This is a genomic window from Massilia sp. UYP11 (genome assembly GCF_050434805.1).
In the GTDB taxonomy this organism is placed as follows: Bacteria; Pseudomonadota; Gammaproteobacteria; order Burkholderiales; family Burkholderiaceae_D; genus Telluria.
Window position 1 is genome coordinate 400,494 of sequence record NZ_JBNDJE010000001.1, and the last position, 56,877, is coordinate 457,370.

47 protein-coding genes (2 of these 47 running past the window's edge) are annotated in these 56,877 nt (G+C 67.2%); 23 read left to right on the forward strand and 24 right to left on the reverse strand.

The genetic code is table 11. From position 1 onward, the window contains the following. Positions 1-661 carry the 5' portion of a hypothetical protein gene (locus ABIB38_RS01785; RefSeq protein ID WP_429201235.1) on the reverse strand. The gene continues 1,667 nt to the left of window position 1, outside the view, so 661 of the gene's 2,328 nt are visible here — the first part of the coding sequence; it begins with the start codon at positions 659-661; its stop codon lies off the left edge, out of view. Positions 662-1,180: 519 nt separating this feature from the next. Between ABIB38_RS01785 and ABIB38_RS01790 the strand changes: the two genes are divergently transcribed. Beyond that, positions 1,181-2,233, forward strand: a complete 1,053-nt coding sequence (locus ABIB38_RS01790; RefSeq protein WP_429201237.1) for a polysaccharide deacetylase family protein — start codon at positions 1,181-1,183, stop codon at positions 2,231-2,233. Positions 2,234-2,264: 31 nt separating this feature from the next. Here ABIB38_RS01790 and ABIB38_RS01795 read toward each other — a convergent pair whose 3' ends face one another. Together ABIB38_RS01795 and ABIB38_RS01800 are read right to left on the reverse strand one after the other, a co-directional pair. Continuing rightward, on the reverse strand, positions 2,265-3,275 hold the full coding sequence (locus tag ABIB38_RS01795; protein WP_429201239.1) for a GNAT family N-acetyltransferase: 1,011 nt from the start codon (positions 3,273-3,275) through the stop codon (positions 2,265-2,267). Continuing rightward, a complete protein-coding gene (locus ABIB38_RS01800) occupies positions 3,272-4,507 on the reverse strand; it encodes an aminotransferase class I/II-fold pyridoxal phosphate-dependent enzyme (RefSeq protein ID WP_429201241.1) in 1,236 nt (411 codons plus the stop codon). Before ABIB38_RS01800 ends, ABIB38_RS01795 begins: the two co-directional genes overlap by 4 nt. Before the next feature lie 173 nt (positions 4,508-4,680). Here ABIB38_RS01800 and ABIB38_RS01805 point away from each other — a divergent pair, with 173 nt between their 5' ends. Further along, positions 4,681-6,252 carry an acyl-CoA ligase (AMP-forming), exosortase A system-associated gene (locus tag ABIB38_RS01805; RefSeq protein ID WP_429201243.1) on the forward strand — a complete coding sequence of 524 codons (1,572 nt, stop codon included), beginning with the start codon at positions 4,681-4,683 and terminating at the stop codon, positions 6,250-6,252. A gap of 37 nt (positions 6,253-6,289) precedes the next feature. Then, a complete protein-coding gene (locus ABIB38_RS01810; RefSeq protein ID WP_429201245.1) occupies positions 6,290-7,537 on the forward strand; it encodes a pyridoxal-dependent decarboxylase, exosortase A system-associated in 1,248 nt (415 codons plus the stop codon). Between the two features lie 3 nt (positions 7,538-7,540). On the opposite strand, the gene ABIB38_RS01815 is transcribed toward ABIB38_RS01810, so the two are convergent. From ABIB38_RS01815 to ABIB38_RS01825, 3 genes are read right to left on the reverse strand one after another with little or no spacing between them, the layout of a single operon-like run. Continuing rightward, complete coding sequence (locus ABIB38_RS01815) at positions 7,541-8,920, reverse strand: putative O-glycosylation ligase, exosortase A system-associated (protein ID WP_429201247.1); 1,380 nt, start codon at positions 8,918-8,920, stop codon at positions 7,541-7,543. Continuing rightward, positions 8,913-10,070 (reverse strand): glycosyltransferase family 4 protein, encoded by a 1,158-nt coding sequence (locus ABIB38_RS01820; RefSeq protein WP_429201249.1) that lies wholly within the window; start codon positions 10,068-10,070, stop codon positions 8,913-8,915. The genes ABIB38_RS01815 and ABIB38_RS01820 overlap by 8 nt, the downstream gene beginning before the upstream one ends. Further along, entirely contained in the window at positions 10,067-11,251 is a 1,185-nt protein-coding gene (locus ABIB38_RS01825; protein WP_429201251.1) for a glycosyltransferase family 4 protein, read from the reverse strand. The genes ABIB38_RS01820 and ABIB38_RS01825 overlap by 4 nt, the downstream gene beginning before the upstream one ends. A gap of 277 nt (positions 11,252-11,528) precedes the next feature. Between ABIB38_RS01825 and ABIB38_RS01830 the strand changes: the two genes are divergently transcribed. Genes ABIB38_RS01830 through ABIB38_RS01840 form a run of 3 tightly spaced genes read left to right on the forward strand, consistent with a single transcriptional unit; the run spans position 11,529 to position 14,792 of the window. Beyond that, the gene (locus ABIB38_RS01830; protein WP_429201253.1) at positions 11,529-12,893 is read left to right on the forward strand and encodes a UDP-glucose dehydrogenase family protein; all 1,365 of its coding nucleotides are present in this window, start codon (positions 11,529-11,531) and stop codon (positions 12,891-12,893) included. Then, entirely contained in the window at positions 12,893-13,894 is a 1,002-nt protein-coding gene (locus ABIB38_RS01835; RefSeq protein ID WP_429201255.1) for an NAD-dependent epimerase/dehydratase family protein, read from the forward strand. The genes ABIB38_RS01830 and ABIB38_RS01835 overlap by 1 nt, the downstream gene beginning before the upstream one ends. Positions 13,895-13,907: 13 nt before the next feature. After that, the gene (locus ABIB38_RS01840; protein WP_429201257.1) at positions 13,908-14,792 is read left to right on the forward strand and encodes a hypothetical protein; all 885 of its coding nucleotides are present in this window, start codon (positions 13,908-13,910) and stop codon (positions 14,790-14,792) included. Positions 14,793-14,930: 138 nt separating this feature from the next. Here ABIB38_RS01840 and ABIB38_RS01845 read toward each other — a convergent pair whose 3' ends face one another. From ABIB38_RS01845 to ABIB38_RS01890, 10 genes are read right to left on the reverse strand one after another with little or no spacing between them, the layout of a single operon-like run. Continuing rightward, positions 14,931-16,826, reverse strand: coding sequence for an XrtA/PEP-CTERM system amidotransferase (locus tag ABIB38_RS01845; protein WP_429201259.1), 1,896 nt, complete (start codon positions 16,824-16,826; stop codon positions 14,931-14,933). A 31-nt stretch (positions 16,827-16,857) separates the two neighbouring features. Next, on the reverse strand, positions 16,858-18,042 hold the full coding sequence (locus ABIB38_RS01850) for a TIGR03088 family PEP-CTERM/XrtA system glycosyltransferase (protein WP_429201261.1): 1,185 nt from the start codon (positions 18,040-18,042) through the stop codon (positions 16,858-16,860). Between the two features lie 11 nt (positions 18,043-18,053). Continuing rightward, positions 18,054-19,637 (reverse strand): exosortase A, encoded by a 1,584-nt coding sequence (gene xrtA / locus ABIB38_RS01855; RefSeq protein ID WP_429201263.1) that lies wholly within the window; start codon positions 19,635-19,637, stop codon positions 18,054-18,056. Then, a complete protein-coding gene (locus ABIB38_RS01860) occupies positions 19,628-20,821 on the reverse strand; it encodes a TIGR03087 family PEP-CTERM/XrtA system glycosyltransferase (protein ID WP_429201265.1) in 1,194 nt (397 codons plus the stop codon). The genes xrtA and ABIB38_RS01860 overlap by 10 nt, the downstream gene beginning before the upstream one ends. Before the next feature lie 4 nt (positions 20,822-20,825). Next, positions 20,826-21,923: a FemAB family XrtA/PEP-CTERM system-associated protein gene (locus ABIB38_RS01865; RefSeq protein WP_429201267.1), complete on the reverse strand. Its 1,098-nt coding sequence runs from the start codon at positions 21,921-21,923 to the stop codon at positions 20,826-20,828. Beyond that, positions 21,920-22,804 (reverse strand): XrtA system polysaccharide deacetylase, encoded by an 885-nt coding sequence (locus tag ABIB38_RS01870; protein WP_429201269.1) that lies wholly within the window; start codon positions 22,802-22,804, stop codon positions 21,920-21,922. The genes ABIB38_RS01865 and ABIB38_RS01870 overlap by 4 nt, the downstream gene beginning before the upstream one ends. Before the next feature lie 17 nt (positions 22,805-22,821). After that, entirely contained in the window at positions 22,822-23,862 is a 1,041-nt protein-coding gene (locus ABIB38_RS01875; protein WP_429201271.1) for an XrtA/PEP-CTERM system-associated ATPase, read from the reverse strand. A gap of 25 nt (positions 23,863-23,887) precedes the next feature. Then, positions 23,888-25,480, reverse strand: coding sequence for a TIGR03016 family PEP-CTERM system-associated outer membrane protein (locus ABIB38_RS01880; RefSeq protein ID WP_429201272.1), 1,593 nt, complete (start codon positions 25,478-25,480; stop codon positions 23,888-23,890). Then, on the reverse strand, positions 25,461-26,378 hold the full coding sequence (locus ABIB38_RS01885; RefSeq protein ID WP_429201274.1) for an XrtA-associated tyrosine autokinase: 918 nt from the start codon (positions 26,376-26,378) through the stop codon (positions 25,461-25,463). Before ABIB38_RS01885 ends, ABIB38_RS01880 begins: the two co-directional genes overlap by 20 nt. 26 nt (positions 26,379-26,404) lie before the next feature. Next, positions 26,405-27,937 (reverse strand): XrtA system polysaccharide chain length determinant, encoded by a 1,533-nt coding sequence (locus tag ABIB38_RS01890; RefSeq protein WP_429201275.1) that lies wholly within the window; start codon positions 27,935-27,937, stop codon positions 26,405-26,407. Positions 27,938-28,351: 414 nt separating this feature from the next. Here ABIB38_RS01890 and ABIB38_RS01895 point away from each other — a divergent pair, with 414 nt between their 5' ends. The 5 genes from ABIB38_RS01895 to pepA all read left to right on the forward strand — a co-directional run bounded on the left by ABIB38_RS01895 (position 28,352) and on the right by pepA (position 32,725). Next, positions 28,352-29,116 carry a S1 family peptidase gene (locus ABIB38_RS01895; protein ID WP_429201277.1) on the forward strand — a complete coding sequence of 255 codons (765 nt, stop codon included), beginning with the start codon at positions 28,352-28,354 and terminating at the stop codon, positions 29,114-29,116. 182 nt (positions 29,117-29,298) lie between these two features. Then, positions 29,299-29,919, forward strand: a complete 621-nt coding sequence (locus ABIB38_RS01900; RefSeq protein ID WP_429201279.1) for an XrtA/PEP-CTERM system exopolysaccharide export protein — start codon at positions 29,299-29,301, stop codon at positions 29,917-29,919. A gap of 344 nt (positions 29,920-30,263) precedes the next feature. Further along, entirely contained in the window at positions 30,264-30,995 is a 732-nt protein-coding gene (locus ABIB38_RS01905) for a GNAT family N-acetyltransferase (protein WP_429201281.1), read from the forward strand. A gap of 115 nt (positions 30,996-31,110) precedes the next feature. Beyond that, on the forward strand, positions 31,111-31,776 hold the full coding sequence (locus tag ABIB38_RS01910) for a class I SAM-dependent methyltransferase (protein ID WP_429201282.1): 666 nt from the start codon (positions 31,111-31,113) through the stop codon (positions 31,774-31,776). A gap of 181 nt (positions 31,777-31,957) precedes the next feature. Further along, on the forward strand, positions 31,958-32,725 hold the full coding sequence (gene pepA / locus ABIB38_RS01915; RefSeq protein WP_429201284.1) for a flocculation-associated PEP-CTERM protein PepA: 768 nt from the start codon (positions 31,958-31,960) through the stop codon (positions 32,723-32,725). A 108-nt stretch (positions 32,726-32,833) separates the two neighbouring features. On the opposite strand, the gene ABIB38_RS01920 is transcribed toward pepA, so the two are convergent. The 5 genes from ABIB38_RS01920 to icmF all read right to left on the reverse strand — a co-directional run bounded on the left by ABIB38_RS01920 (position 32,834) and on the right by icmF (position 41,219). Next, a complete protein-coding gene (locus ABIB38_RS01920; RefSeq protein ID WP_429201286.1) occupies positions 32,834-33,709 on the reverse strand; it encodes a ThiF family adenylyltransferase in 876 nt (291 codons plus the stop codon). A 54-nt stretch (positions 33,710-33,763) separates the two neighbouring features. Further along, positions 33,764-34,363: a GNAT family N-acetyltransferase gene (locus ABIB38_RS01925; protein ID WP_429201288.1), complete on the reverse strand. Its 600-nt coding sequence runs from the start codon at positions 34,361-34,363 to the stop codon at positions 33,764-33,766. Positions 34,364-34,576: 213 nt separating this feature from the next. Further along, complete coding sequence (gene prsT, locus ABIB38_RS01930; protein WP_429201290.1) at positions 34,577-37,354, reverse strand: XrtA/PEP-CTERM system TPR-repeat protein PrsT; 2,778 nt, start codon at positions 37,352-37,354, stop codon at positions 34,577-34,579. A 170-nt stretch (positions 37,355-37,524) separates the two neighbouring features. Beyond that, positions 37,525-37,854 (reverse strand): hypothetical protein, encoded by a 330-nt coding sequence (locus ABIB38_RS01935; RefSeq protein ID WP_429201292.1) that lies wholly within the window; start codon positions 37,852-37,854, stop codon positions 37,525-37,527. Positions 37,855-37,907: 53 nt separating this feature from the next. Next, complete coding sequence (icmF, locus tag ABIB38_RS01940; RefSeq protein ID WP_429201294.1) at positions 37,908-41,219, reverse strand: fused isobutyryl-CoA mutase/GTPase IcmF; 3,312 nt, start codon at positions 41,217-41,219, stop codon at positions 37,908-37,910. A 219-nt stretch (positions 41,220-41,438) separates the two neighbouring features. On the opposite strand from icmF, the gene ABIB38_RS01945 reads away from it, so the two are divergent. Next, a complete protein-coding gene (locus tag ABIB38_RS01945; protein ID WP_429201296.1) occupies positions 41,439-42,668 on the forward strand; it encodes an HD-GYP domain-containing protein in 1,230 nt (409 codons plus the stop codon). A 48-nt stretch (positions 42,669-42,716) separates the two neighbouring features. Here ABIB38_RS01945 and ABIB38_RS01950 read toward each other — a convergent pair whose 3' ends face one another. After that, complete coding sequence (locus tag ABIB38_RS01950; protein ID WP_429201297.1) at positions 42,717-43,751, reverse strand: GGDEF domain-containing protein; 1,035 nt, start codon at positions 43,749-43,751, stop codon at positions 42,717-42,719. A gap of 389 nt (positions 43,752-44,140) precedes the next feature. Here ABIB38_RS01950 and ABIB38_RS01955 point away from each other — a divergent pair, with 389 nt between their 5' ends. The 11 genes from ABIB38_RS01955 (at position 44,141) to ABIB38_RS02005 (ending at position 55,004) form a co-directional block, all read left to right on the forward strand. Then, complete coding sequence (locus ABIB38_RS01955; protein ID WP_429201299.1) at positions 44,141-44,329, forward strand: Flp family type IVb pilin; 189 nt, start codon at positions 44,141-44,143, stop codon at positions 44,327-44,329. Positions 44,330-44,445: 116 nt separating this feature from the next. Then, the gene (locus tag ABIB38_RS01960) at positions 44,446-44,994 is read left to right on the forward strand and encodes an A24 family peptidase (RefSeq protein ID WP_429201301.1); all 549 of its coding nucleotides are present in this window, start codon (positions 44,446-44,448) and stop codon (positions 44,992-44,994) included. Positions 44,995-45,114: 120 nt separating this feature from the next. Next, on the forward strand, positions 45,115-46,548 hold the full coding sequence (locus ABIB38_RS01965) for an ATP-binding protein (RefSeq protein ID WP_429201303.1): 1,434 nt from the start codon (positions 45,115-45,117) through the stop codon (positions 46,546-46,548). Further along, the gene (gene cpaB, locus ABIB38_RS01970; RefSeq protein ID WP_429201305.1) at positions 46,548-47,396 is read left to right on the forward strand and encodes a Flp pilus assembly protein CpaB; all 849 of its coding nucleotides are present in this window, start codon (positions 46,548-46,550) and stop codon (positions 47,394-47,396) included. The genes ABIB38_RS01965 and cpaB overlap by 1 nt, the downstream gene beginning before the upstream one ends. 18 nt (positions 47,397-47,414) lie before the next feature. Further along, positions 47,415-49,013, forward strand: a complete 1,599-nt coding sequence (locus ABIB38_RS01975; protein ID WP_429201307.1) for a type II and III secretion system protein family protein — start codon at positions 47,415-47,417, stop codon at positions 49,011-49,013. A gap of 14 nt (positions 49,014-49,027) precedes the next feature. Then, positions 49,028-49,297: a hypothetical protein gene (locus ABIB38_RS01980; protein ID WP_429201309.1), complete on the forward strand. Its 270-nt coding sequence runs from the start codon at positions 49,028-49,030 to the stop codon at positions 49,295-49,297. 40 nt (positions 49,298-49,337) lie between these two features. Beyond that, the gene (locus ABIB38_RS01985; RefSeq protein ID WP_429201311.1) at positions 49,338-50,513 is read left to right on the forward strand and encodes an AAA family ATPase; all 1,176 of its coding nucleotides are present in this window, start codon (positions 49,338-49,340) and stop codon (positions 50,511-50,513) included. Positions 50,514-50,558: 45 nt separating this feature from the next. Further along, positions 50,559-51,911, forward strand: a complete 1,353-nt coding sequence (locus tag ABIB38_RS01990) for a CpaF family protein (protein WP_429201313.1) — start codon at positions 50,559-50,561, stop codon at positions 51,909-51,911. A gap of 35 nt (positions 51,912-51,946) precedes the next feature. Continuing rightward, on the forward strand, positions 51,947-52,939 hold the full coding sequence (locus ABIB38_RS01995; protein WP_429201314.1) for a type II secretion system F family protein: 993 nt from the start codon (positions 51,947-51,949) through the stop codon (positions 52,937-52,939). A 7-nt stretch (positions 52,940-52,946) separates the two neighbouring features. Further along, entirely contained in the window at positions 52,947-53,882 is a 936-nt protein-coding gene (locus ABIB38_RS02000) for a type II secretion system F family protein (RefSeq protein WP_429201316.1), read from the forward strand. 12 nt (positions 53,883-53,894) lie between these two features. Beyond that, positions 53,895-55,004, forward strand: coding sequence for a LytR C-terminal domain-containing protein (locus ABIB38_RS02005; RefSeq protein WP_429201318.1), 1,110 nt, complete (start codon positions 53,895-53,897; stop codon positions 55,002-55,004). On the opposite strand, the gene ABIB38_RS02010 is transcribed toward ABIB38_RS02005, so the two are convergent. Both ABIB38_RS02010 and ABIB38_RS02015 read right to left on the reverse strand, forming a co-directional pair. Further along, entirely contained in the window at positions 54,995-56,086 is a 1,092-nt protein-coding gene (locus tag ABIB38_RS02010; protein ID WP_429201320.1) for an NADH:flavin oxidoreductase/NADH oxidase, read from the reverse strand. The two genes, ABIB38_RS02005 and ABIB38_RS02010, sit on opposite strands and share 10 nt — an antisense overlap. A gap of 246 nt (positions 56,087-56,332) precedes the next feature. Then, positions 56,333-56,877, reverse strand: partial view of a glycoside hydrolase family 16 protein gene (locus tag ABIB38_RS02015; protein ID WP_429201322.1) — the 3' portion only. The gene runs 265 nt beyond the window's last position; 545 of the gene's 810 nt are visible here — the last part of the coding sequence; the start codon falls outside the window, past its right edge; the stop codon is at positions 56,333-56,335.

The window sequence follows — 56,877 nt, forward strand, 5'->3', positions numbered from 1 at the left end:
CCAGCGCGCCAGCCAGCGAGGCGGTGTACTGCACGCCCTCGTGGGTCAGGACGATGTCGCTGGTCAGGCCACTGGCGGCCAGGTCCTGCAGCGTGAGCGCGCTTTTCTCGGGTGCGGACGTCTTGAGCAGCTGGATCTTCGCGATTTGGCCGACCGCCAGGTTCGGCAGGACGCCGGACACGATCATGTGGCGTACCGAACCGTCGGCATGGGTGGCCTTGACGTCGGTCTGCAGGCGCACCAGGCCGCCGTCCGGCAGGCGCGCTGCCAGGCCTTCGGTCGGGGCCATCTGGCCTTGCGCGACGATCTGGCCGAAGGTGAACGGCACGTTGGTCTGCGCCAGGCCCTGGTTCTGGATCTCGAAGTCGGTCACCCTGGCGCCGGCGACGATCGTGGCCGGGTTGGTCGTGGGCAACGGCGTGAGAATGGTCGGGGCGGTTGGTTGCGGCACGAAGCCGGTGGTGGTTCTGGCCAGGGATGTGCCATCCATGCTGCCGCTCACTACGGCGGCTGCGACATCGTCGTCACCGCCGCCGCCGCCGCATGCGCTCAGCAGGGCTGCGCTCAGTACGGCAGCGAGCATTGCAACGCGGCGCTGGGTATGTGGGAAATCCTGGCTGCCACGTACCGCGCGGCTCGGGGTCATCTGTTCGGTATTCATGGTGGTCGGAAGAGGTTCGCCGGAGAAATAGTTTCTGAATGAAACAGAACTTTACATCGGCCAACTTTTTCCGTGGGGCAATTATTCGCAGTTTTTGCCGATTTCCTGTGCAAAAACAACGAAGATGCCGCCGTTGAAATCAATTAAGACAATAAAGTCAAGAACATTTTTTCAAGAGACGTAGGAAAGCGACAATCTACTTGTCAGGAGTGCATGAATTCAGCGATGAATCTCTGAATTTCCAGCCAAAGATCGCGAGCAACCGTGGCGCGATAGTTCGTATTTACTGATTTTTTGCCGCTTGCCGTGCCGGGATCACTGCGCGGGCAGGGCCGGCACGCGTGAGATCGGGTTGTCATCCGATAATTCTTTTATATGCTAGGATGACAACATCAATGGACCGGCGACATCGCTTTCAGCGCTGCCGTGTGCGGTCATCGACCCTGTTATCAAAGGACATCGTCGCAGCCGATGTGCGACGCCTCATCGGCGCGCTCAGGCTTCGCGGAAATTGATGCAATGCTAAGCACAACCAACCATGTAGCGGCCCGGCTAGCGGCCGGGCGGCCACCGGTCCTGATCGTCATCGTCGATACCGAAGAAGAGTTCGCCTGGGACAAGCCTTTCGACCGCGCCAACACCGGCACCACCTCGGTCGCCGCCCAGCCCCTGATGCACGATCGCGTGTTCGACCGGCTCGGCATCGTGCCCGCCTATATGGTCGATTGGCCGGTCGCCACGGCGCCTGCGGCCGCCGCCACCCTGCGCAGCCTGATGCGCGAGGGGCGTTGCGAGATCGGGACCCAGCTCCATCCGTGGGTCTCGCCGCCGTACGACGAACAGGTGACCGGCTTTAACTCCTACGCCGGCAACCTGCCGCGCGAGCTGGAGCTGGCCAAGGTGCGGATGCTGACCACCGCCATCGGCGACGCCTTCGACCGCATGCCCACCGCCTTCAAGGCCGGGCGCTACGGCCTGGGCCCGCACAGCGCCGAGGCAGTGGCGGCGCTGGGCTATGAGATCGACGCCAGCGTGGTGCCCTACACCCGCTTCGAGGATGCCGGCGCGCCCGACTTTCGCAGCTTCGACGAACATCCCTACTGGTTCGAAGCAGGGGGGCGGCGCCTGCTCGAGCTGCCGGTAACCACCGGCTACGCCGGCTGGCTGCGCGGCATGGGGCCACGCCTGTTCGAGCTGGCCCGCGCGCCAGCGGGACGCGCGCTGCACATGGGCGGCGTGCTGGCGCGCAGCGGCGCGCTGGAGCGTATCCGCCTCAGTCCCGAGGTCGCCACCGGCGCCGAGATGCGGCGCCTGACCCGCGCCCTGCGCGCCAACGGCTGCGAGGTATTCTCGCTGACTTACCATAGCCCATCGCTGGTGCCGGGCCACACGCCCTATGTGCGCGACGCGGCCGAGCGCGAACGGCTGGTGACGACCATTCACGATTACTGCACCTGGTTCCGCGACGAGATCGGCGGCGAATTCCTGAGCATGTCGGCGCTGCCGGCGGCGCTGGGGGCATCCTCGGCGAACGGGCAGGCCAGGGGCGAACCGCAGCTCAGCCAGGGTTGAGGCGCATCCCGGCGCCAGCGCGCCGGCCGCATCAGGCAGCGTGAAGCCGCCTGATCCAGGGCCAGCGATAGGCGTTCAGGTGGTACATGACGCGGACCTCGTCGGTCCAGCGCAGGTGCCACTCCATCACCCGCCCGTAGAACTCGATGCGCGCGAAGCGTGCGGAGTCGATGATCGCGCGCGTGGCTTCCTCGCGCATCAGCAGCGCCGGCGACAGCGCCTTGCCGAAGCCCTCGTCGTACGCGGTTTTCAGTACCACGATGCAGTCGCCGCCCTCGATGCACAGGTCCATCGCCGCCAGCCGTTCGCCGATGAAGTAGCGGTACACGCAGGCCGCGCCAGCGCCGGCGAAGGCTTCGAGCATGGCGCGGTAGAAGCGGCCCTGGGCGTTGTCGCCGGCGACCGCGGTGCCGTCCTTGGCCTTCCAGCCGGCGCTTTCCAGGCGGCCGTAGTCCTCGACCGCGGCCGCCATCTCGTGCGCCGCCCGGCTGGCCTGCAGGCGGGTCGTCACGCCATCGTCCTGCAGGCGCTTGCGCTGCTTGCGCAGGTTGACGCGCAGGTTCTTGCCGCGTCCTTCCCAATAGGCGTCGAAGCTGGCCGGCAGGGTGACACGGGCGGTGTCGATATAGTCCAGCGTGCGCGCGATGGCGTCGTCCGCCGGGCGCTCCATCAGCATCGGGTCGCACTGGGTCAGGCCGAGCATGAAGGCAGGGCCGGGCAGGGCCCGCATCAGGGCCGGCAGGCTCGCGCCGCGCGGCCGCGCGTCGCGCTGCAGCCACAGGCCGACCGGCGCCTGCGAGGGTTGGAAGGTGTTCCAGGCGCCCAGGCGCGACGGCGCCAGGATCGTCGTGACGTCGGTCTGGCCGTCCACCTCGCGCCAGGCCAGCCGCTCGCGGCCGGTTCCGAATGCCGCCAGCGCGGCGACCGCGAATTCGGGCGCCAGCAGCGGCGAGCCGGCGCTGGCCCGGTGCAGGCGGCGCCAGCGCTCCTGGAGCTCGGGCCGCGCCAGGAACTCGGCCGCCGGGACCACTTGCCAGCTCATGCCGCCACCGCCATCGACGCTTCCAGCGCGGCGCGCACCGTGGCCGCCAGCCAGGCGCTCTCGGACGCCGTCAGCTCCTGGTGCACGGGCAGGCCGAACAGGCATCGGCCCAGCGCCGCGCTGTTGGCGCAGGTGGCGGCGTCGACCCCCGGCCACAGGCTGGCGCCGAAGCGCACCATCGGCACGCCGGCCGCGCGCAGGCGCGCGAACAGTTCGGCCGGGCGCTCGGCCAGCAGCGGAAAGACCCACGGACAGGCGCCGGGTGGCAGCGCCGCGAACAGCGGCCGCCAGCCGGGCGCGCCGTCCAGCGCGCGTTCCAGTTCCAGGTAATGGCGGCGCCGTTTCTCGACGATGCGGGCGCGGCCGGCGCCGCGCAGCACGAGACGCGAGAATCGCGACGAGCGGCGGTCGAGCCAGTTGGCATCGAAGGCGAAGCTGCTGTCGGACGAAGAAGGGGCCAGCGCCAGTGGCGCCGTTTCCATGGCCGTGGTGGCGGCCACGGAGCCGGCCGCGCGCGCCTTGATCCGGTTCCACAGCGCGGTCTTGAGCCGCAGCGGCAGCGCTGCGGCCAGGCGCAGCGCCGGCAGGCGACCGTGTCCGAAACTGGCCTCGAGCGCGCCAAGCGCGGCCTTGGCCTCGAAGCCGGCGCCGGCGCCGGCCAGCCGGTCCGGCAGCGCATGCCGGTGCGAGACCAGGCAGCCGCCTTCGAAGATCGGGAAGAATTTCATGCTGCTGCCGATCGCGTAGTCGCCGCTGGCGCCGACCGCCACGCCCTCGCGCTCGCCGAAGAAGCAGTGCGCGCAATCTTCGAGCAGCCCGGCGCCGTGGGCGTCGCACAGGGCGCGCAGGGCGCGCAAGTCCTGGGGAAAGCCGAAGAAATGGGTGGCCATGACGGCTTTCACGCCGGGCGCCATCTTGCGCCGCACGTCCTCCAGGTCGACCGTGGTGTCGGGGTGGACCCGGTAGAACACGACTTCGGCGCCGCGCCAGTGTACCGGCGGGATCATCGACGGGCTGTGGTAAGCCGGCACCAGCACCGTGTCGCCAGGCCCCACGCCGAGCGCGCGTAGCGCCATGCCGATCGCGATCCGGCCGCTCGTCACCAGTTGCACCGCGGGCGCGTCGTCCAGCGCCGGCAGGGGCGCCTGGCGGGCGCCGAACGCGCCCAGCGAGAGCACCGGCACGGAGGGAATGGCGCGGCGCGGCGCGGTACTGTTGTTTATTCTGGGCATGATTTAAATATAACATGGGGGCGGGCGATTCCCGTGCACCGGGAGTCCGCGCGCCGGGCGGCCGATGATGCCGGCATTGCATGCGGGCGGCTTGCGATCGGGCCCGAACTGGTAAGATGGCGGACGCGCCGCGCCCTATCGGTTGGGTGGCGGCCATCGAGACCCGGAACGCGATGAACCACCTGATCCACGACAGCATTTTCGACAGCGCAGCGCGCACCCCCGACGCCCCGGCGCTGGCCTATGGCGCCGAGCGCTGCACCTATGCCGCACTGGCGGCCCGGGTGAGCGCCGCCGCCGCCCTGTTCCTGGCCTGCGGCCTGCGGCCGGGCGAGCGCGTGGCGGTCTACATGGAAAAGCGCATCGAGAACGTGGTCGCCATGTTCGGCGCGGCGGCCGCCGGCTGCGTGTTCGTGCCGGTCAATCCGCTGCTCAAGCCCGAGCAGGTGGCCTACATCCTGGCCGACTGCAATGTGCGCCTGCTGGTGACGACCCCCGAGCGTCGCGCCCAGCTGGCGCCCGCGCTGGCCGGCTGCCCCGACCTGCGCGCGCTGCTGCTGACCGACGGCGCGGCGCCGGCGGATCTCGCCGGCGCGCCGCAGGTGCTGCACTGGCGCGAGCTGGACGCCCACGCCGGCGCCGCCCCGGCGCCGCACCGCCGCATCGACACCGACATGGCGGCCATCCTGTACACGTCGGGCAGCACCGGCGCGCCCAAGGGCGTGGTGCTGTCGCACCGGAACATGGTCGCCGGCGCCGCCAGCGTGGCCGGTTACCTCGGCCTGGGTGCGCAAGACCGGCTGCTGGCGGTGCTGCCGCTGAGTTTCGACTACGGCCTGAGCCAGCTGACCACCGCCTTCCTGCGCGGGGCCAGCGTGGTGCTCATGAATTACCTGTTCCCGAAGGACATCGTGGCCGCCGTGCGCGCCGAGCGCATCACCGGCCTGGCCGCGGTGCCGCCGCTGTGGATCTCCCTGTCGCGCCTGGAGTGGCCGGCCGATTGCAGCCTGCGTTTCATCACCAATTCCGGCGGCGCCATGCCGGTGGCGACCGTCAAGGCGCTGCAGGAAGCGCTGCCGCGCGCCGAGATCTTCCTGATGTACGGCCTGACCGAGGCGTTCCGCTCGACCTATCTGCCGCCGGCCGAGCTGGCGCGCCGCCCGGATTCGATCGGGCGCGCGATACCGAACGCCGAAGTGCTGGTGGTGCGTCCCGACGGCAGCCTGTGCGAGGACGACGAACCGGGAGAACTGGTGCACCGCGGCGCACTGGTGGCGCTGGGCTACTGGAACGACCAGGCGCGCACTGCCCAGCGCTTCCGTCCGGCCCCGGGCCAGGATCCGGCCCTGCCGCTGCCCGAGCTGGCGGTATGGTCGGGCGACACCGTGCGCCGCGACGGCGACGGCTATCTGTATTTCATCGGCCGCGCGGACGAGATGATCAAGGTCTCGGGCTACCGCATCAGCCCGACCGAGATCGAGGGCGTCCTGCATGCGAGCGGCCTGGTGAGCGAGGTGGCGGTGTTCGGCATCGACGACGAGATGCTGGGGAACGCGATCGTGGCGGTGGCGGTGGCCGATCCGCAGGCGGTGGACCGCGCCGGCTTGCTGGCCGAATGCAGGCGCCGGCTGCCGGCCTACATGGTTCCGGCCCATATCGTCCTGCGCGCAGAAGCGCTGCCGCGCAACCCGAACGGCAAGATCGACCGCAACCTGCTGCGCCAGACCTTCCGGCCCGGCCGCTAGGCCGCGCCGCCCACCATCTTTTTTGCTCCGCACGCTCATGACCGGCACCAAGCCCCAGCACGCACCCCAGATCCACTTCCCGGTGGTCGACGACGTCCTCCAGGTCGGCGGCATCCCGCTCACCCGGCTGGCGCAGCGCGTCGGCCGCACACCGTTCTTCGCGGTCGACCGCGCGCTGTGCACGGCCCGGGTGGCCAGCCTGCGCGCGGTGCTGCCGCCGCAGGTTGCGCTGCATTACTCCATCAAGGCCAATCCGATGCCGGCCCTGGTGCAGCACATGGCAGGGCTGGTCGACGGCCTCGACGTGGCGTCGGGCGCGGAACTGCGCACCGCGCTCGACACCGGCAAGGATCCGGCGCGGATCAGCTTTGCCGGCCCGGCCAAGCTGGAGACGGAACTGAGCCAGGCGATCGCCGCCGGCGCATGCCTGAATGTCGAATCCGGGCACGAGCTGGCCAGCATTGCCCGCATCGGCGACGCGACCGGCATCACGCCGCGCGTGGCGCTGCGCATCAATCCGGCGTTCGAGCTGAAATCCTCGGGCATGAAGATGGGCGGCGGCGCCAAGCCCTTCGGCATCGACGCCGAGCTGGCGCCGGCCCTGCTCGGGCAAGTGGCGAGCCTGGGGCTGGATTTCCAGGGCTTCCATATCTTCAGCGGCTCGCAGAGCCTGCGCCTGGACGCGATCCTCGAAGCCCAGTCGCACAGCATCGAGCTGGCCATGCGGCTGGCCGGCGACAGCCCGCTCGCGGTGCGCCACGTGAACATCGGCGGCGGCCTCGGGATCCCGTATTTCCCGGGCGAGCAGCGCATCGACCCGGCGCCGATGGGCGAGCACCTGGCCGCCTGGCTGCCGCGCCTGGCCGCGGCGTTGCCGCAGGCGCGCCTGGCGTTGGAAATGGGACGCTACCTGGTGGGCGAGGCCGGCATCTACGTGACGCGCGTGATCGACCGCAAGGTCTCGCGCGGCGAGGTGTTCCTGGTGCTGGACGGCGGCATGCACCACCACCTGGCCGCATCGGGCAACCTGGGCCAGGTGATCCGCAAGAATTATCCGGTCGTCGTGGGCAACCGCATCAACGCGCGGGGCGATGCGCCCGACAGCGGCCCGGCCTCGGCCACCGGCCCGCTGTGCACGCCGCTCGACATCCTGGCCGAGCGCATGCCGCTGGCCCACGCCCGCATCGGCGACCTGGTGGTGGTGTTCCAGTCCGGCGCCTACGGCGCCAGCGCCAGCCCGGCGATGTTCCTGGGCCATCCGCCGGCGCTGGAAGTGCTGGTCTGAGGTTCAGCGCACGCGCGTCTGGAGCTTGGCGTCGGTCTGGCCCGCGGGGGCGCCCGGCGGCGCGCCTTCCTGCGCCGCCGGCGGCCGGCCCAGGAAGCGCTGCGCCAGGCGATCCAGCAGCGGGTGGCGCAGCGGCGGGATGTCGTCCTTCTGCGGCGCGCGGATCAGGACTTTGTCGAGGGTGATCAGGATCGCGATCACATAATAGATCAGGTCGTAGTACGCCAGGGTCAGGAAGGCGCCGGCGGTCAGGTAGCCGATCATGCTGACGTGGCACATGCGGGCCAGCATCAGGGCCCAGGCCAGGTCTTTCTTGCCTTGGCAGAAGCGGATCACGCGCGAGCCGGTGCGCCAGGCCACCGCGAACATGACCAGGAAGATGACCAGGCCGATGTAGCCCAGCTCGCCCAGGATCTGGAAGTAGATGCTGTGGGCGTCGTAGTAGCGTTCCGGCTCCGGCGCGTACAACATGAACATGTAGGGCGAGAACACGTTGGGGCCGCCGCCGAGCATGAATTCGTTGGCGATGTTGACCGCGAACTTCCAGGAGTTGATGCGGCCGGTCGCCGAGGCGTCTTCCTGGTAGGTCTGGATGGTGTGCATCCGGCCCATCCATTCTTCGGGCATGGCCAGCAGCACCAGTGGCACGACCAGCATGAACACCAGGCCGAGCCTGGCCTTGTAGGGCGACTTGAGCCACAGGAAGAAGCCCATCACGAAGGCGCCCAGCAGGGCGCCGCGCGAATAGGAGCCGATCGCACCCAGCGCGGTCAGCGCGGCAATGGCCAGCACGCCGCGCTTGAGCCACTTGGTGTGGACCTGGGTGACCAGGTAGACCATCAGCGGCGTGATCGTCACCAGCGCCAGCGCCAGCGTGTTGTTGTCGCTGATGAAGCTGGCGCGCGGACCGAGCAGGCCTTCGCCGCCGCCGCTGAAGATGACGAACAGCCCGCTCTTGAAGCCCCAGAAGCCGAGCGAGATCGCCACCACGAAGGCGAGCGCCTGCGCGTCCTTGCGGGTGCGGACCGTCATGATCGTGACGATCACCATCAGCATGATCTTGCTGAACCGGTCCCAGTCGCTCCAGGCCGCGCTCGGCATCTGGGCGAACACGGTGCACAGCGTCATCCAGGAAAAGAAGATCAGCAGCATCCAGACCGGGGGCGACAGCGGAAGCTTTTTCTGCTCCCTCGACAGCACGATCGCGACCAGGGTGACGACACACAGGATCATGGCGAACGGGAAGGTCTGGGCGAAACCGTAGGTCATGCGGTGCGGATTCATCAGGCTGACCAGGCAATAGGCCAGGGCGCCCACCACCGGGCGCTTGAAGATGAAGGGGATGATCGCCACCAGGGCGAACAGCAGGATCAGGTCACGCACGTTTGAGCAGCCTCTCGAACAGGGCCACCGCGCGGCGCGCGTTGGCGCCCCAGGTCAGCTGCTGCTCCTCGATGGCGGCGCGCGCATTGGCCGCCACCTTGTTGCGCAGCGCGACGTCGTCGCACAGGCGCTTGACCGCGCCGGCCAGGCCGCCCGGGACTTCGGGGTCGAACAGCACCGCGTTGTGGTCGGGGCTGAGGATCTCGCGGATGTTCGGCTGGTCCGGGCCGACGATGGCCTTGCCCAGCACCAGGTACTCGAACAGCTTGAGCGGCGAGGCATACTTGACCACGGCCGGCTGCAGTGCGATGTCGAACGCGGCCACGTGGCGCGCCACGTCGTCGCGCCCGACGATGCCGGTGAACTTGACCCGGTGCTCGATGCCGAGCGTGCGCGCCTGCTTTTCGAGGTCGGCGCGCACCGGGCCGTCGCCGACGACCAGCAGGTGGCGGCGCGATTGCGGCGGATCCTGGGCGATCAGGTCGATCACCTTGTCCAGGCCGTGCCAGTCGCGCACGAAACCGGTGAAGCCGAGCACCAGGTATTCCTCCAGGCCCAGCGCGCGCTTGGCGGCCATCACGTCCGGGGCGCCGGCGAAGCGCTCCGGGTCGATCCCGTTCGGAATCACCTCGATGCGCTCGGGCGGCACGCCGTAGGACTGGACGATGTCGCCCAGCACCTTCGTGACCGGCAGCACCATGTCGGCATTGCGCCAGGCATAGGCCTGCGACCAGCGCGCCAGCTTCGTCAGGGCCAGGCCATCGTAGCGCGCGCGCTCTTCCAGGATCGGCGCGTTCACTTCCAGCAGCATCGGGAGCCCGAACTTGCGCGCCACCCACACGCCGGAAGGAAGGAACAGGTTGTAGCGTTCGTACAGGACGTCCGGACGGTGCTGCCGGACCGCCTTCGCCAGGCGCCGGTAGGCCACCAGCGAATACGCGAATTCCATCACTTCATAGAAGGTCTTCGGCAGGTGGCGCTTGAGCCAGGCGACCGGGCCGGCGTCCGAGCCGAACGACTCGGTCTCGGCGCTGGGCGGCGCCACGATCACGACGTCGTGCCCCTGCGCGCGCAGGGCGCGGATCATTTCCTCGATGTGGACGTACTGGCCATCCTTGGAACGGGTGCGGTGGTGGTAGAGGATTTTCACGCGGCTTTTCTCGCCATGATGGATTGGAACAGGTCGATCTGACCCTGGGTGGTCGGTTGCCAGCCGAAGTTCTCGGCATAGCGGCGCGTGGCTGCGTGCTCGGGATAGGCGGCGCGCAGCTGGCCCAGCGCCCGCACCAGGCCCTCCGGGGTCCGCTCGGGCATCAGCACGCCGGCTTCGGGGGCGGCGACGACTTCCGGCGTGCCCCACACATTGCTCGCCACTACCGGCGTGCCGCAGGCCATGGCCTCGAGCAGCACGTTGGCCCAGCCCTCGCGGCTGGAAGCCAGCACCAGCGCGTCGGCGGCATTGTAGTAGTTCTTCAGTTCGGTCTGCGGCACGGCGCCGAGCAGCGTCACGCGGTCCTGGACGCCGAGCTCGCGCGCCAGCTGTTCCAGGTTCTTCCTTTCCGGGCCGATGCCGGCGATCAGCAGGTCGACGTCCGGCAGCCGGGGCAGGGCGCGGATGATCAGGTCGTGCGCCTTGCGCGGGTCGAGCAGGCCGACCGAGAGCAGGGTGAACCGTCCCGGGACCAGGCCCACGGTGGCGCGCGCGGTGGCGCGGTCCATCGGCTGGAAGCGTTCGAGATCGACGCCATTGCGCAGCGGCGTGATGTTATCCGGCGCTACCCCCAGCTGCACCATTTCGTCCTTCAGCGCATTGCACACGGTGATGATGCCGTCTGCCTCGCGCGCCGCCTGCAGGATCAGCCGGCGCGGCTGGTCGAATTGCGGAATCAGGTTGATGTCGGTGCCGCGCGCGGTCACGACGACCGGCTTGTTGAAATACTTGCCGAGCATGACGGCGGCGACGCCGTCCGGATAGAAATAGTGGGCGTCGATGGCGTCGAAATCGTAGCCCTCGTCGAGGATGCGGCCGATGTCCTTGCGCGCCGCGCGCGCCAGTGTATAGGGCGTGTAGTTCATGCCCAGCTTCGGCACCACCAGGTAGCGTGGGTGGGTGACCTGCAGCCCGTTGCGGGTCTCGCGGCGCGGGACCTTGGCCAGGGTCCCGTAATGACCGAAGCGCGCGCCCTTGAGTGGAAACCAGGGGACCGGCGCGACCACGCGCGATTCGACCTGGCCGCTGGCGATCAGGTAGCGCAGCCGGGTCTCCACGAAGATGCCGTGGTTCGGCTGTTCGGAGTTCGGGTACAGGGTACTGAAGGTAAGTAGCTTCATGGTGTGCTGGTCACGGGGCTGGAGAGGCCAGGCTCGGGCCCTGGAATTATTTTGTAAAAATGCAATGTAGTGATTATGCGAAATTTTTTTCCAAACGGAAGCACGATTGACACAAAATACATAAATTTTTGACAACCATGATACTATAATTCAACTTTCAGTCGCGGCATTTGTTTAACGTGTGGCAAGTTTCTTAAGTTCTGTGGAAAAATAGCCCAAGTTCACCGTGCGCTTGCCCGGTTCCTCCTTCTTTACTACTTCCTCCTCCAAGAAAACTATGAAGATCACTATCATTGGCACCGGTTATGTCGGCCTGGTTTCGGGTGCTTGTTTCGCCGACGTCGGCAACACGGTATTGTGCCTGGACGTCAATGACGAAAAAATTTCCATGCTCAAGAATGGCGTCATCCCGATCCACGAACCGGGCCTGGACACCATGGTCGAGCGCAATGCGGCCGCCGGCCGCCTGCTGTTCTCGACCAGCTACGACGAAGCCATGGCGCACGCCGAATGCGTGTTCCTGGCGGTCGGCACCCCGCCCGACGAGGACGGCAGCGCCGACCTCACCCATATCCTGGCCGCCGCCCGTTCGATCGGCCAGCGCATCGAGGCGCCGGTGGTGGTGGTCGACAAGTCGACCGTCCCGGTCGGCACTGCCGACAAGGTGCGCGCCGCGATCCAGGGCGAACTCGACAAGCGCGGCAGCAAGGTCGCGTTCTCGGTGGTCAGCAATCCCGAATTCCTGAAAGAGGGCGCGGCGATCGACGACTTCATGCGTCCCGACCGCATCGTGGTCGGCAGCGACGACGCCACCGCCACCCGCCTGATGCGCCAGCTGTACGCGCCATTCAGCCGCAATCACGAAAAGCTGGTCGAGATGGACGTGCGCAGCGCCGAACTGACCAAGTACGCGGCCAACGCCATGCTGGCCACCCGCATCAGCTTCATGAACGAGCTGGCCAACCTGGCCGAAGTACTGGGCGCCGACATCGAGGCGGTGCGCCACGGCATGGGCCTGGACCCGCGCATCGGCTCGCAGTTCCTGTACGCCGGCATGGGCTACGGCGGCTCCTGCTTCCCGAAGGACGTGAAAGCCCTGGTCAAGACCGGCGCCGACCACGAGCAGACCCTGCACATCCTGGAAGCGACCGAGCGCGTCAACGACAACCAGAAGAACGTGCTGTTCAAGAAGCTGTCGCGCTTCTATGGCGGCGTCGAGCAGCTGAACGGCAAGACGATCGCCCTGTGGGGCCTGTCGTTCAAGCCGAACACCGACGACATGCGCGAAGCGCCGAGCCTGATCCTGCTGAAGGAATTGTTCGCCGCCGGCTGCCGCGTGCGCGCCTACGATCCGGTGGCCAGCAGCGAAGCGCTGCGCGTGCTCGAGCGCGACCACGGCGCTGCCCGCGTCGAGGAGATGCTGACCATCTGCAGCTCGGCCACCGCCGCGGTGAACGATGCCGACGTGCTGGTGCTGGTCACCGAATGGAAGGAATTCCGCGCGCCGGACTTCCGCTACCTGGCCCAGACCCTGCGCGGCAAGGCCATCTTCGACGGCCGCAACATCTATGATCCGGCGGAAGTCGCCGAAGCCGGCCTGGCCTACGAAGGCATCGGCCGCGTCAGCCGGAAGGCCGCCTGATGATCACTGGCACCCAGCGCATCCTGGTCACGGGCGCCGCCGGCTTCGTCGGCAGCTTCGTGGCGACGCGTCTGGCGGCCATGGGCCACCAGGTGGTCGGCTGCGACAACTTCAACGACTACTACGATCCGCGCCTGAAGCACGACCGCGTGGTGGCCTTGCTTGCGCCCGCCGGCGTGCCCTGCCACACGGTGGAGCTCAGCGATGCGGCCCAGGTCGCGGCCTTGTTCGAACGCGAGCGCCCGACCCTGGTGGTGCACCTGGCGGCCCAGGCCGGGGTACGCTACTCGCTGGAGAACCCGGCCGCCTACGTGCAGTCGAACCTGGTCGCCTTCGGCAACATCCTCGAAGCCTGCCGCCACGGCAAGATCGACCACCTGCTGTACGCCAGCAGCAGCAGCGTGTACGGCGCCAACGCCAAGGTGCCGTTCAGCGAGGACGACCAGGTCGACGCGCCGGTCTCGCTGTACGCCGCCACCAAGAAGTCGAACGAGCTGATGGCGCACTCGTACAGCCACCTGTTCAAGCTGCCGGCCACGGGCCTGCGCTTCTTCACGGTCTACGGCCCCTGGGGCCGGCCCGACATGGCCTATTTCAGCTTCGCCGAGAAGATGGCGCGCGGCGCCACGATCCCCGTGTTTGCCGAAGGCCTGCTCACGCGCGACTTCACCTATATCGACGACATCGTCGAAGGCGTGGTGCGCCTGCTGTTCAAGCCGACCCCGGCCGACGCTACCGCCAGCGGCGCGCCGCACACGGTGTTCAATATCGGCAACCACAACCCGGTGCGGGTGCTGGACTTCATCCAGACGCTGGAAGGCGCGATGGGCATCGAGGCGCGCAAGGAATTCCTGCCGATGCAGCCGGGCGACGTGCCGGCCACCCACGCCTCGATCGACAAGCTCAAGGCCTGGGTCGACTTCGCGCCGACCACGCCGCTGGCGACCGGCCTGGCCAGTTTCTGGGCCTGGTACCGCGACTGGGCGCCGGGACGCAAATAGGCAGGAGCCGCGCATGAACGACCAGCCGCAGATCCTGCTGTTCCAGACCACCGACCCGGCCGCGGTGCGCAAACGCCTGTTGCGTTTTCGCGCCGCCTTCCTGAAACTCGGACCGCAGTGCCGCTTCGCCGCCATCTCGTACACGCCGTCGGCGAAGACCGAGGTGCGGCGCGTGGTGCTGGACGGGATCGAGATCGAGCACCATATCTACGGGCCGGACGCCATGGATACCCTCGGCTACCCGGTCAAGGGCGCGGCGCGTCCGTTCAAGCTCATTCCCGGCAACTGCGACCTGCCGCCGCTGCTGTTCCGGCGCGCGCAGCCGCAGTACGCGCAATACTGGGTGGTCGAGGACGACGTCGAATACTCGGGCGACGTCCACGCCCTGTTCGCCGGGCTGGACCGCCGCCAGGGCGACCTGCTGGCGGCGCACCTGGCGCGCGGCTACGATGGCTGGACGTATGCGTCGATGCTGCGCGCGCCCGACGCCGCCGTCACGCCCGCCAGCAGCTGGCTGGTGTTCCTGACTTTCTACCGCATCAGCGGACCGGCGCTGGACCTGATCGACCGCTACTACCGCGCCGGCTGGAACGCGCACAGCGAGAACGCCTGGGCCACCATCCTCAAGCACGGCGGCATGAGCGTGGTCGACTTCGGCGGCAATGGCGAGTTCGTGGCCGAGGAAGACCGCAACAAGCGCTATCAGGGCGTCGCCAACGATGGCTTCGAGAAAAGCGGCAGCTTCGGCACCATGAACATCCGCCTGTGCGCCGGCCCGCAAAAAGACCTGCTGTGGCATCCAATCAAGCCGCCGCGCGCCTGGCTGCGCCAGACCCGCAAGCGCTGGATATCGATCGCCAAATGGTATCTGGACCGGGCCGCGCGCTCGCTGCGCTGACGGTGCGGCCGTCGCCCGGCAACGCAGCGCAGGAACACCGCAAGAAACGCAGCCGAAACACAGCCCTCGAAAAAGAAAAAGAGCCCGCGGTTCATCGAACCGCGGGCTCTTTTTTTGTTCAGGGGCTCAATTTTTTGTTCAGGCCGTGGCGCTCACGCGCAGGAAGGTTTCGAACATCAGCACCGACCACAGCGGGGTGCTGTAGTCCTTGCTGCCGGCGATGTGCTGCTCGACCATCTCGCGCAGGAAGCGCTCGTTGAACATGCCGGTGTCGAGCAGCAGCGGCGACAGCGCCGCCGCGCGCAGCTTCTCACGCAGCGGGCCGCGCAGCCAGGCCGCCAGCGGGATCGAGAAGCCCTTCTTGGCGCGGTACAGCACGTCGTGCGACAGGAACGGCTCGAGCGACTTCTTGAAGATGTACTTGCCTTCGCCGCCACCCAGCTTGATGTCGGGCGGCAGGGTCGAGGCCCAGTCGACGAAGGTATGGTCCAGGAGCGGCACCCGCACCTCGAGCGAGTGCGCCATGCTGGCGCGGTCGACCTTGGTCAGGATGTCGCCCGGCAGCCAGGTCTTGAAGTCGAGGTACTGGATCAGCGACAGCGGATCGTCGGTCGGCGAATTGGCCGCGTGCTCGTGGAACACCTGGATCGCCCCGTAGCCCTGCAGTTCGCGCTTGAACGCATCGGAGAACAACTGGGCCCGGATCCGGTCCGGCATGCGCGACACGCCATGGAAGTAGCCCTCCACCGTGTCGCGCGCCAGCGCCTCGAAGGTGGTCTTGGCGCGGAACATGCGCGGCGCCCAGTCGGCTTTTGGATACAGCTTGCCCAGCGTGCCGAACACGGGTTTGCGCAGGCCGGCGGGCACCTTGTCGCGCACGCGCTGCTCGGCCATCGCGAAGCGGTAGCGGCGGTAGCCGGCGAAGCTCTCGTCGCCGCCGTCGCCCGACAGCGACACCGTGACGTGCTTGCGCGCCAGCTGGCACACGCGGTAGGTCGGGATCGCCGAGCTGTCGGCGAACGGTTCGTCGTACAGCCGGCCCAGGGTGTCGATCAGGCCGTAGTCGTCCTTGTCCACGACCTGGGCGTGGTGGGTGGTGCGGTAGCGCGTCGCCACTTCGCTGGCATACTTCGATTCGTCGTATTCGGGGTCGTCGAAGCCGATCGAGCAGGTCACGACCGAGTCGGGATTCTGCTGCGCCATCATCGCCACCACCGCGCTCGAATCGACGCCGCCCGACAGGAAGGCGCCCAGCGGCACGTCGGCCACCATCTGGCTCTGCACGCATTCCTGCAGGCGCGCCGTCAGTTCCTGTTCGATTTCCTGCATCGGGCGCTGCGGCGCGCGCTGGAACGACAGGTCCCAGTACTGCTCCGGCTTGACCGCCGCATCGCCCACGCGCAACGTGATGCGGTGGCCCGGCGCCAGCTTGAAGGCGCCGTGGAAGATGGTGCGCGGTTCCGGCACGTAGCCGAAGGCGAAGTAATCCTCGACCGCGCGCGGGTTGAGCTTGCGCGACAGTTCGGGGTGGGTCATGATCGACTTCAGCTCGGAGCCGAACACGAACAGGCCGTTCGGCAGCAGCGCGTAGAACATCGGCTTGACGCCAAGGTGGTCGCGCGCCAGGAACAGCGTCTGCTTCTTTTTATCCCAGATGGCGAAGGCGAACATGCCGCGCAGGCGCTGCAGGCAGTCCTGGCCCCAGGCCTGGTAGGCATGCAGCAGCACCTCGGTGTCCGACTTGGTGCGGAAGGCGAAGCCGAGCGCGACCAGCTCGTCGCGCAGCGCGCGGTAATTGTAGATCTCACCATTGAACACCATCACCACGTCGCCCTGGGCGTTGCGGATCGGCTGCTGGCCGCTGGCCAGGTCGATCACCGACAGCCGGCGGTGGCCCATGCCGAGCGCCGTTTCCAGATACAGCTCGCCTTCGTCCGGGCCGCGGTGATGCTGGCTCTCGTTCATGCGGCCCAGCGCCGCGCGGTCGATCTCGCGTGTTCCCTGGGTATCAAAAATGCCGACGATTCCGCACATGCTGGTTCACTTCCTGCTTAATGTAGATTATTTAGGTATTCATGGATTGGCGCAGCCGGGTCGGCGCCTTGCGCGCGGCCAGGCCGTCGTACAGCGCCATATAGGCGCGCAGCATGGCGGCCATGCTGTATTTCTCTTCGATGCGCGCGCGTGCGGCGGCGCCGTGGCGCGCCATCAGGGCCGGGTCCTGCACGTAGCGCGCCAGCGCGTCGGCCAGGGCCTCCACATCGACCGGCACCAGCATGCCGTGCACGCCGTCGACGACCACTTCCGGGATGCCGCCCACGTTCGAGCATACCGACGGCAGAGCGCAAGCCATCGCTTCGAGCAGCGACACCGGCGTGCCCTCGGCCAGCGAGGGCAGGGCGAACACGTCGAAGCCGTGCAGCAGCTCGGCCACGTCGGCGCGGGCGCCGGGCAGCCAGACCACGTCCTGCAGGCGGGCCTGTGCCACCTGCTCGCGGATCGCGCCCAGCAGCGGGCCGTCGCCGACGATGGTCAGGCGCAGGCGCTCGCGCAAGGAAGGCAGGCGCTCGCGCAGCAGGGCGAAAGCGGCCACCAGGCCGCGGTGGTTCTTGACGTCCTGCACCCGCGCCACGGCGCCGATCACGATGTCGTCCGGCCCCCAGGGCGCGGCGGTGACGGCGTGCCCGCGCGGCTTGAAGCGCTCGGTGTCGACCCCGTTCTTGATCAGGTGATTCTTCGCGGCCGGGATGCCGACCACGTCGGCCAGCCAGCGCTGCAGGTCATCGGATACCGGAATATAGCGGTCGATGAACGGCGCCAGGCGGCGGCGCAGGAAGTTGTGCTTCGGGTTCAGGCCATGCGGGTCGGCGGCGTCGCGGCCATGCTCGGCATGGATCCGCACCGGCACCCCGGCCATGGCCGCGGTGAAGCAGAACTCCATCGCCGCCAGGTTGTAGGTGTGCAGGATGGCCGGACGCAGGCGCCGCATCAGCTTCCAGAAGTCGCGGTGCACTTGCAGGCCGTTGCCGGGCGGCTTGTTCAGGGCGAACAGCTCGACCCCGGGCTGGGTGATGCGCTGGGCGAAATCGGAGTAACGCGTCAGGCAGACGACCGCATGCCGGTATTTCTCCGGCGGCAAGCGATTGATGCAGTCGACCAGCAGCGTCTCCAGGCCACCCACGTCGAGCGAATAGACCAGGTGCACGACCAGGGGGCGCTGGAGGGTCAGGACGGACAGCTCGCTATGCATCGCGCCCCCAGTCAATGGTTGCGCGCATGGTCCAGCGCGCGCGTGACCGCCTGGCCCTGGCCCGCCAGGAAGGCGCGCAGGGCGGCGCGCGCGCTTTCCGGATTGTCGCGCACCGGCGCCGACAGCAGCACCACGGCGCCGTCGTCGCCCCGGAAGCGCAGCTTGGCCTGGGCCTGCAGCAGCTTGCCGACGTAGTTGTTGGCCGTCAGGTGGCCGTCGATCGCCATCCACTGCCACACCAGGATCTGGCCGGTCGGACCGTTCAGACGCGTCTCGCGCAGGGTCAGCGGCTGGCCGTCCAGTGTTTCGCTGCGCAGCGCGCCGCCGACGGCGTGCCAGGCGTCGTCCGAGGCGGCCAGGGTGTTGACGGAACTGATCAGGGCCTTGCCGTTGCGCTGGTTGCGGTAATACATGATGTCGAGCGCGACCGGCGGCATGCTTTCGCTGTTGCGGAAAGTGGCGCGGTAGGTCGCATCCGGACCGACCCAGCGCGGGGTCCAGTCGGAGAACGGCGCCACCTGCGGCCAGCCCACCGCCACCGTGGACAGCTGGACCGGCTGCGGATTGAGGTTGGCGGCGTCGTTGTAGCGCGCGAAGCCCGGCCATACGGCGGTGAGCGCCACCACGGCGGCGCACATGGCCGCCATGCGGCCTACCGAAGCCGGAGCAGATGCGAGGCCGGTGGTCATCGCCGGGGTCGCGGACGGGACGGCAGCAGCGGCGACCGGAGGCTCGTCGTCGCGCCAGAAGCTGCCGACCCAGAACATCAGCAGCATCACCAGGCCGAAGAACACCCAGCCATAGATCAGGTGGTCGACGCCGGTGGCCAGTTCCATGCCCGACATGTGGCCGATCATCACGATCATGTAGGCGCGCAGGCCGTTGGCGACGATCGGCACCACGATCGACACCACCACGAACAGCAGTCGTTTGGACAGCGAGCGGTAGGTCAGGTAGGCGTACAGGCAGCCCAGGGTGAACGAGGAAATCAGGTAGCGCACGCCGCTGCAGGCTTCCACCACCGACCAGGAGCCGGTCGGCAGCTCGAAGCGGGTGCCGTTGCGCAGCACCGGGATGCCGGTGGCCTGCACCGCCCACACCGTGAAGTCGGCGGTGAGGTTGATCAAGGGGCCGACGAAGACTTCGCCGAAGGGCACCGCCAGCAGCAGGAACAGGAGCGGAAAGGCGAGCGAGCCCGCCAGGCGCGGGCCCAGCATGGCCAGCGCGATCACCGGGAACATCGAGACGAAGGCATACTGCATCACCACCTGAACCTCGCCCATGCGCGCCAGCAGCCAGCCGGCGCCCAGCATGGCCAGCAGCAGCAGGGCCGGGGCCCAGGGGCGCGCCGGTACGGCGTTGAACACCGCGCGCCGGCGCCAGATCAGCCACAGGCTGATCGGCAGGATGGCGTAGCCATGGGCGAAGGTCTCGGAACTGTTCCAGATCGCCACCAGCGACCCGGCGGTGCCGAGGTAGAGGAAGAAGGGCGCCAGCAGGGCGAGCGCGATCAGCATGGCGCTCGCGGGCGCCAGCGGGGCGGTGGCGGCGCGCGGCGTGGCGCCGGCCAGGTCCTTGGATGGGTTCACGAGCATTCCAGTCGCTCCTCGATGCAGGCCAGGTTGCTCGGCCAGCTGTAATGATGTTCGACCCGCGCCCGTGCGGCGCGGCCCATGTCCCGGTTGTCGCGCGCCAGGAGCGCCGCCAGGGTCGCGACCCAGGCCGGGGCGCCGTCGGCCACCGCCAATTCGCGGTCGGCCACGGCGTCGATGCCTTCCAGCGCCTGCGGCGAGACCACGGTCGGCACCGCCATCGCCATCGCCTCGAGCACCTTGTTCTGGATGCCGCGCGCGATGCGCAGCGGCGCCACCGCCACCGTGGCGTGGCGGACGTAGGGCCGCACGTCGGGCACGGTGCCGGTGACGGTCACGCCCGCGCGCTGGGCCAGCGCCTGCACCTGCGGATTGGGGCGCGAGCCGACGATGTAGAAGCGCAGCGCCGGGTCCTGCGCGCAGAGGGCCGGGAACACGTCGTCGCAGAACCACTGCACGGCGTCGACGTTGGGCCAGTAGTCCATGGCGCCGGTGAACACCAGCGCCCGCTCGTTCGCGGCATAGGGGCTGGCCAGATCGTGCTCGGGCGAGAAATAGTCGGTGTCGACCCCGTTGCTGAAGTGGCCGATGCGGGCCTCGCTCTCGGGCGCCAGCTGGCGGAACAGGTCGGCCTCGGGCTTGGAGACGAACAGCGAGGCGTCGTACTGGCTGGCCACCTGGCGCTCGTAACGCAGCAGCTGGCGCGCCTCGTGGCGGTACAGCCAGCTCATGGGCCACGACTTCTTGTCGGCGTACTGGCGCCACTTGTCGGAGTCGACGTCGCAGAAGTCGATCACGCGGCGCGCGTCGCGCACGCGGTCGGCATATTGCGCCATCGCCGACGAGAACACCAGCACCCGCTTGACGCCGTGCGCGGCCACGGTCTGCTCGACCCAGCGCGCCATGCCCGCGTCCTGATAGTAGTCCAGCGACAGCGAACGGTTCTTGACCAGCGCCCCCAGGCTGCGCACGCGCGCCAGCAGGGGATTCAGGGCCGCGAAATGGCTGCTGGCGCACATCGCCTCGACCTTGGGCACGTGCTGCCAGTCGTCGGCGTCATCGACGAAAGTGGCCAGGTGCACCCGGTAGTCGCGCGCCAGGTGCTTGAGCAGGTTGTACGAGCGGATCTTGTCGCCCTTGTTGGGCGGGTAGGGGATGCGGTGGATCAGCAGCAGCAGGTCTTGCACGGCATTACCCCAGGTTGCGCACGATGTAGGGACCGAGGAAGTTCGCCACCGGCAGCGGCAGCTTCTTCCACATCTTGATGAACAGCTGGTACTTCGGGTTCAGCGGATTGTTGTCCGGCAGCTGGGTCGAGGCGTAGAGTTTGTATTCATACGGCAGCGGCTCGGCCACGAAGCCCCAGTTCTTCTTGAAGTCGTAGGCGCCGGTGCCCAGCTTGCTGCGGCCGAAATCGAAAATGCGGCAGCCGCGCGCGGCGGCCGCCTGCATCAGGTTCCAGTACATGAAGTCATTGCCGGCCACCGAGCGCGCCAGATCGGTGCCGCCGCCGTAGTAGGGCACCACTTCGTCGCGCCAGTAGAACGACAGCACCGAGCCCACCAGACGGTCGTCGGAGGTCAGGATGGTGCGCACCTCGCACTCGTCGCCGAAGGTCTGCTGCAGCAGGGCGAAGTATTTTTTCGGGAACACCGGGGTGCCCAGGCGCAGCACGCTGGTGGCATACGCCTCGAACATGCGGTCGACGTTGTCCTCGACCACGCCGCGCAAATCCAGCTTGATCCCCTTGCGCACCATGGCGCGCTGCTTGCGCGGGATGGCGTTCATATTGGTCTCGTCGTCGCCCGTGATCTCCTTGCGGAAGGTGACGTACAGTTCCTTGGTGTGCCAGGAAGCGTCGCCCGGATGGGCGCGCTGCATGCCGCGGTATTCCAGGTGGCCCACGCCGAGCTTCCTGGCCAGGGCGTCGGCCGCTTCGTCGAGCAGCAGGCGCGCGCCGTCGTCGAGCGCGGCCACGCCGCCGTAGACGCAGAACGGCATCGCGCCCAGCGAGTGGCCGAACAGGCGGCTCTTGATCTCGGCCAACGGCAGCACGCCCTGGATCTGGCCGTCCTGTTCCACGAAGTAGAACCAGGTCTTGATGCCGAACGACTGCTCGATGACCTTCTGCCAGCCCGACAGGTGGAAGAAGGTGGCGCTCGGGCAGGCGCGCACGAAAGCGTCCCAGCGCGCGCAATCCTGCGGCTGCATCAGGCGCACGGTCTGCGCGCTTGCCGCAGTGGCGGGCATGGCACGCTTGGCCTGCGCCGCTTCGATGATCGAGTTCATGGCTTGTCCAGGAAGATACGGTCCATGCGGTCCCACTTGAAGTCGCGCGCCAGCTGTTCCAGGCGGCGCTCCATGCGGTCGATGTTGACGTAGTGGCGGAAGCGCGCCTTGGCGCCCAGGCCCTCGGGGCGCGGCTGGCCGGGATCGACTTCCCACGGGTGGAAGTAGAACAGGGCCGGCTCGCCGTCCTCGCGGTTGACCTTTTCCATCATCCAGCGCGACAGGGCGTAGGGCAGCAGGCGGAAATAGCCGCCGCCGCCGGCCGGCAGGTTGCGGCCCGCCATCTTGACCGTGGTGATCGGCACTTCGAGCAGCCCGTCCGGGCCGTTCGGGTAGAAGGCGAAGCGCGGCGCGTCCGGCATGCCGTAGTGGTCGTGGGCGATCGGATAGATGCTCGAGCTGTACTTGTAGCCGGCGTCGTGCAGCGCGTCCAGCGCCCACAGGTTGGCGTGGCCGATCGAGAAGCTCGGCGCACGGTAGCCCACCACGGCCTGGCCACCGATGTCTTCCAGCAGCGCCTTGCTTGACCTGATGTCGTTGTCGAATTCGGCGCGGCTCTGGTCCGAGGCGCGCAGGTGGCCGTAGCCGTGGCTGGCCAGTTCGTGGCCGGCGGCGACGATCCGGCGCACCATGGCGGGATAGCGCTCGGCGATCCAGCCCAGGGTGAAGAAGGTCGCGCGCACGTCATGGCGCTCGTACAGCGCCAGGATGCGGTCCATATTGGCCTCGACCCGGCATTCGCGGGTCGGCCAGCTGGCGCGGTCGATGTACGGGGCGAAGGCCGAGACCTGGAAATAGTCTTCGACGTCGCAGGTCATTGCATTGCGGATCTTCTCGCCCGGGGCTGGGCGCGGCCGGGCTGCGGGGGCGGTCATTTTCATTGCCGTGTTCCTGAGTGTTATTCTTGGTTGTCCAGGCGCTGGGCGCCGCCGGGCGCGCTGCCGGATGGGGTGGCGGCGATCTTCTTCAAGATCGACAATACCGACACGATCGATTTTTCGAGGCGCATCATGCGTTCGTCGAGCTGCTCGACGCTGGCGCTGCGGCGTTCCCCATGCTGCAGCCCGTGCTGGCCGGAGGTCGCGCGCATGGACTCCGGCTCCGGCTCGCCCAGGCCATCCGGGGCCTGGAACTCGTCCGAGATGTCGCGCACCACTTCCTCGATGTGGGCGCCGGAAAAGCCGTGCAGCTCTTCCAGGTAGCCCATCAGCAGCACGCGGTCCATCAGCGTGTTGGTCTTGCGCGGGATGCCGCCGCTGTAGGCATACACCGCGGCGTGGGCGGCCTCATCGAACGACGGGTCGCCGTTCCAGCCGACCGTGGCCAGGCGGTGCTCGACGTAGGCGCGGGTTTCCTGCGCGTCCATCGGCCCCAGGTGGTAGCTGGCGATCACGCGCTGGCGCAGCTGCTGCATGGTGGGGCTGTGCAGGGTGGCGCGGAACTCCGGCTGGCCGAGCAGGAAGGTCTGCAGCAGCGAGCGGTCGTCGGTCTGGAAATTGGACAGCATGCGCAATTCCTCGACCGTGCGCGCGTTCAGGTTCTGGGCCTCGTCGATCACGAGCAGGGCGCGCTTGCCCTGGCGGTCGACGGCGCGCAAAAACTGTTCCAGGCGATTCAGCAGTTCGGCCTTGCTGGCGCCTTCGTACGGCAGGCCGAAGGCGGAGACCACCATGCGCAGCGTGTCTTCCGGATCGAGGCTGGTGTTGACGATATGGGCCGCGACGATCTGGTCGAGCGGGAGGCGGCCCAGCAGGTTGCGCACCAGCGTGGTCTTGCCGGCGCCGACCTCGCCTGTGATGACGATGAAGCCTTCGCCCTGAGACAGGCCGTAGTCGAGGTAGGCCATGGCGCGCTTGTGGCCTTTCGAACCGAAGAAGAAATGCGGGTCCGGGCGGAGCTGGAAGGGCTTGGCCGACAGGCCGTAGTAGGATTCGTACATCGTGGTTCCGTCGATTTCGTTGCGGTCAAAACGTCATGAACAGCGTGGCCGAAAGGGCGTTTTCGGTGTACTCGCCGGCGCTGATGGTGTTGCCCAGGTCGCCGCTGCGGCGGCGCAGGTCGATCGAAGCGCGCGCATCCCCGAAGTTGCGGGTCAGGCCGACGCGGAAGATGCGCTGGTAGTTGCGGTAATCGGTGGTGCGCGACTCGCTGTCGTCCAGGTCGTAGCCGACGGTCAGGTTGGAGCGCGAGTTCAGCCGGTAAGTATAGTTCGCTTCGAAGCCCTTCTGGCGCACGTTGTCGCTGTAGCGGCCCTGCTGACTGCCCAGCAGCGGACTGTCGCTCTGCTGGTCGGAGATCGCGTTGCGGTCGCTGACGTGGGCCGCCAGCGTCGCGCTGCCGCGGCCCGCGCGGTACACCATCGAGGCGCGCAGCATCTTCTGCCGCATGAACCGGTTGCTCAGGTAGTTGACGCTATCCGACAGCGACGGCGGCAGATTGTTCTGCCCCATATAGGCCTCGATCACGCGCGCGCGTTCGACCGGATCGGGATAGGCGGTAGCGAACATGCTGTCGAGCAGGCCGGCGGTGTCGAACGTCGCGGGCATCAGGAATTGCTGGCGCGAGGTCGTGATCACGTCGCTGTAGTTCACGTTCCAGCTGGTCTTGCGCGTGCGGTGCGCCGCCAGCAGGCTGCCGGTATTGCCGTAGAAGTGGCGGCCGGCGGTCGCCTGCAGCGTGGTGCGGACCGACGGGGTCCAGCGAAAGCCCAGCGACCAGTTGGCGCCCTGGTCGCCGCCGCCCAGGCCTTCGTATTCGTAGCGGTCGTAACCGGCATTGGCCAGCAGCGACAGGCGAGCGCTGACCATGTAGCTCAGGTTTGCCGTGAAGTTCTGGCTCGAGGAGTCGCCGTAGCGGCCGCCGTTGAGTTCCTGGTCGGTGTAGTTCAGGCCCCAGCCGATGGTGCGGAAGGCCGGGCCGCTGGCCAGCGTGGCCTGGATGGTGTCGCCGCCGGTGCGCCGGAAGCCGACCTGCTCGCCGCCACCGACCGAGTCGCGCGTGTAGCGCAGCTGGCCCGAGGCCGTGCTGCCGAAGCGGTGGACCAGGAACGGGCTGATGCTCCAGGTTTCGATATCGGTGCGGTTGTTGCGCGAGTAGGCGTCGTTGGTCACGCGCGGACCGAAGGCCGAGATGTTCTGCTGTCCGCGCGCGGCGGTGGCGTCGATGAAGAACAGGTCCTGCGCCAGCTCGCCGCGCAGATTGCCGCGGTAGCTGCGCTGGACGCTGTTCACGCCGGGATTGTCGGCGCCCGGTTCGCCATTGCGGCCGCGCTTGTCGCTGTCGTGCAGGTAGGCGAACGTGTGCAGCTGGGCCGAGGCGTCGACCGTCAGGCGCCGGGTCCGGTTGCTGACGCGAAGCCCGGGCGATACCTGGGTGATCAGGTCGCTGTGCGCGAGCGCGTCCTCGGTCAGATTGACATTGTCCGTCCAGATCTCGCTCAGCGTCAGCGTCGGCGTCACCCGCCAGTCCGCCTGGGCCGGGCTTGCGGCCAGCAGGAGCAGCGCAGCCGCCGCCAATGGCGCGCGGGAGAACGGCAGCTTAGCCGTAGTGGTAGTCATATGTTTCTTCGATGCCGGGGATATCCCTGGTCTTGTTATAGATGAGGTTGACGTTACTCATGCCTTCCAGCTGCTGCAGCGATTCCTTGACCGCGTGCTGGGTCGTGGTCTGGGCTTCCACCACCACCACGATCTGGCCCATGTGGCTGGCCAGCACGCGCGCTTCGCTGGTCAGCATCAGCGGCGGCGAATCGAAGATGATGATGCGGTCGGGATAGCGGCTGGCCAGCTCCTGCAGCATGGCGGTCATCGTCGAACTGGCCAGCAGCTCCGTGGCGCGCGGCGTGGCGGTGCCGGCCGGCAGGATCGCCAGGGTGTCGACGTTGGTGCGCAACATGACGTCCGACAGGTCGAGACTCTTGTCCACCAGGATGTCCATCAGGCCGCGCTGGGTCGGCAGGCCGAGCGTGCGCAGCACCGACGGGCGCGCCACGTCGGCGTCGACGAGCAACACCGTGTGGTCGAGCTCCATGGCGATGCTCATCGCCAGGTTGATGGCGCAATAAGTCTTGCCTTCGCCGGGCAGCGAGCTCGTGATCATGATCAGGTTGGCCGGATTGTCCTTCGGACCGCGCTCGGCGAAGGCGCGCTTGAGCAGCGGGCGCTTGATGATGCGGAATTCTTCCAGCAGATTGGTGCGGCCGCCGGCAGCGGTGACCATGCCCAGCTCGCGCATGCGGCCCAGGTCGAGCTCGACGCGGCGGGTGCGCGCCGTGCCCGCCGCAGCGGCGGCGCTGGCGGCCAGGTCCGGCGTCGGGGCCGGCGCGACCGGCACGTCGACCAGCACGGCGGCCGGTGCGTCGACCAGCGGCGGTACGGCCGGTACGAACGGGTTGGCAGGCGCGCCGTTCTGGCGCTGCTTGTCGATGCGGCTGGCCGCTTTTTCGATAATGCTCACATTCACTCCTTGTAGGCCAGCCGGCCTTACATCGTAGGGCGGATAAGGATGGCGGCGACACCGGCGGCATAGGCGCCGAACAGCACCAGCACCGAGGCGGCAAGCATGACCAGGCGGCGCTTGCGCAACACGGTCTGTTCGGCCGTCCAGTTCATGCTCACCGAACCGAGGATCGGCATACTGGTGGCTTCGCGCAGCGCAGCCGGGCTCAGGAAGGTCGGGCGCAGTTGGCTCAGCAGCAGGGCGCTGGCCAGGCCGGCGGCGAGGGCGCCGACGAACACCAGCGAGAACAGCTGCAGGCGGTTGGGACCGGTAGGGACGGCGGGCGCGGTCGGCGGGTCGATCACGCGGAATGTCAGCATGTCGGTCACCGATGACACTTCGCCCGACAGCTTGGCCGACTCGCGGCGCTCCACCAGACGCTGGTAATTCGCGCGATTGACCTCATAGTCGCGGTTCAGTTGGGCCAGCTGGGCTTCGACTTCCGGCACCAGCTCGCTCTGGCCGCGCAGGCGGGCCACGCGAGTGCTGAATTCGGCCACGCGCGCCTGCAGCGACGCGACGCGCGCCTCGGCTTCGGACAGTTGCACGGTCAGCTGCTGCAGCATCGGGCTGTAGCTGGCGCCCGGATCGGCGCTGCGCGTCGGGTTCTTGGCCAGGTCGGCGCGGCGCTCCATCAACTGATCGAGCAGGCGGCGGTTGGCGACGATGTCGGGATGCTGCTCCGTGTACTGGGTGCGCAACGCGTCCAGCGTCTTGTTGACGGTGGCGATGCGCTCGTCCAGTGCCGGGTCCTGCAGCACCGGGGCGCTGCGGCCGCCAGCGCCGCTGTTATCGCCCGAAATCTTGCGGCGAATCGCATTGCGCGCCTGCTCGGCCTCGGCCAGGTCGAGCTGCGCCTGGTTCAGGGCTTCGCTGGCCGCTATCATGCGTGCGCCGTAGTCGGCGCCTTCGCGCGGCAGCATGCCGATATTCTTGATCTTGAATTCCTTGAGCGAATTCTCGGCGGCAGCCAGGCGCTCTTCATAGCTGCGGATCTGGTCGTCGATAAACTGAACCGCCTTATCCGAGTCCTGTTTCTTGCCGGCGAAGCTACCTTCGACAAAGATGGTCAGGAAGGCCTGCACCACGTCCTTGGCCTGTTGCGCGCTGGTGCCGGTGTAGCTGATGGTATAGATGTCGTCGCGGCCGGTACCGACCATCCTGATCTTCGAGATCAGGTCGTCGACCACCTTGTCGAACTCCTTGCCGTTGCGGGCACTGACATCCAGGTCGAGGTCGCGTACCACCCGTTCCACGTTGGGACGGCTGAGCAGCGTGCGGCGCATGAACTGCACCTGCTGGTCCAGGTTCGGCAGGGTGGTCATGCCCGACAGCAGCGGCTTGAGAATGGTCTGGGTGTCGACGTAAACGCGCGCCGACGACTCGTACTGGTTGGGAAGCGAATACACCACCCCCCAGCCGGTCAGCGCCACCACCCAGGTGATGACGACTGCATGCCAGCGGTACTTGCCGATGGCTTTGAGGAGGTGAAGAATCTGGGTTGTGATTTCAGCCATCGTGTCGATCTCGTCGGTCAGAGCCTGGGCTGCAGGCTCAACAAATAAACAATGTGCATGATCGCTTGTACCCTAATCAATTGCAATTAAGGGTTAAGGGATACTGCGATTCCTGGTCACCGATGCCATCGGTTACAACACATGTTCCGGAATGCAACAATTATGTTAAACAAATTGCATCATGTCGGGTGTTGCATTATCGCAAACATCTGAAGAATTCGCATGTTGTATTTCGCAAAACGACTCCGGGTATCTGGTAGGGTTCGGCTCGCGGCGTCCATGCTGCGTGGTTCTTTAAATAGTTGCTGAAATTCAAAGAACCTTATTGTAATGTTTAATATTGGAAAGGGGCCGTACGATTGCCTCAGTCCTGTGACAACGACCTCGGGATGGTGAAAAGATGGTGAAAACGCGATGACGCGACGCTGGTTCGGAAAATGGGTGGCGGCCGGCGCGCTGCTGTGGGCGGGCTCCGGCCTGGCACAGGCGGCGAGCTTGCCGCGGACGGTGGCGGCGGTGAAGCCGTCGATCGTCGGCATCGGCACCCAGTTGCAGACGCGCAGCCCGGCGGTCGTGTTCAGCGGCACCGGCTTCGTGGTCGGCGACGGGCTGAGCGTGATCACCAATGCCCACGTGGTGCCGGACAAGCTCGATGCCGCCCGCATGGAGCAGCTGGGCGTGGTGCTGCCGGACGGCGCCGGGGTACGCTTCCGCCCGGCCCAGCTGGTGGCCCTGGATCGCGAACACGACCTGGCCCACTTGCGCCTGGAAGGCGCGCCGCTGCCGGCCCTGCGCCTGGGCGACACGGCGGCGGCCGAGGGCCAGGACCTGGCCTTCACCGGCTTCCCGCTCGGCATGGTGCTGGGCCTGCACCCGGCCACCCACCGCGCGCTGCTGGCCGCGATCACGCCGGTGATGCAGCCCTCGCTCAGCGCGCGCCGTCTCGATGCGCGCGCCGTGGCCCGGTTGCAGCGCACGCCGTTCAGCATCTACCAGCTCGACGGCACCGCCTATCCGGGCAACAGCGGCTCGCCGCTGTACGATCCCGCGACCGGGGAAGTGCTGGGCGTAATCAATATGGTATTCGTCAAGGGGCTGAAGGAATCGGCGATCTCGGCGCCGAGCGGCATCACGTACGCGATTCCCGTGCGCCATGTGCGGGAACTGCTGCAGCGATAGGGAAGCTAGCCATCCCGTGGCGACGCGACGCCGTTGCAAAAGATTTCAATTGTGCACGGCTTGCCGTCGCGCCGGTCTGCGCTACAATAGCGCGGGCCGTGATGGCGAAATAACAATTTTTGATTCACGCTGAACACTATCCCATCGGGGATGGCCGGAAGGCGCGAAGGGGATGAAACGCGATGATGACGAAGACCACGAAGAATCTGTTGGCAGCCGGCGCCGCCGCTTGCATGCTGCTGCTGGGCGGCTGTTCCACTCCCGTACCGCCGAGCAGCGCCGCGCTGGCGCCGGTGAATCCCGATTACCTGATCGGGCCGGGTGACAGCGTCAACGTCATCGTCTGGCGCAATCCGGAAGTGTCGATGTCGGTGCCGGTGCGTCCGGACGGCAAGATCACGACCCCGCTGGTGGAGGACCTGCCGGCTGCCGGCAAGACCTCGACCCAATTGGCGCGCGATATCGAACAGGCCCTGGCCCAGTTCATCCAGCAGCCGGTGGTGACCGTGGTCGTCACCACCTTCATCGGCAACTTCAACGAACAGATCCGCGTGATCGGCCAGGCTGCCCGTCCGCAGGCCTTGCCGTATCGCCGCGAGATGTCGCTGATGGACGTGCTGATCGCGGTCGGCGGCGTCACGGAGTTCGCATCCGGCAACAAGGCCAGCATCGTGCGCAACGTTGACGGCAAGCAGGAAAAGATCAATGTGCGCCTCGACGACCTGATCAAGGATGGCGACATCTCGGCCAACGTCATGATGCGTCCTGGCGACATCCTGGTGATTCCAGAAAGCTTCTTCTGATCGCATGACCGGCCGCGCGGCCGGTCCCCCGGCGCCCGCCACCGCGGCGCGCCACTGCTGTTCCTGCATTGAGGACGCGAGCAAATGCGCTCAGCGTCCTGTTCCTGTCCTGCACTGTCCTGACCGCCTCCAGGCATAACTTGCCTGCGAGCGAGATTTTCTTGTTCCCACACACCGCAGGTTGCGCTGAAGCTGCTATCGTCGCAGGGGAGCATTCTCGCATGCCGAATGTCAAAAAGATAAATGCTTTTCGTTAATACAATTGATAAATTGTAATTTTCGATGCTATGATGATCAGGATTGCCGCCGCTGCACGACGCGCCGGTCCTGCCTGGAGAATGACCATGATCGACACATTAGCACCGGCCGCCTTCTGCGCCGGTCCGAGCGGCGACGATGCGTCCGCCCCGAGCACGCCGAGCATCATCGACGTCACCATCAATGAGCGCGTGTTCGGCATTCGCGCGGCCGACATCGATTCGCAGCGCAATTCCGCGAGCATGCTTATCAGTAAGATGTATTCCTGGCGCGGCTACAGCGGCAATCACCAGGTCAACAGCGATCCGAACCGCATTACCCTGACCGCGTCCGACCGCGGCCAGGTGTTCGGCACCCTGAGCCTGGGCCTGGACTCCGAGATCGGCCTGCTGGCCGACCAGGTGTTCAAGGACTGCATCGATGCGCGCCGCGGCAGTGGGCGGGTGTGCGAGATCACCAAGCTGGCGGTCGACCCGGCGGTCAAGTCGAAGGCGGTGCTGGCCTCGCTGTTTCACGTGGCCCTGATCTATGCGCGCGACCTGAACGACTGCAGCGACATCTTCATCGAAGTCAACCCGCGCCACCGCCGCTTCTATGAAGCCATGCTCGGCTTCCAGACCGTATGCGAGGCGCGCGACAATCCGCGGGTGCAGGCGCCCGCCGTCCTGCTGCGCGCCGATACCGCCCTGGGCACCGGACTGGTTGCGAAATGGGGCGGCATGCAAGAGAAAGCAGTGGGCGAGCGCTCGCTGTTCCCCTGGTTCTTCTCGCCGCGCGAAGAGGCCGGCATCGTCAACCGCCTGCGCCAGCTGGGCTGATCGACGCGACGGGCGGGCACGGGCGATGCGTCGCCCGTGCCCGCTTTTTCTTGCCCGTCCACCGATAACCACCTATATTCTCCGCTCCACCGTATTTGACCAAGAGGGAAGCTCCATGACGACCGGTAAGACAAGGGATGAAATCGCCGAGGCCTATTCATCCGAACCATGGTGGTACGACCTGCGCGGCTTTTTCATTCTCACCTTCGCCTACAACAGCACCATCGGCACCCAGATGCGCTTCTTCGGGCCGAACTTCGGACCGGACCACCTCGAGGTGGCCTGCGGCACCGGCACCCTGCTCGAGATGGTGCTGAACTGGCGCCGCCGGCGCAAGCTGCCTGCGGTCAAGGTGACCGGTATCGATTACGCACCGTCGATGCTGGCCGGCGCCAAGCGCCGCTTCGCCGGCAACCCGCAGGTGGAGGTGCAGCATGCCGACGCGGCCCAGCTGCCATTCGCCGACAACCGGTTCGACACCGCCAACATCGCCAACTCGATCCACTGCTTCCCGACGGTCGACGGCGCCCTGCGCGACATCCTGCGCGTGCTCAAGCCGGGTGGAACGCTGGCCGCCAACGTGCTGCTGTATCCGTCCGGCGCCGCGCCGCTGCGCTGGGCGGCGCAAAAGATCAACGACTGGGGCATCCGCAAGGGCATCCTGTACAGCCCGTTCCACATCGAAGAGCTGCGCGCCAAGGTGCTGGCCGCCGGCTACGAAGTCGCCAGCGAATTCACGTCCGGGAATACCTGGAATGTGGTGTTGCGGAAACCCCTGTAGGACGAGGCCGACAGCGGCGTGAGAATTTTATAAAGGTGGCTGTCGGGATTTTTTACAGTGTTATAATTTCCATTACGAATCTGTGTGTTAAGTATTTGATTTAAAAGGGATTGCGATAGCTGGCACGATGGTTGCTTACATAGAGGGTGTTAGTACGAACCCACAACCCAGGAGAATCAAGATGAACGCAGTTTCGAAGACCATGATCGCAGCTTCCCTCGCCGCAGCCTCGATGTTCAGCACCGCAGCCATCGCCGCACCGTTCAACGAGTTCACCGTTGATCCGATCAATGGCAACTACGCGAACTTTGTCGCTGACAAAATCACCGGCAACTATACCGAGCAGGCAACCTTCAACCCGGACGGCACCTTCAATGTGTCGCTGCTCTGGACTGCAGGCCAGTTCGTCGGCAACGGCGGCAACACGGCTTATGAGGCTCGTCGCACCGGCCTGGGCGCTGCCTATGGTCTGTATGCGACCTACACCGCGAGCGGCAATTACTCGATGACGGACGGCGTGACCAACTTCAACTTCAGCGCCGGTTCGGGCAACCTGAACCTGTTCCTGGAAGATTACTCCACCGAGACCAGCACCCTGCTGGCTACCGGCAACCCGGTGTCGGGCTATGGCCAACTGGATCCGAACCTGCCGACTTGCGGCGATGATGGCATCAACTGCGGCAGCTTCGGTGCGTCGAGCACCTTCACCCTGACCGGCGCCGGCAGCAGCTTCTTCGTCGCGCCGAACCCGTTCTACATGATGAGCTTCCAGTCGGGCCAGCTGAACAACTTCACCCCGAGCGGTACCACGACCATCAACGGTTCGCTGGACGTGGTGTTCTCGACCCTGCCAGAGGCCGAAGTGCCTGAGCCAGCATCGGTTGGCCTGCTGGGCCTGGGCATGCTGGGCCTGTACGCAGCCCGCCGCCGCAACAAGAAAGCTGCCTGATAACGACGGGCCTGCCCTGGCAGGCCTTACGTCAGCAGCTGGAAAAAAGCCACTGCCGGAGCGATCCGGCAGTGGCTTTTTGACGTCCGGGAAGCCGGCGGCTGGCGTTCAGCGTCCAGCCGCCATGCGCGCGAACTGGCGCCGCCCGATCGCCAGCATCAGCTGCTGGATCGGATGGCGGTTGCCGCCGGGCCGCCAGGTGCGCTTGAGCTTGTTGCGATAGGCGTCGAACTGCATGCCCCAGGGCGCCGCCAGCACCTCGCCGCGGTTCAGCAGGATCTTGAGCGCCTCGGTGGCGCAGATGCCGGCGCACAGCTGGCAGGCCATGAAGGTCGACGGGCCGCGCTGCTCGGCCAGGTTGACCGCTTCCGGCACCACCAGATAGGGCCGGTGCAGGCCGGCGGGCGCCAGGCCGACCACGAAGCGGATCGCCTTTTCCTGGTCCGGCAGGTCGCCCCAGCCGAAATAGTCTTCGAAGGTCATCTTGCCCGGCATGAAGTTGAGCAGGGCCGCACCCATGCCCAGCGGCGCCCCGGTGGTGGCCGGGATGCCGAGCCGGGCGCAGGCGGCGAAGGTCTGCTGGCGCGCGTCGAAGGCAAAGAAATCGAGCGCGTCGACGTACAGGTCGACCCCGGCCAGGAAGGCGTCGAGATTGTCCTGGTGGACACCGTCCGGGAAGATCTCGATCTTGACGTCGGGATTGATGTCGCGCGCCATGCGCGCCAGCACCTCGGTCTTGGACTGGCCGAGCGTCGACATCATGGCGCCGACCTGGCGATTGAAGTTCGCGACATCGAAGGTGTCGAAGTCGGCGATGCGGAAACTGCCCACGCCGAGCCGGACGAGGGTCAGCAGGTGTACGCCGCCGACGCCGCCGCCGCCGGCGATGGCCACGCGCTTGCCGCGCAGTTGCTGTTGCTCGGCCGCGGTGACCCAGCCGATATTGCGTGAAAATGCCTGTTCGTAGTTGAACGGTTTACTCATTGACGGTTCGGGATAGCAGTGGAAACGACGCCGGCCAGCGCTGGAGCGCGGCCGTCATGCCGGATGCGATTCATCCATGCGCAGCAGGCGATTGATAATGCCACGCTCTTCGCGTGGAGAAAAGAAATATGGATAGAAAGAACGTTCTTCGGTTTCGCCATCGGCGGCATAGGTGCCGCCGAAGCGCGCGATCTGCTCGGTGACGTATTGCAGGTTCACGCGCAACAGGTAGGCCGGCGCATCGACCCGCGGGTTGGTCTTGAGCTCGCCTTCCTTGCGAAAGCCCAGCATGCGCTCGTAGAAGCGCCGATGGCGCGGATTGACCTCGATCACGATGTCGGTGCAGCCATGCATGTCGCGCGCATAGATCACGGCCAGGTGGAACACATTGGCCAGCGCCGTCTTGGAGCGCACCGAGGGGTCGAAGGCGAACTTGGTGAATTCGCACAGCCTGGCGCCGCGGCGGCGGTGGGCGTCGAGCTCGTCCCGGAAGATTTCGTCGGCCATCAGGCCGACCTCGGAATCGATGCCGATGCTGAGCGTGCCGACCACGTCGCCCTTGTCGGTGGCGGTCAGGGTGATGCGGTTAGGGTCGCTGCCGGGCTGGTGATTTCCGGTGTAGCCGCGCCAGGCATACATCCTGCTGATCAGCATACTGGCCGTGTTACGACCATCCGAAGTATCGGTAAGCCGGATTCCGTACGAATCGTCGTCCACGATAAACATCCTCAATTAGGAGAACGTCATCTTATCCCGACATTAATAAATCCAGCGTTCGATAGGATGAGGCAGCCTACTTCTTCCATGCGCAGCGCATGTGCGCACGGTGCGCCGCGGGCCGGTCTGGCCCCGCGGCGGACCCTCCGGTTACAGCGACTTGAGCAGCGCGCGCGCCTCGTCGGCGTGGGCGAACGGCGCGTTCGACCCCAGCAGCTTGTCGAGTTCTCGGCGCGCGCCGGCCTTGTCGCCGCTCTTGTGCAGGGCTTGCGCCAGGTGGTAGCGGATCTCCGTCGAGTTCGGCGCCTGGCTGCTGGCCTTCTGCAGCAGGGGCAGGCCGCGCGCGGTGTCGCCCTGCTCCACCAGCACCCAACCCAGGGTGTCCATCACGCCCGGGCTGTCGCTGGCCAGCTTGTACGCCTTTTCGGCGGTCGCCAGCGCGCGCGGGTCCTTCACCTGCTGGTAGGCCCAGGCCAGGTTGTTCAGCACCAGCGGATGCTCGGGGGCGCGCTTCTGCGCGTTCTCGAGCCTGGCGATGGCGCCCTTGTAGTCCCTGGACGCCAGGTTGAGCTCGGCCACCAGCAGCGAGACCCGCACGTCGTCCGGCTGGGCGGCGAGCCAGGCCTGGCCGCGCGCCAGGGCTTCCTTGCTCTTGCCGCCGGCCTGCATGGCTTGCATCACCTTGACCGTCAGTTCCGACGAGCGCGCCAGGGCCAGGCCTTTTTCATACGATTGCTGGGCCTGGGCGAATTTTTGCTGCGACATCAACACGTCGCCTTCGAGCACGTGGCCGACCGGCGCCTTGGGCGCCGCCGTCTGCAGCGCGCGCGCCGCCGCCAGCGCGTCGTCCGGCCGCTTGCCGCGCAGCGCCAGGTCAACCTGCATCAGGCGCGCCGGCACGAAGTCGGGCTGGAGGTCGACCGCGCGCTTGAGGTGGGTGGCGGCCGCGGATTCATTCTTCAGCGCCAATTGCACCTGGGCCAGGCGCAGCTGGGCGCCGGGCGCCTTCGGCAGCACGTTGACCAGCTTGCTGTAGGTGTCGAGCGCGCCGTTCAGGTCCTTGGTGGCGGCCTGCGACTGGCCGAGCAGTTCGAGCACGCCGGCATCGCCCGGATGCCCGGTCTGGAGCTTGCGCGCCAGCGCCAGCGCCTTGGGCGCCTGCTGGGTAGCCAGGTAGTGCGCGCCGAGCTTGAGGGCCGGGGCTGTGGCGTTCGGATTGGCGCTGCTGGCCTTCTCGAACCAGCTCGTGGCCTCGGCCTGGTTCTTTTGCAGCATGGCCAGGTCGCCCAGCGCCGTCATGGCGTCGGCGTTGTCCTTGTTCTGGTCCAGGAAGGCGGTGAAACGGGCCTTGGCGGCGTCCGGCTTGTTTTCCTGCACGTCCAGGCGCGCCAGGTTGGTCACCGCCGGCAGGAAGCTCGGCTGCAGCGACAGCGCCTTCTCGAAGGCGGCGCGCGCTTCCGCGTTCTTGTTCTGGACCATATACACCGCGCCCTTGAGCTGCTGCACCTGCGCGTTGTCCGGCTGCTGCTTCTCGAGCGCAGCGACGGCGGCCAGCGCCTTGTCGTAGCGCTTCATGTTGATCTCGGTCTGGACCAGGGCCATGGTGGCCTGCAGCGACGTCGGATCGAGCGTGGCGGCCAGTTCGAGGTCGCTCAGCGCGCGTGCCTGGTCGCCCTGGGCCAGGCGCGACAGGCCCAGCGAGGTGCGCACGGCGGCTGCCTGCGGCGCCAGGGTGGCGGCCTGCTGCAGGTAGTTGGCGGCCTTGTCGAAGTCGCGCACCTGCATATACGATTCGCCGGCCAGGGCCAGCAGCTGGGCATCCTGCGGCGCATCCTTCAGGGCCGGCGCCAGGGTGGCGGCGGCGTCGGCCGGCTGGGAATTCCTGAGCTGGACCTGGGCCAGCAGCTTGCGCGCATAGACGTTGTTCGGATTGGCTTCCAGGTATTTGCGCAGATGCTGCTCGGCCTGCTGAGTGCCGCCCAGCTGCAGCTCGGAGGCGCCGGCCAGCAGGATGCTCGGATAATGGTTGGGGGCGACCTTGAGGATCTTCGCCAGCGCATCGCGCGCCGCCGAGTGCTTGCCTTGCGAGAATTCATACAGGGCGCGGGTGTACACCACCAGCAGGCTGCCCGGCGAATTCTTTTCCGCCGCCTCGACCTCTTTCTTGGCCGCGTCGAACTTGCCGCGCCCGATTTCGATATAGGCTTTCTCGATGTGGGCGCCGCGGTGGTCCGGCTTGAGCGCCAGCGCCTTGTCGAAGGCGCCCAAGGCTTCGTCCAGCTTGTTCATCGAACGCAGCATCGCGCCCTGCATCATGAAGACTTCGGGATTGTTCGGATCCTTGGCCACGGCCTGGTCGACGTAGAGCAGGGCGGCATCGCGCTCGCCGCGTACGGCCGACAGGCGCGCCAGGCCCATCAGGGCGTCGCCGGAATTGGCGTTCGCGGCCAGCGCCGCCTCATAAGCCTGTTTCGCTTCGTCGGGCTTGCCGCTGCCCAGCAAGGCGTCGCCGCGCAGCGACAGCAGCGCGGCCGATTTGCCGGCTTTCTCCGGCGTGATCAGCTCCAGCACTTCCTTGAACTTGCCCTGCTGCATCAGGGTCCGGCCCTGCAGCGGCAGCACCCGCTCGTCGGCGATGCCGAGCGCGCGCGCGCGGCCCAGTTCCTTTTCGGCCGAGACGTTGTCGCCGGTGGAGAGTTGCAGGGAGCCCAGCGCCAGACGCGCCTCGCCGTCTTCCGGGCTGTTCGCCACGGCATTCTTGAGCTGGATCAGGGCGGCCTTGATGTCGCCCTTTTGCTGGTATTCGGAGGCCTCGGCCAGCAGGGTTTCGGTCGACTGGGTCCGGTTGCAGCCGGCCAGGCCGACGGTCAGGAGGGCGCCGGTCAGGAGAGCGGCGGTGAGTTTGAGCTTGGTGGGGTGGCGCGGCATCTGGAATTCCTCAGGCAGTGGAGACGGTCGTTTCGCCAGGTAAGCGAAATTCTCAACAACAAATCATACCTGAAGGAACCGCGCACCCAGTGTACAAACGGACACGGCTGTTGCAAAACTTATCCGATGCAGCGTGCATGGATGTTGAGAAAATGTCTATGCCGGGAAAATTATCCCTCGCCGCCGCCTTCGGGGCCGGGATCGCGGCGCAGCCGGCCCAGCAGGGCCTCGACGTTCTCGCCCACCGGCAAGCCATGGCGCCGCAACAGTTGCACGTGCAGCACCAGGTTTTCCAGCACCAGCTTGGCCGATACGGCGAGCAGGGTCAGCGCACGGTCTTCCTCGCTGAAGCTTTCCATCGCCGCCGCCATCTCGCACAGGTGGTTGGCGACGATGGCGCGCATCTCGTCCTCGGGGAAGGGCAGGTCGGCGAAATCGATCGGGTCTTCCCGTTCGACTTCGCGCATCAGGGCGGCAAGCTGGTCGGGCTGGATCGTCATGCATGGCTCCGTGGTGGGGACGGAACCATTCTATGCGTCCTCGTGGCTGCACACTACATATTGCGGCGATACTGCCCACCGACCTCGAACAGCGCGGTCGTGATCTGGCCCAGCGAGCATACGCGCACCGCGTCCATCAGGCGCGCGAACACGTTCTCGTCGTCGATCGCGGCCTGGCGCAGGGCGGCCAGCGCGCCGGGCGCCGCATCGGCGTTGCGGCGCTGGAAGTCTTCCAGGCGCTGCAATGGCGACTGCTTTTCCTCGTCGGTCGAGCGGGCCAGTTCGATCGTGGCCGGCAGCGCGGCGCCCTTCGGGTTGCGGAAGGTATTGACGCCGATGATCGGCAGGCTGCCGTCGTGCTTGCGGTGCTCGTACAGCATCGACTCTTCCTGGATCTTGCCGCGCTGGTAGCCGGTCTCCATCGCGCCCAGTACCCCGCCGCGCTCGGCGATGCGCTCGAACTCCTGCAGCACCTGCTCTTCGACCAGGTCGGTCAGCTCGTCCATGATGAAGGCGCCCTGGTTCGGGTTCTCGTTCTTGGCCAGGCCCCATTCCCGGTTGATGATCAGCTGGATCGCCAGGGCCCGGCGCACCGATTCGTCGGTCGGCGTGGTGATCGCCTCGTCATAGGCATTGGTGTGCAGCGAATTGCAGTTGTCGTAGATCGCGATCAGCGCCTGCAGGGTGGTGCGGATGTCGTTGAAGTCGATCTCCTGCGCGTGCAGCGAGCGGCCCGAGGTCTGGATATGGTACTTGAGCTTCTGGCTGCGCTCGTTGGCGCCGTACTTGTCGCGCATGGCCACCGCCCAGATGCGGCGCGCCACGCGGCCCAGCACCGTGTATTCCGGGTCCATGCCGTTCGAGAAGAAGAACGACAGGTTCGGCGCGAAGTCGTCGATGTGCATGCCGCGCGCCAGGTAGGCTTCCACGAAAGTGAAGCCGTTCGACAGGGTGAACGCCAGCTGCGAGATCGGATTTGCGCCGGCTTCGGCGATGTGGTAGCCCGAGATCGACACCGAGTAAAAATTGCGCACGCCGTGCGTCACGAAATATTCCTGGATGTCTCCCATCACCTTCAGCGAGAACTCGGTCGAGAAGATGCAGGTGTTCTGGCCCTGGTCTTCCTTCAGGATGTCGGCCTGCACGGTGCCGCGCACGGCGGTGAGCACCCAGGCGCGGATGTGCTCCGCTTCTTCGGCGCTCGGCTGGCGCCCGTTGTTTTCCACGAACTTGTCCATCTGCTGGTCGATGGCGGTATTCATGAACATCGCCAGGATGGTCGGGGCCGGGCCGTTGATGGTCATCGAGACCGAGGTCGATGGGCTGCACAGGTCGAAGCCGTCGTACAGCACCTTCATGTCGTCCAGCGTCGCGATCGACACGCCCGAGTTGCCGACCTTGCCGTAGATGTCCGGACGCAGCGCCGGGTCGGCGCCGTACAGGGTCACCGAGTCGAAGGCGGTCGACAGGCGCTTGGCGTCCATGCCGGTCGAAACGAGCTTGAAACGGCGGTTGGTGCGGAAGGCGTCGCCCTCGCCGGCGAACATGCGGGTCGGATCCTCGCCCTCGCGCTTGAAGGGGAATACCCCGGCGGTGTACGGAAACGCACCTGGCACGTTTTCCAGCATCAGGAAGCGCAGGATTTCGCCATGGTCCTCGAAGCGCGGCAGCGCCACCTTGCGCACCGGATTGCCGGACAAGGTCGTCGAAATCAGGCGCGTGCGGATTTCCTTGTCGCGGATTTTCACCACGTGCTCTTCGCCCGCGTAGGTCGCCTGCAGCTGCGGCCAGGCGGCGACCAGCGCCCTGGCTTCGCCGTCCATGGCGTTGTCGCGCTCGGCGATCAGGTCATCGAGGTCGGCTGACTGAGCAACGCCCTTGCCGGCGGCAGCGAGCATGCGTTTGGCCTCCTGCAACTGCTGGCGCTCGCGCGCGAGCTGGACCTGCTTGCCGACCGTGCGGTGGTAGCCGCGCACGGTGTCGGCGATCTCGGCCAGGTAGCGGCTGCGCGCGGGCGGCACGATCACGTTCTTGCCGCTCGAGTAGCGCTGCGCCGGCGCCTGCAGCTTGCCGCTCTCGAGCGGCAAGCCCAGCTCGGCCAGTTTCGGCAGCAGGCCGTGGTACAGGGCAGTCACGCCGTCGTCGTTGAAGCGCGAGGCCTGGGTGCCGTAGACCGGCATCTGGTCCGGGCTCATCGACCACAGTTCGCGGTTGCGCTGGTATTGCTTGGCGACGTCGCGCAGCGCGTCGAGCGCGCCCTTGCGGTCGAACTTGTTGATCGCGATGAGATCGGCGAAATCGAGCATGTCGATCTTTTCGAGCTGCGAGGCGGCGCCGAATTCCGGGGTCATCACGTACATCGCGGTGTCGACGTGCGGCACGATGGCGGCGTCGCCCTGGCCGATGCCCGAGGTCTCGACGATCACGAGGTCGAAGCCGGCGACCTTGCAGGCGGCGATCACGTCGGGCAGGGCCTGCGAGATCTCGGAGCCCGCCTCGCGCGTGGCCAGCGAGCGCATGAACACGCGCTGCCGTCCGTTCCATGGATTGATCGCATTCATGCGGATGCGGTCGCCCAGCAGGGCGCCGCCCGACTTGCGGCGCGACGGGTCGATCGAGATCACGGCGATGTTCAGGCGGTCGCCCTGGTCGAGGCGGATGCGGCGGATCAGTTCATCGGTCAGCGACGATTTGCCGGCGCCGCCGGTCCCGGTGATGCCCAGGGTCGGCACGCGCAGCGTGTCGGCCGTGTCGAGGATCTCCTTGCGCAGCGCTGGCTCTACGCGATCGTTCTCGAGCGCCGTGATCAGCTGGGCCAGCGGGCGGTGGCGCGCCGCGATGTCGCCGCTGCGCAGCGCCGCGAGCGAGGTCGGGGCATAGGGCGACAGGTCGACGTCGCAGGCTTCGAGCATCGAGCGGATCATGCCGACCAGGCCCATTCGCTGGCCGTCTTCCGGGCTGAAGATGCGCGTCACGCCATACGCGTGCAGGTCCTCGATCTCGCTCGGGACGATCACCCCGCCTCCGCCGCCGAACACCTTGATGTGCTCGCCCCCGCGCTGGCGCAGCAGGTCGATCATGTACTTGAAGTATTCGACGTGGCCGCCCTGGTAGCTCGAGATGGCGATGCCCTGCACGTCCTCGGCCAGCGCCGCGGTGACCACCTCGTCGACCGAGCGGTTGTGGCCGAGGTGGATCACCTCGGCGCCGTTCGACTGCAGGATGCGGCGCATGATGTTGATCGAGGCGTCGTGGCCGTCGAACAGCGAGGCGGCGGTGACGAAACGGACCTTGTTCGCCAGGCGCGGCTGTTCGGGCAGGTTGAGCTTCGCTGCGGGTTTCGGCGCGGTGATGATGTCGTTCATGAGGGAAAAGTCCTTGTGAGCGGTGAGGACGCGATGCTGGTACGGTATCTGACGTTAACGTTAACGTCAAGCTCGCGGCGAAGTAATACGACTGCCTTCGATCCATTTCACATTGCGTATCTCTAATGCAACATTAAGTTCAATTTAGCAATCATCTTGTTATACTTGCTGCATAGGCGAGTGGCGCCGGTATTTCATGCAAAAGAAGAGACACGACAGATGCTGAAAAAAGTGGATTCTTCACAGCTCAGGGTGGGCATGTTCATCCACGACCTGGATTGCGGCTGGATGGAGCATCCGTTCGTACGCAACCAGTTCCTGATCACTAACGAGGCCGAGATCCGCAAGATCGTCGAGGCGCGCATCCGCGGCATCTTGATCGATTGCCGCCGCGGCCTGGACGTCGACGCGCCGACCGCCGACGACAGCGCGGCCGCCACCGAAGCCGAGGTAACGGCGCTGGCGCACACCGCCACGGCGTTCGCGCGCGTGCGGGTGCCGCTGGCCGAGGAATTGCAGCGCGCCATCCATGTGCGGCGCCAGGCCGGCGACCTGGTGCGCGCCGTGATGCGGGATGCGCGCCTGGGCAAGGCCGTCGAGCTGGACCAGGTGGGCCCGGTGGTGCAGAGCGTTACCGAATCGATCCTGCGCAACTCGGGCGCCTTGCCCAGCCTCCTGCGGCTCAAGAACAAGGACGACTATACCTTCCTGCATTCGGTGAGCGTGTGCGCGCTGCTGGTCGCCTTCTGCCGCTCGCGCGGCATGGACGAGGAAACCATCTACCAGGCCGGCCTGGGCGGCCTGCTGCACGACACCGGCAAGGCCATGGTGCCGGACGCCATCCTCAACAAGCAGGGCCGCCTGACCGACGCCGAATTCGACATCGTCAAGCGCCATCCGCGCGACGGCCACGACCTCCTGGTGAAGACGCCCGGCATCGGCCCGGTGCCGCTCGACATCACGCTGCACCACCATGAGCGGCGCGACGGCAGCGGCTATCCGGACCGCCAGGCGGGGGACGGCATCAGCGAGCTGGCGCAGATGGCGGCCATCGTCGACGTGTACGACGCGATCACGTCCGACCGCTGCTACCACAAGGGCATTCCGGCGGCCGAGGCGCTACGCAAGATCTACGAGTGGAGCAAGCACCACTTCGATCCGGTGCTGGTCCAGGAATTCATGCGCTGCGTCGGCATCTACCCGGTCGGCACCCTGGTGCTGCTGGAGTCGGGCCGGCTGGGCGTGGTTGTCGAGCCGCACGAATCGAGCCTGCTCACGCCGAAGGTGAACGTGTTCTTCCATGCGAAGAAGCAGGTCTATATCCGCCCCGAGACGGTCGACCTGTCGCGCGCGGTGGGCTTCGGCGGCGGCGACCGCATCGTGCGCCATGAGTCGGCCGCCAAGTGGCAGGTCGAGCCGCTGCGTTTCATGCAGCTGGCCGAGGCCTGAGCGCCGGCCATCCGCCGCGGCAGCGCAGGGCGGCGCCGACGACGATCGTCAAAAGAATTCGGCGGTGTCGTTGACGGCCACGGTCTGCAGCAGGCCGCCGGCGACCAGCTCTTCGTAGTGGCATACGCGGTTGCGGCCATGCGCCTTGGCGTAGTACAGGGCCTGGTCGGCGTGGCCGAGCGTGACCACCGGCGAATCGGCGGCGCTGACGCTGGTAAAGCCGATGCTGACGGTGACCCTGCCCACCTGCGGGAAGTCGTGGTGCTCGACGTCGGCGCGGAAGCGCTCGATGATGCGGCGGGCGTTCTCCAGGTTCGTCGAGCGCAGCAGCACCACGAATTCCTCGCCGCCGAAGCGGAATACCCGGTCCTGGGCGCGGAACGACGACTGCAGCAGGTTGGCGATCAGGATCAGCACCTCGTCGCCGTACAGGTGGCCGAAGCGGTCGTTGACGCCCTTGAAGTGGTCGACGTCGACCACCGCCAGCCACTGCTTTTCTTCGCCTTTGGGGTGGCGCCGCTCGGCCTGGCCGTGGGCCGTGGCGTCGGTCTCGGAGACGTGCAGCATGCGCGCCAGCTGGTCGTCGAAGGTCTTGCGGTTGAGCAGGCCCGTGAGCGAGTCGCGCTCGCTGTAGTCGAGCAGGTTCTGGAAGTTGCGGTACACGCTGACGATCCCGTCGACCATGTACAGCGCCTCGGGCGTGAACGGTTCGACGTGCACGATCTCGAGGCAGGTGTCGGGCTTGTCGCCAAACCAGATCGGCAGCCACAGGCGGCGCAGGCCGTCGGCGCCGATGCTTTCGGCGCGCGGTTCGTGGCGGCGCAGGCAGGCGCCCAGTTCGGGATACAGCGCAATGGGTTCGCCGGGACCGCTGTCCTGCGGCTCTTCGAGGCAGGCCACGCCACCCGCGTGGATGCAGGCGCGCGAACGCGCGAAGTACTGCCCGCCGACGCTGGCGATGGTGAGCACCCGGGTGCGGGCCGCGCCGGACAATTCCTGGACCGCTGAAATCACGGAAATGTCCAGCATGGTGTGATCGCGGTGGCCGGTCATGTCCACCATGTGTCGCAGCAGGGAATCCATGTCGTCGTTATCAGACCAAACAATAAGGGTACCGGGAGAGACTGCCCGCGCAGGGCGTGGAGCACAGGCGGACCGTCCTGAATGGACGTCCTGGGCCACGAACAGCGGTGCCGCATTTTCAGCGGTCGAGCAAAACAGCATAATACTTTTTTGTATTAACGGCAACTATTCTTGACAATTTTTATCCATCGTTTCCCACAATCCCACCATGTCGCCCGGCGAACTTGTTTCTTATCAGAAGCACGCATTTCCATACGGAAAAGTTGTGGGTAGTCAACTTGCCGTAGGGCACTAATCGGTAAAGTGAACTCACTGGCAAACGCAACACAGCAGTGGCGACGGGGCCCAGTCGCAGCCAGTATTTCCTCAACCATCATAAGGAGTTTGTCATGAGCACGATTACCTCCGCCATCAAAGCATTTTTCGCTGACGAAAACGGTGTGACCGCCATCGAGTATGGCCTGATCGCCGCCCTCATCGGCGTGGTGATGGCCGGTGTCGCCGGCGAAGTCGGCGACGAGATCAAGCTGGCCTTCGAGTACATCCGAGACCAGTTCGACACTCCAACTCCTCCGTAATCTGCCTGCCCCCCGGGACGCGGTTCGGCCCTGGGGGGCTTTTTTTTTCGGTTGGCCCCGCGCGGGTTGTCGGACCTGGCCCAGGCGGGGCTTTTTCAATCTCGAGGAACCCGATCATGGCTGTCGCACTTTACCTCGATACGCTGCTGCTGCTGCTGGTCAGCGCGGCGGCGCTCAAGGACCTGGAAAGTCGCCGCATCCCGAACCGGCTGCTGGCCGCCGGCATGCTCGGCGCCCTGGTCTTGCACTTGCTGTCGCCGCAACCGGTGGATGGGCTGCTCGCCTGGCTGGGCGGAGCGGCGACCGGACTGGCGGTCTTTCTTCCTTTTTACCTGATCCGCGGCATGGCAGCCGGGGACGTCAAGATGATGGCGGCCGTGGGCGCCTTCGCCGGCCCCGGCGACGCACTACGCATCGCCATCCTGGCCTGGTGCGCGGGCGGCGTGATGGCGCTCGCCGTGCTCGTCTTCAAGGGCCGCCTGCGCATGGCGTTGTCGAACCTGTGGGGGATCGTGCGGCCCGCGCTGTTGCGGCTGCCGCGCGCGCCGACGCCCGGCAGCGCCGGCGGTCCGCCCAGCGCCGGATCGATTCCCTACGGGGTGGCGATCGCCGCCGGCGCCATCGCCTTGCTGGTCAGCCGCTATGCCGATCGTCCATTTCTTTGATACCACCGTCCGGCCTTGTTCTGCCTTTGTTGGCCCTTTGTCAGGTATCAAGTGCCTGCTGGGGCTGCTCGCTAGAATCAAATCAAGGTCTTACGAAACATTTTCATGGCAGGAGGATTCATGATGGGAATGTTGTCGGCCACCACGGCCACCGCCGGGCACGATGCATCCTCGTTCGGGTCCGGGACCGGCGCGTCGTCCAGCGATGGCGACGTAGCCGCCGTGCTGCCACGCCAGCCGCGCACCGTACGCGACACCGGGCTCGATCCGCGCCTGGTGACGGGGCTGGTGCTCAAGGTCCTGCATGCGGGCGGCAAGACGCCGCTATCCAGGCTCACCGGACGCTTGCGGTTGTCGGTCAGCGTGGTGCGCGAAGTGCTGCAGGGCCTGGTCGCCGGCCAGCAGGCTGAAGTCGCTTATTCGGGCGAGACCGATCTCGACGTGCACTACCAGCTCACCGCCGCCGGCGCGCGCGCCGCGGGCGAGCACCTGGCCGAGTCGCGCTATGTTGGCCCTGCGCCGGTGACGCTGGCGGCCTGGCGCGCGGCGGTGGCGCAGCAGTCGCAGCGCCAGCCGGACGCGCCGCGCGTGGCGCGCGCCGAACTCGAAGCGGTGCTCGACGGCGACGGCCTGGAACCGGCGATGCGCGAGCTGATCGGCGCGGCCCTGTATTCCGGCCGTCCGCTGCTGCTGTACGGCCCGTCCGGCAGCGGCAAGACCACCCTGGCGCGCAAGTTCGCCCGCCTGCGCCGGGATCCGATCGCGGTGCCGTACGCGGTGCTGGTCAACCACGAGATCGTGCAGCTGCACGATCCGGCCCTGCATCCGCCGCCGCTGCAGATGCGCGGCCTGGAAGAGCGCCGCAGCTGCGACGCGCGCTGGGCCCTGAGCCAGCGGCCGCTGGTGCACGTCGGCGCCGAGCTTACGCGTGACATGCTGGAACTGCGGGTGGACGCCGCCAGCGGCGTGCTGCGCGCGCCGCCCCACATCCTGGCCAACAATGGACTGCTGGTGCTGGACGACCTGGGACGTCAACGGATGCCGGCCGGCGAGCTGCTGCACCGCTGGCTGGGCGCGCTCGAGGCCGGCCAGGACCACGTGACGGTGCCGCACGGCCCGAGCCACGCGCTGCCGTTCGACGCCAACCTGGTGCTGGCCACCAGCCTGGCGCCCGAATCGGTGCTGGACGACGCCTGCCTGCGCCGCATCGGCTACCGCATCGCCGTCGGGCCGCTGTCCGAATCGAATTACCGCGCGCTGCTGCGGCGCCAGGCGCGGTTGCGCCGCATCGACTTCGACGAAACGGCATTCGACTTTCTTGTCGACGAACTGCATCGCCGCACGCGGCGCCCGCTGCTGGCTGCCTGGCCGCACGAGCTGCTGGGGCGGATCGCCGACTTTGCCGGCTTCGCCGGCCGCGCGCCGCGCTGCGACGTGGACGGCCTGGTCCAGGCCTGGAGCAGTCTGTTTGGAGCCAGCGCCCTGCCGCCCGCGCTGCCTTGTGCACCGAACCCGCCGGCGGCGGATGCAGCAGACAAGGAAGGGGATGCGTGATGAAGAACAAACGTGCCGTGACCATGATGGCACTGGCGGTGGTGCTGGGCCTGCTGGCGGTGGCGCTGGCGGCAAGCTGGCTGCTCAATGCCCCGGGTGCGAGCGCCGGCCGGATCGTCGTCGCCAAGGCCGACGTCGACATCGGGCAACGCCTGACACCCGAGATGTTCAAGCTGGCCGACTGGCCGGCCGACAGCGTGCCGAAGGGCGCCTTTACCGATCCGGCGCCGCTGGGCGGACGGGTATTGCGCAGCAGCCTGCTCGCGGGCGAACCGATCAGCGAAGCCAAGCTGGCTCCGGCCGGCACCCTGGGGGGCCTGTCGGCCCTGATCACCGAGGGCAAGCGCGCGATCACGGTGCGCGTCAATGACGTGATCGGGGTGGCCGGCTTCACCCTGCCAGGCAACTACGTCGACATCATCGTCAGTACCGAAACCATGCTGGAGCCGAACGCGGCCCGGGCGCGCGAGCAGAGCATCTCGAAGATCGTGCTGGAGCGGATCCTGGTGCTGGCGGTGGCGCAGGAAGTGAGCCGCGACGAGACCAAGCCCAGGGTGGTCAATGCCGTCACGCTCGAGGTGACCCCGGCCGAGGCCGAAAAACTGGACCTGGCGCGCAGCGTGGGCACCCTGTCGCTGGCGCTGCGCAACCAGGTCGATCCGGCCGCCGCCGCCACCCTCGGCGCGACCAAGGAAAACCTGTTGCCCACGATCGCCGCCGCCGCGCCGCCGCCGGTGGTGCGGGCCCCGCCGCGGCCGCGCGTGCAGCAGGTGCGCGCGCCGGCCCCGCCCAAGCGCGACTGCATCAGCGTCATCAATGGCCTGCACGCCTCGCAGGAATGCTTCTGACCACCGACTGGACCGATCATGAAACGACGTTCTCCGATCGCATTGCGCGTCGCCCTTGCCGCCGTCCTCGCAGCGCTGGCCGGCCCGGCCCTGGCCAGCGCCGCGCCCACCACCGCCGCCATCCAACAGGCGGCGGAACCGAAGCCGGCGCCCAAGAAACCGGCGCCCACCCGCAGCGCGGGCGAGCCGCCCGCGCATGCTGCCGAAGGATGCCGCGGCGAGGCGGCGCGGCCGGCCACGATGGCGCTCCAGATGGGCAAGTCGACCATGCTGCGCCTGCCCGAGAAGGTGGCCCGGCGCAGCGTCGGCAACCCGGCCGTGGTGCAGGCCATGCTGGTCGCCCCCGACACCTTGTACATCGCCGCCGTCGATGTCGGCAGCACCAATATGATCGTGCAGGGCCGTAGCGGCTTGTGCAGCGTGATCGACATCACCATCGCGATGGACCCGAGCGGGCTGGAAGCCACGCTCAAGGCCGCCATGCCGGACGAGCAGGACATCCGCGTGATGGCGGCCAACGACAGCCTGATCCTGACCGGCACCGTCAGCGACGCCGCCGCCGTGCAGCGTGCGGTGGAACTGGCCGGCGCCTACGTGCGTCGCCCGCTGCGCCAGCTGCCGGCGGCCGACAAGGAAAACGATACCGACGGCGTGATCGTGGTGGGAAGGAATGGCGGCGGGGGCGGCGCGGCGGGTGGCGCCGGCGCCCGGGTGGTCAACCTGCTGGCGGTGAGCGCGCCGCAGCAGGTGCAGCTCGAGGTCAAGGTGGCCGAGGTCTCGCGCACCCTGCTCGAACGGCTCGAGACCGGCACCCGCTTCAGTTTCGGCTCCGGCAGCTGGACCACCACCCTGGCCACCGATTTCCTGACCGGCCTGGCGCGCGGCAGCCTGTCGGGGCTCAAGACCAATGGCAACCGCTTCGCCATCGAGGCCGACAAGCTCGATGGCCTGGTGCGTATCCTGGCCGAGCCGAACGTGCTGGCCATCAGCGGCCAGGAAGGCTCGTTCCTGGCCGGAGGCAAGTTCTACATCCCGGTGTCGCAGGACGACGACCGCGTCACGCTGGAAGAGAAGGAATTCGGGGTCGGCGTACGCTTCACCCCGACCGTTCTGTCGGGCGGGCGCATCAACCTGAAGGTGTCGCCCGAGGTGTCCGAACTGTCGCGCGAAGGGATCGGCATCACCGCCACCGGCATCAACGGCACCGCGATCATGCCGCTGGTGACCACGCGCCGCGCCAGCACCACGGTGCAGCTGCACGACGGCCAGAGCTTCGCGATCGGCGGCCTGGTGCGCAACAACCTGATCGCCAACATGAAGGGCTTGCCGGGCCTGGGCGAGATTCCGGTGCTGGGCGCGCTGTTTCGCAGCACCGACTACCAGCAGGACCGCACCGAGCTGGTGTTCGTGATCACGGCGCGCCTGGTCAAGCCGCTGCCGGGCGGCAGCCACGTGCTGCCCACCGACGGCCATGTCGTGCCGTCGCGCGCCGGCCTGATGCTGGGCGGGCGGCTGGAAGGGGAGCCGTCCGCCGCCGCAGCGCCGGCCGCGGTATCCAGTCCGGTATCCGGGACGGCATCCGGTAATTTCGAACTGACGCCGGCGGCTTCGAACTGACATAGGGGAATGCGATGCGAACCACATTCAAACGATGGGCGGTGCTGGCGCTGCTCGCCTGCGGCGCGCCGGGGTGCGTCTCGACCACGCCGGACTGGGATGCGCGCTTCGGCGCGGCCACCCGCAGCAACCTGGCGGCCCAGGTGCTCGACCCGAGCGGCGCCGCCAGCCGCGATCCCGCCCTGGGCCTCGATGGCCGCGCCGCGCGCGCCGCCATCGACAACTACCAGCGCTCGTTCGCCCGGCCGGAACTTGGGCCGCCGGCGGCGATGGTGGACCAGTGATGGACGCGCGCGGAGCAGAAGTCCCTCGTCCGGAGTTGCCATGAGAGCGCTCCTGATCAGCCGTGACAGTCACTTGTACGCGGAGCTGGCCTCGCAGGGCGCGGCGCGGGTGCCGCCCCTGCATCTGGCCGCCACCCGCGCCAGCCTGCGCGAAGCGCTCGACCGCCCGGAACCGGACGCCCCGCAACTGGTGATCGTCGACGCCAGCGGGCTGGAACCGCTGGAGGCCGCGTTGCTCGAGCGCCTGGGCCGCCAGTACCCGGGTTCGCAGTTGATGCTGCTCACCAACCAGCACCAGCCCGACCTGTTGATCACGGCGATGCGCGCCGGCGTGCGCGAGCTGCTGCAATTGCCGCTGGTGCACCGCGCCTTCCATGAGGCGATGGACCGGATCGCCACCGCTGCCGGCGTGTCGAGCCTGCGCGAAGGCAAGGTGCTGGCCTTCATCGCCTGCAAGGGCGGCAGTGGCGCCACCTTCATCTCGGCCAACTTCGGCTATGCGCTGGCCACGCTGGCGGGCAAGAAGGTCTTGCTCATCGACCTGCACGGCCAGTTCGGCGACGCCGCCCTGTACGTGTCGGACCAGAAGCCGGCCATGACGATGTCGGACGTGTGCGCCCAGATCGCGCGCGTGGACGGGCCCTTCCTCGAATCGTGCCTGGTGCACGTCACGCCGGGTTTTGGCGTGCTGGCCGCGGCCGACGATCCCGGCCACGCGAAAGAGGCCAAGCCGGAGCACATCGATACCATCCTGCGCGTGGCGCGCCAGAACTACGACTACGTGCTGCTCGACGTCGGGCGCCAGATCGATGCAGTGTCGCTGCGCGCGCTGGACGTCACCGACACCATCTATCCGGTGCTGCAGCTGGCGCTGCCCGACATCCGCGACGCGCGGCGCCTGCTCGACATCTTCCGTTCGCTGGGCTACGTGCTGGACAACATCCGCCTGATCGTCAACCGCTACGAGAAGGGCGGCAAGCTGCGCCTGCAAGACCTGCATGCGGCGCTCGGCTGCGAGGTGGTGCACACCTTCCCCAACGACTACGTCGCGGTGACCGATTCGGTGAACCAGGGCGTGCCGGTGCTGCAGTTGTCGCGCTCGAGCTTCGCCGCGCGCAGCCTGGCCGAAATGGTCGAGCTGGTGACCGCGCACCGGGTCCAGGAAAGCCGCGGGCTGCTGGACCGCCTGTTCGGGCGCCAGGACGACGCTTATTGATCCTGTTACTGATCCTATTATTGATCCCGTTACGAAAGACGCAATATGTCCCTTCGCGAACGACTTGCCTTGTCCGGCCAGGAGCGCATCACCAGCGTCGGCGTCGAGCTGCAGGATGCGCCGAACCAGGCCTATCAGGAACTCAAGAAGCTGATGCACCAGATGATCCTCGACCGGATCGACCTGGAGCGGCTCAAGCGCCTGACCGCCGAGCAGTTCAAGCACGAGCTGGCGCTGCTGGTCCAGCGCATCATCGAGGACGAGCGCATCGTCCTCAACCAGCACGAGCGGCACCACCTGGTGCTCGACATCCAGCACGAGATGCTGGGCTTCGGCCCGCTCGAGCCGCTGCTGTCCGACCCCTCGATCTCGGACATCCTGGTCAATACCGCCAACAAGGTCTACGTCGAGCGCCACGGCCGGCTGGAACTGACCGAGATCACCTTCCACGACAACGCCCACCTGATGAAGATCATCGAAAAGATCGTCTCGCGCGTTGGCCGCCGGGTGGACGAGTCGAGCCCGATGGTCGACGCCAGGCTGCCGGACGGCTCGCGGGTGAACGCGATCATTCCGCCGCTGGCGGTGGACGGGCCGATCCTGTCGATCCGCCGCTTCGGCGGCAGCCCGCTGACGGTGCAGAACCTGCTCGACTATAAAAGCATGACCCAGCCCATGATCCGGGTGCTGGAAGGGCTGGGCATGGCCAAGGTCAACATCCTGATCTCGGGCGGCACCGGCAGCGGCAAGACCACCCTGCTCAACCTGATCTCGGGCTTCATCCCGGCCACCGAACGGGTGGTGACGATCGAGGACGCGGCCGAGCTGCAGCTGCGCCAGCCGCACGTGGTGCGCCTGGAGACGCGACCGGCCAACATCGAGGGCAAGGGCGAGGTGCCGCAGCGCGCGCTGGTGCGCAACGCGCTGCGCATGCGGCCCGACCGCATCATCCTGGGCGAGGTGCGCGGCCCGGAAGCGCTCGACATGCTGCAGGCGATGAACACCGGCCACGAAGGGTCGCTGGCCACCATCCACTCGAACACGCCGCGCGACGCGCTGTCGCGGCTGGAGAATATGGTCAGCATGGCGGCGGTGAACCTGACGCCGCGCGCGATCCGCCAGCAGATCGTGTCGGCGGTGACGGTGGTGGTGCAGGTCTCGCGCCTGACCGACGGCACGCGCAAGCTGGTCAGCCTGCAGGAAATCACCGGCATGGAGGGCGAGATCATCTCGATGCAGGAGATCTTCCGCTTCGAGCAGAGCGGGGTCGACGTCGACGGCAAGGTGCTGGGTCACTTCAGCGCCACCGGCGTGCGTCCGCGTTTCGCCGACCGCCTCAAGCTGTTTGGGGTCCCGGTGCCGGACGATTCGTTCGATCCCGACCGCAGGTTTGACTGAACTTGAATGACTGAAGCGAGCGACTGAGGGCGCATATGGACGGTTTGTTCTATGGTTTCGTGGTGCTGGTGTTCGCGGCCGTGATCCTGGCGGTCGAGGGCTTCTATCTGTGGTGGATGAGCACCCATGGCGCGGCGGCGCGCCGCATCGCGCGCCGCCTGCAGATCATGTCCGGCGGCGTGAGCGGCCGCAGCGGCGAAAGGATCTCGATCCTCAAGCAGCGCCGCTACAGCCGCATCGAGGCGCTGGACCGCCTGCTGCATCGCTTGACGCTGGCCCGGCGCATCGATGCGCTGCTGGTGCAGGCCGGCGCCACCTGGTCGGTCGGCCAGTTCCTCGCCGGCTCGCTCGGCTGCCTGGTGGCGGCCCTGGTGCTGACCTCGGGCGCCGTCAGTTCCGTCGCCGTGCCGCTGCCGGCGCGCCTCCTGGCCTGCATCGGCGGCCTGCTCCTGCCCTGGTGGCTGCTGCACCGCATGCGCATGCGACGCCTGGTGCGCATCGAGCACCAGCTGCCCGAGGCCGCCGACTTCATCGCGCGCGCGCTGCGCGCCGGCCACTCGTTCACCAACGTGCTGCAAATCGTCGGCAACGAGCTGCCCGAGCCGCTGGCCGGCGAGTTCCGCATCACGCGCGAGGAAATCAACTACGGCGTGCCGATGAACGAGGCCCTGCACGGCCTGGCCGAACGCATCCCGCTGACCGATCTGCGCTACCTGATCATCGCGGTGCTGATCCAGCGCGAATCGGGCGGCAACCTGGCTGAAATCCTCGGCAACATCAGCCAGATCATCCGCGCTCGCCTGAAGCTGGTGGCGCACGTGCGCGTGCTGTCGGCCGAGGGACGCATGTCGGCCTGGATCCTGGGCCTGCTGCCGTTCGGCGTAATGGGCGTGATGCTGGTCAGCAGCCCGGCCTACGTGCGCATGCTGTGGACCGATCCGTCCGGGGTGCGCCTGCTGTGGTACGGCCTTGGCATGATCGTGTTCGGCGTGCTGTGGCTGCGCAAGACCATCCGCATCCGCGTGTGAGGCCCCCATGACTTCTTCCCAACTGATTTTCCTGCTGATCGTCTTCGTCGTCGTCTGCCTGCTGGTCTGGGTCGCGCTGGTGCTGTTCGCGCCGCTGGCCCTGCGCGAGCGCCTGCGCCGCTTCCTCGGCCCGCGCACCGGGCAGGAAGCGGGGGTGCGCTGGATCGAGCGCGTCGCCAGCGTTGCCCGTCCCCTCACCCGGCTGTCGATCCCCGAGGAAGGCTGGGAAAAATCGACCTTGCGCACCCGTTTCATGAACGCCGGCTGGCGCAACCCTTCGGCGCCGACCCTGTACTTCGCGTCCAAGACCGCGCTTGCGCTCCTGATGCCGGCCATGTGCGCGCCATTCCTGGTGCTGTATGGGTCGTCCCTCAGCGGCGGCAAGGTGCTGGGCATCCTGCTGCTGGGCGCCGCCTTCGGCTACTACGCCCCGAACGCGGTGCTCGAGCGCGTGGTGCAGCGGCGCCGGCGCGAGATTTTCGAGACCATCCCCGACGCGCTCGACCTCTTGACCGTCTGCGTCGAGGCCGGCCTGAGCCTGGAGCGGGCGCTGGTCAAGGTGGCGGCCGAAATCCACATCAAGAGCGTGGTGCTGTCGCAGGAGCTGCAACTGGTGCTGATGGAGATGCGCGCGGGCTTTTCCAAGGAAAAGGCGCTACGTAACTTCGCGCTGCGCTCGGGCGTGGACGACGTCGACACCCTGGTCGCGATGCTGATCCAGTCCGAGCGCTTCGGCACCAGCGTCGGCGACTCGCTGCGCGTGCATGCCGAGAACCTGCGCCACAAGCGGCGCGTGATGGCCGAGGAAACCGCGGCCAAGATCGGTCTCAAGCTGCTGTTCCCGCTGATCTTCTGCATTTTTCCGACGCTGCTGATGGTCCTGCTCGGACCGGCCGCGATCCAGATCTCGCGCACCCTGGGTTCCTTGCCCTTCGCGCGCTAAAAGGAGTCTCCCATGCGACGCACCCTCAAGATGACCCGCCTTGCGCTGCTGTGCGCCGGCCTGATGGCCTGCTCGCCGTTCGGCTGGCGCGCCGCCCTCGACACCGGCGCGCAGGCCGAGCAGATCTATCGTACCGGCCGCGCGCAGCACCTGGCCCAGCAGCCGGACGCCGCGCGCGGCGCCTACGAGGCCGTGCTGCGGCTCGATCCCGGCCATCCCGGCGCGCGCAACGGCCTGGCGACCCTGCACGCCGAAGGAGGGGAACTGGAACGGGCGACTGCCATCTGGCGCGAGCTGACGGCGCCGATCGGGCTGGATGCGGGACCGGGAAAGGCATATTTGTTCGCCAACCTGGGGCAGGCTTACCTGCTGGGCGGCGCGTACGAGGAAGCGCGGGGCGCGCTGGAACGGGCTTGCCTGCTCGACCCGCTCGATCCGCGCGCCTGGCAGTTGCTGGGCGACGCCCTGGCGGCGCTGGGACAGGCCGAGCGCGCCGCGCAGATGGACAAGCAGGCGGCGGCGCTGCGCGGGCACGACCTGCGGGCCGACTTCGCCGCCGCCAGCGGCGGCACCAGCAAGGTCGCTTCGATCGGCCAGGCGCTGGCCAAGCCTGCCGCACTACAGCCTGACCTGCAGCCCGGCTTGCAGCCTGTGCTGCAGCCCGCCTTGCAGCAACACCCCGACTGGGCCCAGGCCTACGTCCACGTCGCGGCCGACGGCATGATGGAATTACGGCGCTTGCCGGCCTTGCGGCAGGCGCCGCGGCCCGCAGCGCCTGCCGCGGAGGTCGCGCGCCTGGAGATCCGCAACGGCAATGGCGTGAGCGGCATGGCGCGCGCGCTGTCCAATCGCATCGATGAACCCGGCATCCGGGTGACGCGCGTGTCGAACGAGCCGGGCTTCGGGGTAGCGCACACCCGCATCGAATACGAGGCGCCCCATGCCGGCGCCGCGCGCAGGCTGGCGCAGCGCCTGGGTCACACCCGACTGCAAGAAGTCGACCTTGGTGCGCCCTTCAACCTGCGGCTGGTGCTGGGCCGCGACCTGGCGCGCCACGGCACGGCCCTGCGCCTGGCGCCGCCCACGCCGGCGGCGGACCAGCAGCGGTTGGCTTACCGGTAGCGTTCCAGCCACCAGCCGTATTGCGGCGGCAGGATGGCGAACGGGTTTTCCACGCCCAGTTCCTTGGCCGCGCGGAAGGTGTAGTGCGGGTCGGCCAGGTGTTCGCGGCCGACCATCACCAGGTCCATCTGCTCATCATTCACCGCCTGGTTGGCCACCTGCGGGTCGCCGATATACCAGGACGACGCCACCGGCAGGCCGGCCTCGTCCCTCACGCGCTTGGCGACCGGCGCCAGGAAGCCCGAACCCCAGGGAATCTTGACGTCGGGGACGGTGAAGTTGACGCTCACGTTCAGCATGTCCAGGCCGCCCGCGCGCATGCGGCGGGTCAGCTCGATCGATTCGGCCAGCGTCTCTTCGTCGCGACCGTCGTATTCGATCACGCCCATGCGCGCTGTCAGCGGCAGGTGCTGCGGCCATACCTCGCGCACCGCGGCCAGGGTCTCGAGCAGGAAGCGTCCGCGGCCATCGAGGTCGCCGCCGTACGCGTCGGTGCGGCGGTTCGAATGCGGCGACAGGAAGGATTGCGCCAGGTAGCCGTGGGCGAAGTGCAGCTCCAGCCATTCGAAGCCGGCGGCCAGGGCGCGCCGCGCGGCGTCGACGAAGCCCTGGCGCACGCGTGCGATGTCGTCCAGGGTCATCTCGTGCGGCACTTTCGGCAGGTCGCCGCCGAAGGCGACGGCGGATGGGCCGATGGTCTGCCAGCCGTCCGGCGCGTCGTTCGGGATGTGCGCGTTGCCGTCCCACGGACGGTTGGCGCTCGCCTTGCGACCGGCGTGGCCGATCTGGATGCCGGCCACCGCACCGGCGGCCTTGATGCTGGCGGCGATGGCGGCCATGCCGGTCACCTGTTCGTCGTTCCACAGGCCAGCGCAGCCCGGGGTGATGCGGCCTTCCGGCGTGACGGCCGTGGCTTCGACGATCACCAGGCCGGCGCCGCCGCGCGCGATCGACGCATAGTGGGCGCGGTGCCAGTCATTGGTCACGCCGTCGATGGCGCTGTACTGGCACATTGGCGGCACCGCGATGCGGTTGCGCAGGGTGACGGATTTGAGGGTGAAGGGAGTGAATAATGCGGTCATTGGTGCTTTCCAAGTGATGCTTCAACACGCAGCGGCGAGAACGATGAGAACGCGATGAGAACGGCGCGCTGGCGCGCCGGCAGCAAGTGGCGGCTCGCGTCTGTGGTCGCTGTGGAAGAAGATCGGGATTGTCGAATCGGTCCTGGCATGCACCCTGCGTCAGGGTTGCGTGCCTGACCGTATTCTCGCACCAATGCAAATTGTTTGCAGGAAGCGGCCCGGAATCCTGGCCGCCCGGCGGGGCCGTCAGGGCGCGGCCTTGCGATATACCCGCACGTAATCGACCAGCATCTGGCGCGGGAACGGGGTCGCGGCATCCGGATAGCCCGGCCAGTAGCCGCCCACGGCCAGGTTCAGCAGCACGAAGAACGGATGCTCGAACACCCACTCGCCCTTGACGGTATCCGGCGTCGCGGTGTGGTAGTGGATGCCGTCGCGGTACCAGCGGATCTGTTTCGGCTCCCATTCGACGGCGAACACGTGGAAGTCGTCGCCGTACTGCGCGCCCTCGAGCGTGCTGGCGCGGCTGTTGGCGTGCTCGCCCGAATAGCCCGGCCCGTGCAGGGTGCCGTAGGCATTGGCTGGCTCCTTGCCGATGATTTCCATGATGTCGATCTCGCCGCTCTTCGGCCAGCCGACCTGGCCGATGTTCGCGCCCAGCATCCAGAATGCGGGCCAGATGCCCTGGCCCTTCGGCACCTTGATGCGCGCCTCGTAGCGGCCGTACTGGGTTTCCTTCAGTCCGGCCGTCTTGAGCCGCGCCGAGGTGTAGTCCTTGCCTTCGTAGCGTT

Bases quoted from the DNA above. Each gene is read 5' to 3' on its own strand.
- ABIB38_RS01790 (WP_429201237.1), top strand. From the start codon at position 1,181: ATGCTAAGCACAACCAACCATGTAGCGGCCCGGCTAGCGGCCGGGCGG.
- ABIB38_RS01795 (WP_429201239.1), bottom strand. From the start codon at position 3,275: ATGAGCTGGCAAGTGGTCCCGGCGGCCGAGTTCCTGGCGCGGCCCGAG.
- ABIB38_RS01800 (WP_429201241.1), bottom strand. From the start codon at position 4,507: ATGCCCAGAATAAACAACAGTACCGCGCCGCGCCGCGCCATTCCCTCC.
- ABIB38_RS01805 (WP_429201243.1), top strand. From the start codon at position 4,681: ATGAACCACCTGATCCACGACAGCATTTTCGACAGCGCAGCGCGCACC.
- ABIB38_RS01810 (WP_429201245.1), top strand. From the start codon at position 6,290: ATGACCGGCACCAAGCCCCAGCACGCACCCCAGATCCACTTCCCGGTG.
- ABIB38_RS01825 (WP_429201251.1), bottom strand. From the start codon at position 11,251: ATGAAGCTACTTACCTTCAGTACCCTGTACCCGAACTCCGAACAGCCG.
- ABIB38_RS01830 (WP_429201253.1), top strand. From the start codon at position 11,529: ATGAAGATCACTATCATTGGCACCGGTTATGTCGGCCTGGTTTCGGGT.
- ABIB38_RS01835 (WP_429201255.1), top strand. From the start codon at position 12,893: ATGATCACTGGCACCCAGCGCATCCTGGTCACGGGCGCCGCCGGCTTC.
- ABIB38_RS01840 (WP_429201257.1), top strand. From the start codon at position 13,908: ATGAACGACCAGCCGCAGATCCTGCTGTTCCAGACCACCGACCCGGCC.
- ABIB38_RS01845 (WP_429201259.1), bottom strand. From the start codon at position 16,826: ATGTGCGGAATCGTCGGCATTTTTGATACCCAGGGAACACGCGAGATC.
- ABIB38_RS01850 (WP_429201261.1), bottom strand. From the start codon at position 18,042: ATGCATAGCGAGCTGTCCGTCCTGACCCTCCAGCGCCCCCTGGTCGTG.
- xrtA (WP_429201263.1), bottom strand. From the start codon at position 19,637: ATGCTCGTGAACCCATCCAAGGACCTGGCCGGCGCCACGCCGCGCGCC.
- ABIB38_RS01865 (WP_429201267.1), bottom strand. From the start codon at position 21,923: ATGAACTCGATCATCGAAGCGGCGCAGGCCAAGCGTGCCATGCCCGCC.
- ABIB38_RS01870 (WP_429201269.1), bottom strand. From the start codon at position 22,804: ATGAAAATGACCGCCCCCGCAGCCCGGCCGCGCCCAGCCCCGGGCGAG.
- ABIB38_RS01875 (WP_429201271.1), bottom strand. From the start codon at position 23,862: ATGTACGAATCCTACTACGGCCTGTCGGCCAAGCCCTTCCAGCTCCGC.
- ABIB38_RS01880 (WP_429201272.1), bottom strand. From the start codon at position 25,480: ATGACTACCACTACGGCTAAGCTGCCGTTCTCCCGCGCGCCATTGGCG.
- ABIB38_RS01890 (WP_429201275.1), bottom strand. From the start codon at position 27,937: ATGGCTGAAATCACAACCCAGATTCTTCACCTCCTCAAAGCCATCGGC.
- ABIB38_RS01895 (WP_429201277.1), top strand. From the start codon at position 28,352: ATGACGCGACGCTGGTTCGGAAAATGGGTGGCGGCCGGCGCGCTGCTG.
- ABIB38_RS01900 (WP_429201279.1), top strand. From the start codon at position 29,299: ATGATGACGAAGACCACGAAGAATCTGTTGGCAGCCGGCGCCGCCGCT.
- ABIB38_RS01905 (WP_429201281.1), top strand. From the start codon at position 30,264: ATGATCGACACATTAGCACCGGCCGCCTTCTGCGCCGGTCCGAGCGGC.
- ABIB38_RS01910 (WP_429201282.1), top strand. From the start codon at position 31,111: ATGACGACCGGTAAGACAAGGGATGAAATCGCCGAGGCCTATTCATCC.
- pepA (WP_429201284.1), top strand. From the start codon at position 31,958: ATGAACGCAGTTTCGAAGACCATGATCGCAGCTTCCCTCGCCGCAGCC.
- ABIB38_RS01920 (WP_429201286.1), bottom strand. From the start codon at position 33,709: ATGAGTAAACCGTTCAACTACGAACAGGCATTTTCACGCAATATCGGC.
- ABIB38_RS01925 (WP_429201288.1), bottom strand. From the start codon at position 34,363: ATGCTGATCAGCAGGATGTATGCCTGGCGCGGCTACACCGGAAATCAC.
- prsT (WP_429201290.1), bottom strand. From the start codon at position 37,354: ATGCCGCGCCACCCCACCAAGCTCAAACTCACCGCCGCTCTCCTGACC.
- ABIB38_RS01935 (WP_429201292.1), bottom strand. From the start codon at position 37,854: ATGACGATCCAGCCCGACCAGCTTGCCGCCCTGATGCGCGAAGTCGAA.
- icmF (WP_429201294.1), bottom strand. From the start codon at position 41,219: ATGAACGACATCATCACCGCGCCGAAACCCGCAGCGAAGCTCAACCTG.
- ABIB38_RS01945 (WP_429201296.1), top strand. From the start codon at position 41,439: ATGCTGAAAAAAGTGGATTCTTCACAGCTCAGGGTGGGCATGTTCATC.
- ABIB38_RS01950 (WP_429201297.1), bottom strand. From the start codon at position 43,751: ATGGATTCCCTGCTGCGACACATGGTGGACATGACCGGCCACCGCGAT.
- ABIB38_RS01955 (WP_429201299.1), top strand. From the start codon at position 44,141: ATGAGCACGATTACCTCCGCCATCAAAGCATTTTTCGCTGACGAAAAC.
- ABIB38_RS01960 (WP_429201301.1), top strand. From the start codon at position 44,446: ATGGCTGTCGCACTTTACCTCGATACGCTGCTGCTGCTGCTGGTCAGC.
- ABIB38_RS01965 (WP_429201303.1), top strand. From the start codon at position 45,115: ATGATGGGAATGTTGTCGGCCACCACGGCCACCGCCGGGCACGATGCA.
- cpaB (WP_429201305.1), top strand. From the start codon at position 46,548: ATGAAGAACAAACGTGCCGTGACCATGATGGCACTGGCGGTGGTGCTG.
- ABIB38_RS01975 (WP_429201307.1), top strand. From the start codon at position 47,415: ATGAAACGACGTTCTCCGATCGCATTGCGCGTCGCCCTTGCCGCCGTC.
- ABIB38_RS01980 (WP_429201309.1), top strand. From the start codon at position 49,028: ATGCGAACCACATTCAAACGATGGGCGGTGCTGGCGCTGCTCGCCTGC.
- ABIB38_RS01985 (WP_429201311.1), top strand. From the start codon at position 49,338: ATGAGAGCGCTCCTGATCAGCCGTGACAGTCACTTGTACGCGGAGCTG.
- ABIB38_RS01990 (WP_429201313.1), top strand. From the start codon at position 50,559: ATGTCCCTTCGCGAACGACTTGCCTTGTCCGGCCAGGAGCGCATCACC.
- ABIB38_RS01995 (WP_429201314.1), top strand. From the start codon at position 51,947: ATGGACGGTTTGTTCTATGGTTTCGTGGTGCTGGTGTTCGCGGCCGTG.
- ABIB38_RS02000 (WP_429201316.1), top strand. From the start codon at position 52,947: ATGACTTCTTCCCAACTGATTTTCCTGCTGATCGTCTTCGTCGTCGTC.
- ABIB38_RS02005 (WP_429201318.1), top strand. From the start codon at position 53,895: ATGCGACGCACCCTCAAGATGACCCGCCTTGCGCTGCTGTGCGCCGGC.
- ABIB38_RS02010 (WP_429201320.1), bottom strand. From the start codon at position 56,086: ATGACCGCATTATTCACTCCCTTCACCCTCAAATCCGTCACCCTGCGC.